The sequence below is a fragment of the Archangium sp. genome, assembly GCF_036277355.1.
In the GTDB taxonomy this organism is placed as follows: Bacteria; Myxococcota; Myxococcia; order Myxococcales; family Myxococcaceae; genus Archangium.
Map to the genome: position 1 here is coordinate 114,989 of NZ_DASUNC010000173.1, position 57,126 is coordinate 172,114.

Annotated in this window: 48 protein-coding genes and 2 pseudogenes (2 of these 50 only partly in view); 35 read left to right on the forward strand and 15 right to left on the reverse strand. The window is 69.1% G+C overall.

The genetic code is table 11. The features are described from left to right. Nucleotides 1-1,532, reverse strand: partial view of a hypothetical protein gene (locus tag VFZ09_RS43250; protein WP_329733673.1) — the start only. The gene continues 2,161 nt to the left of window position 1, outside the view; 1,532 of the gene's 3,693 nt are visible here — the first part of the coding sequence; the start codon lies at nt 1,530-1,532; its stop codon lies off the left edge, out of view. Between the two features lie 179 nt (nt 1,533-1,711). Here VFZ09_RS43250 and VFZ09_RS43255 point away from each other — a divergent pair, with 179 nt between their 5' ends. The 3 genes from VFZ09_RS43255 to VFZ09_RS43265 all read left to right on the forward strand — a co-directional run bounded on the left by VFZ09_RS43255 (nt 1,712) and on the right by VFZ09_RS43265 (nt 4,788). Beyond that, nucleotides 1,712-2,743, forward strand: a complete 1,032-nt coding sequence (locus VFZ09_RS43255) for an alpha/beta hydrolase (protein WP_329733674.1) — start codon at nt 1,712-1,714, stop codon at nt 2,741-2,743. Between the two features lie 63 nt (nt 2,744-2,806). Beyond that, a complete protein-coding gene (locus VFZ09_RS43260) occupies nt 2,807-4,171 on the forward strand; it encodes a hypothetical protein (protein WP_329733675.1) in 1,365 nt (454 codons plus the stop codon). A gap of 473 nt (nt 4,172-4,644) precedes the next feature. Continuing rightward, nucleotides 4,645-4,788 (forward strand): hypothetical protein, encoded by a 144-nt coding sequence (locus tag VFZ09_RS43265; protein WP_329733676.1) that lies wholly within the window; start codon nt 4,645-4,647, stop codon nt 4,786-4,788. Between the two features lie 68 nt (nt 4,789-4,856). Here VFZ09_RS43265 and VFZ09_RS43270 read toward each other — a convergent pair whose 3' ends face one another. Continuing rightward, nucleotides 4,857-5,486 carry a histidine phosphatase family protein gene (locus VFZ09_RS43270; RefSeq protein ID WP_329733677.1) on the reverse strand — a complete coding sequence of 210 codons (630 nt, stop codon included), beginning with the start codon at nt 5,484-5,486 and terminating at the stop codon, nt 4,857-4,859. A gap of 101 nt (nt 5,487-5,587) precedes the next feature. On the opposite strand from VFZ09_RS43270, the gene VFZ09_RS43275 reads away from it, so the two are divergent. From VFZ09_RS43275 to VFZ09_RS43295, 6 genes and pseudogenes are all read left to right on the forward strand, one after another. Beyond that, nucleotides 5,588-6,127, forward strand: a complete 540-nt coding sequence (locus VFZ09_RS43275) for a GNAT family N-acetyltransferase (RefSeq protein ID WP_329733678.1) — start codon at nt 5,588-5,590, stop codon at nt 6,125-6,127. A gap of 9 nt (nt 6,128-6,136) precedes the next feature. Beyond that, nucleotides 6,137-6,631 carry a PaaI family thioesterase gene (locus VFZ09_RS43280; protein WP_329733679.1) on the forward strand — a complete coding sequence of 165 codons (495 nt, stop codon included), beginning with the start codon at nt 6,137-6,139 and terminating at the stop codon, nt 6,629-6,631. Between the two features lie 123 nt (nt 6,632-6,754). Next, a pseudogene (locus VFZ09_RS51825) lies at nt 6,755-7,056 on the forward strand (hypothetical protein); the annotation flags it as partial. Continuing rightward, nucleotides 7,044-7,979, forward strand: coding sequence for a carbohydrate kinase family protein (locus tag VFZ09_RS43285; RefSeq protein WP_329733680.1), 936 nt, complete (start codon nt 7,044-7,046; stop codon nt 7,977-7,979). The pseudogene VFZ09_RS51825 and the gene VFZ09_RS43285, both read left to right, overlap by 13 nt. A gap of 8 nt (nt 7,980-7,987) precedes the next feature. Continuing rightward, nucleotides 7,988-8,650: a hypothetical protein gene (locus tag VFZ09_RS43290; RefSeq protein WP_329733681.1), complete on the forward strand. Its 663-nt coding sequence runs from the start codon at nt 7,988-7,990 to the stop codon at nt 8,648-8,650. Nucleotides 8,651-8,845: 195 nt separating this feature from the next. Next, a complete protein-coding gene (locus VFZ09_RS43295) occupies nt 8,846-9,937 on the forward strand; it encodes an ATP-dependent DNA ligase (protein ID WP_329733682.1) in 1,092 nt (363 codons plus the stop codon). Nucleotides 9,938-9,954: 17 nt separating this feature from the next. Here the strand turns inward: VFZ09_RS43295 and ligD are convergent, their stop codons facing one another. From ligD to VFZ09_RS43310, 3 genes are all read right to left on the reverse strand, one after another. Continuing rightward, the gene (gene ligD / locus VFZ09_RS43300) at nt 9,955-11,019 is read right to left on the reverse strand and encodes a non-homologous end-joining DNA ligase (RefSeq protein ID WP_329733683.1); all 1,065 of its coding nucleotides are present in this window, start codon (nt 11,017-11,019) and stop codon (nt 9,955-9,957) included. A gap of 205 nt (nt 11,020-11,224) precedes the next feature. Continuing rightward, nucleotides 11,225-13,018 carry a hypothetical protein gene (locus tag VFZ09_RS43305; protein ID WP_329733684.1) on the reverse strand — a complete coding sequence of 598 codons (1,794 nt, stop codon included), beginning with the start codon at nt 13,016-13,018 and terminating at the stop codon, nt 11,225-11,227. Next, complete coding sequence (locus VFZ09_RS43310; RefSeq protein WP_329733685.1) at nt 13,018-14,055, reverse strand: ferritin-like protein; 1,038 nt, start codon at nt 14,053-14,055, stop codon at nt 13,018-13,020. Before VFZ09_RS43310 ends, VFZ09_RS43305 begins: the two co-directional genes overlap by 1 nt. A gap of 69 nt (nt 14,056-14,124) precedes the next feature. Between VFZ09_RS43310 and VFZ09_RS43315 the strand changes: the two genes are divergently transcribed. Continuing rightward, nucleotides 14,125-15,138, forward strand: coding sequence for a hypothetical protein (locus VFZ09_RS43315; protein ID WP_329733686.1), 1,014 nt, complete (start codon nt 14,125-14,127; stop codon nt 15,136-15,138). A gap of 24 nt (nt 15,139-15,162) precedes the next feature. Here the strand turns inward: VFZ09_RS43315 and VFZ09_RS43320 are convergent, their stop codons facing one another. After that, entirely contained in the window at nt 15,163-15,321 is a 159-nt protein-coding gene (locus VFZ09_RS43320) for a hypothetical protein (protein WP_329733687.1), read from the reverse strand. 20 nt (nt 15,322-15,341) lie between these two features. On the opposite strand from VFZ09_RS43320, the pseudogene VFZ09_RS43325 reads away from it, so the two are divergent. Together VFZ09_RS43325 and VFZ09_RS43330 are read left to right on the forward strand one after the other, a co-directional pair. Then, nucleotides 15,342-15,446, forward strand: a pseudogene (locus VFZ09_RS43325) (hypothetical protein); the annotation flags it as partial. A gap of 559 nt (nt 15,447-16,005) precedes the next feature. Beyond that, nucleotides 16,006-16,143, forward strand: coding sequence for a hypothetical protein (locus VFZ09_RS43330; RefSeq protein ID WP_329733688.1), 138 nt, complete (start codon nt 16,006-16,008; stop codon nt 16,141-16,143). A 19-nt stretch (nt 16,144-16,162) separates the two neighbouring features. On the opposite strand, the gene VFZ09_RS43335 is transcribed toward VFZ09_RS43330, so the two are convergent. Further along, entirely contained in the window at nt 16,163-16,558 is a 396-nt protein-coding gene (locus VFZ09_RS43335) for a hypothetical protein (RefSeq protein ID WP_329733689.1), read from the reverse strand. Between the two features lie 218 nt (nt 16,559-16,776). Here VFZ09_RS43335 and VFZ09_RS43340 point away from each other — a divergent pair, with 218 nt between their 5' ends. Together VFZ09_RS43340 and VFZ09_RS43345 are read left to right on the forward strand one after the other, a co-directional pair. Then, a complete protein-coding gene (locus VFZ09_RS43340) occupies nt 16,777-20,826 on the forward strand; it encodes a glycoside hydrolase family 19 protein (protein ID WP_329733690.1) in 4,050 nt (1,349 codons plus the stop codon). An 8-nt stretch (nt 20,827-20,834) separates the two neighbouring features. Next, entirely contained in the window at nt 20,835-22,118 is a 1,284-nt protein-coding gene (locus tag VFZ09_RS43345; protein WP_329733691.1) for a sugar-binding protein, read from the forward strand. Between the two features lie 99 nt (nt 22,119-22,217). On the opposite strand, the gene amrS is transcribed toward VFZ09_RS43345, so the two are convergent. After that, nucleotides 22,218-23,291, reverse strand: a complete 1,074-nt coding sequence (gene amrS / locus VFZ09_RS43350) for an AmmeMemoRadiSam system radical SAM enzyme (RefSeq protein WP_329733692.1) — start codon at nt 23,289-23,291, stop codon at nt 22,218-22,220. Nucleotides 23,292-23,445: 154 nt separating this feature from the next. Further along, a complete protein-coding gene (locus VFZ09_RS43355) occupies nt 23,446-23,913 on the reverse strand; it encodes a ferritin-like domain-containing protein (protein WP_329733693.1) in 468 nt (155 codons plus the stop codon). Nucleotides 23,914-24,133: 220 nt separating this feature from the next. On the opposite strand from VFZ09_RS43355, the gene VFZ09_RS43360 reads away from it, so the two are divergent. Further along, nucleotides 24,134-24,877 (forward strand): hypothetical protein, encoded by a 744-nt coding sequence (locus tag VFZ09_RS43360; RefSeq protein WP_329733694.1) that lies wholly within the window; start codon nt 24,134-24,136, stop codon nt 24,875-24,877. Between the two features lie 50 nt (nt 24,878-24,927). Further along, a complete protein-coding gene (locus tag VFZ09_RS43365; protein ID WP_329733695.1) occupies nt 24,928-25,851 on the forward strand; it encodes a neuraminidase in 924 nt (307 codons plus the stop codon). 81 nt (nt 25,852-25,932) lie between these two features. On the opposite strand, the gene VFZ09_RS43370 is transcribed toward VFZ09_RS43365, so the two are convergent. Beyond that, nucleotides 25,933-26,619, reverse strand: a complete 687-nt coding sequence (locus tag VFZ09_RS43370; protein WP_329733696.1) for a suppressor of fused domain protein — start codon at nt 26,617-26,619, stop codon at nt 25,933-25,935. A 266-nt stretch (nt 26,620-26,885) separates the two neighbouring features. On the opposite strand from VFZ09_RS43370, the gene VFZ09_RS43375 reads away from it, so the two are divergent. Together VFZ09_RS43375 and VFZ09_RS43380 are read left to right on the forward strand one after the other, a co-directional pair. Next, nucleotides 26,886-27,869, forward strand: coding sequence for a hypothetical protein (locus VFZ09_RS43375; protein WP_329733697.1), 984 nt, complete (start codon nt 26,886-26,888; stop codon nt 27,867-27,869). Nucleotides 27,870-27,907: 38 nt separating this feature from the next. Then, on the forward strand, nt 27,908-28,444 hold the full coding sequence (locus VFZ09_RS43380; protein ID WP_329733698.1) for a hypothetical protein: 537 nt from the start codon (nt 27,908-27,910) through the stop codon (nt 28,442-28,444). 53 nt (nt 28,445-28,497) lie between these two features. Here VFZ09_RS43380 and VFZ09_RS43385 read toward each other — a convergent pair whose 3' ends face one another. Then, nucleotides 28,498-29,664, reverse strand: coding sequence for a GNAT family N-acetyltransferase (locus VFZ09_RS43385; RefSeq protein ID WP_329733699.1), 1,167 nt, complete (start codon nt 29,662-29,664; stop codon nt 28,498-28,500). A gap of 121 nt (nt 29,665-29,785) precedes the next feature. On the opposite strand from VFZ09_RS43385, the gene VFZ09_RS43390 reads away from it, so the two are divergent. Further along, nucleotides 29,786-35,197, forward strand: a complete 5,412-nt coding sequence (locus VFZ09_RS43390; protein ID WP_329733700.1) for a trifunctional serine/threonine-protein kinase/ATP-binding protein/sensor histidine kinase — start codon at nt 29,786-29,788, stop codon at nt 35,195-35,197. Nucleotides 35,198-35,386: 189 nt separating this feature from the next. After that, the gene (locus VFZ09_RS43395) at nt 35,387-36,652 is read left to right on the forward strand and encodes a M20/M25/M40 family metallo-hydrolase (protein WP_329733701.1); all 1,266 of its coding nucleotides are present in this window, start codon (nt 35,387-35,389) and stop codon (nt 36,650-36,652) included. A gap of 74 nt (nt 36,653-36,726) precedes the next feature. On the opposite strand, the gene VFZ09_RS43400 is transcribed toward VFZ09_RS43395, so the two are convergent. After that, the gene (locus VFZ09_RS43400; protein WP_329733702.1) at nt 36,727-37,098 is read right to left on the reverse strand and encodes a DUF3565 domain-containing protein; all 372 of its coding nucleotides are present in this window, start codon (nt 37,096-37,098) and stop codon (nt 36,727-36,729) included. Further along, nucleotides 37,095-37,565, reverse strand: a complete 471-nt coding sequence (locus VFZ09_RS43405) for a cytochrome c (RefSeq protein WP_329733703.1) — start codon at nt 37,563-37,565, stop codon at nt 37,095-37,097. The genes VFZ09_RS43400 and VFZ09_RS43405 overlap by 4 nt, the downstream gene beginning before the upstream one ends. Before the next feature lie 122 nt (nt 37,566-37,687). Between VFZ09_RS43405 and bioA the strand changes: the two genes are divergently transcribed. From bioA to VFZ09_RS43445, 8 genes are all read left to right on the forward strand, one after another. Then, nucleotides 37,688-39,025: an adenosylmethionine--8-amino-7-oxononanoate transaminase gene (gene bioA, locus VFZ09_RS43410; protein ID WP_329733704.1), complete on the forward strand. Its 1,338-nt coding sequence runs from the start codon at nt 37,688-37,690 to the stop codon at nt 39,023-39,025. 59 nt (nt 39,026-39,084) lie between these two features. Further along, complete coding sequence (locus tag VFZ09_RS43415) at nt 39,085-40,224, forward strand: NIF family HAD-type phosphatase (RefSeq protein WP_329733705.1); 1,140 nt, start codon at nt 39,085-39,087, stop codon at nt 40,222-40,224. Between the two features lie 78 nt (nt 40,225-40,302). After that, nucleotides 40,303-40,551 carry a GlsB/YeaQ/YmgE family stress response membrane protein gene (locus tag VFZ09_RS43420; protein WP_329733706.1) on the forward strand — a complete coding sequence of 83 codons (249 nt, stop codon included), beginning with the start codon at nt 40,303-40,305 and terminating at the stop codon, nt 40,549-40,551. 437 nt (nt 40,552-40,988) lie between these two features. Then, nucleotides 40,989-41,732 carry an alpha/beta hydrolase-fold protein gene (locus tag VFZ09_RS43425; protein ID WP_329733707.1) on the forward strand — a complete coding sequence of 248 codons (744 nt, stop codon included), beginning with the start codon at nt 40,989-40,991 and terminating at the stop codon, nt 41,730-41,732. Nucleotides 41,733-41,888: 156 nt separating this feature from the next. After that, nucleotides 41,889-43,190 carry an AAA family ATPase gene (locus VFZ09_RS43430; RefSeq protein ID WP_329733708.1) on the forward strand — a complete coding sequence of 434 codons (1,302 nt, stop codon included), beginning with the start codon at nt 41,889-41,891 and terminating at the stop codon, nt 43,188-43,190. An 8-nt stretch (nt 43,191-43,198) separates the two neighbouring features. After that, a complete protein-coding gene (locus VFZ09_RS43435; protein ID WP_329733709.1) occupies nt 43,199-44,008 on the forward strand; it encodes a hypothetical protein in 810 nt (269 codons plus the stop codon). Between the two features lie 46 nt (nt 44,009-44,054). Beyond that, nucleotides 44,055-44,804, forward strand: a complete 750-nt coding sequence (locus VFZ09_RS43440) for a DUF1338 domain-containing protein (protein WP_329733710.1) — start codon at nt 44,055-44,057, stop codon at nt 44,802-44,804. Between the two features lie 159 nt (nt 44,805-44,963). Continuing rightward, entirely contained in the window at nt 44,964-48,557 is a 3,594-nt protein-coding gene (locus VFZ09_RS43445) for a PAS domain S-box protein (protein WP_329733711.1), read from the forward strand. On the opposite strand, the gene VFZ09_RS43450 is transcribed toward VFZ09_RS43445, so the two are convergent. Continuing rightward, on the reverse strand, nt 48,520-49,104 hold the full coding sequence (locus tag VFZ09_RS43450; protein WP_329733712.1) for a GNAT family N-acetyltransferase: 585 nt from the start codon (nt 49,102-49,104) through the stop codon (nt 48,520-48,522). The genes VFZ09_RS43445 and VFZ09_RS43450 overlap by 38 nt on opposite strands. Before the next feature lie 110 nt (nt 49,105-49,214). Between VFZ09_RS43450 and VFZ09_RS43455 the strand changes: the two genes are divergently transcribed. The 6 genes from VFZ09_RS43455 (at nt 49,215) to VFZ09_RS43480 (ending at nt 53,084) form a co-directional block, all read left to right on the forward strand. After that, the gene (locus tag VFZ09_RS43455) at nt 49,215-49,682 is read left to right on the forward strand and encodes a macro domain-containing protein (RefSeq protein ID WP_329733713.1); all 468 of its coding nucleotides are present in this window, start codon (nt 49,215-49,217) and stop codon (nt 49,680-49,682) included. Between the two features lie 36 nt (nt 49,683-49,718). Further along, nucleotides 49,719-50,441, forward strand: coding sequence for a TIGR02269 family lipoprotein (locus VFZ09_RS43460; RefSeq protein WP_329733714.1), 723 nt, complete (start codon nt 49,719-49,721; stop codon nt 50,439-50,441). Between the two features lie 7 nt (nt 50,442-50,448). After that, nucleotides 50,449-51,192 (forward strand): double-CXXCG motif protein, encoded by a 744-nt coding sequence (locus VFZ09_RS43465; RefSeq protein ID WP_329733715.1) that lies wholly within the window; start codon nt 50,449-50,451, stop codon nt 51,190-51,192. A gap of 26 nt (nt 51,193-51,218) precedes the next feature. Beyond that, nucleotides 51,219-52,106: a 5'-3' exonuclease gene (locus tag VFZ09_RS43470; protein ID WP_329733716.1), complete on the forward strand. Its 888-nt coding sequence runs from the start codon at nt 51,219-51,221 to the stop codon at nt 52,104-52,106. Nucleotides 52,107-52,169: 63 nt separating this feature from the next. After that, nucleotides 52,170-52,628 carry a group II truncated hemoglobin gene (locus tag VFZ09_RS43475; protein ID WP_329733717.1) on the forward strand — a complete coding sequence of 153 codons (459 nt, stop codon included), beginning with the start codon at nt 52,170-52,172 and terminating at the stop codon, nt 52,626-52,628. Continuing rightward, entirely contained in the window at nt 52,629-53,084 is a 456-nt protein-coding gene (locus VFZ09_RS43480; protein WP_329733718.1) for a YaiI/YqxD family protein, read from the forward strand. Between the two features lie 9 nt (nt 53,085-53,093). Here VFZ09_RS43480 and VFZ09_RS43485 read toward each other — a convergent pair whose 3' ends face one another. Continuing rightward, a complete protein-coding gene (locus VFZ09_RS43485) occupies nt 53,094-54,191 on the reverse strand; it encodes a hypothetical protein (RefSeq protein ID WP_329733719.1) in 1,098 nt (365 codons plus the stop codon). Between the two features lie 340 nt (nt 54,192-54,531). Between VFZ09_RS43485 and VFZ09_RS43490 the strand changes: the two genes are divergently transcribed. Beyond that, a protein-coding gene (locus tag VFZ09_RS43490) for a hypothetical protein (protein ID WP_329733720.1) crosses the window boundary here: on the forward strand, nt 54,532-57,126 show its 5' portion. The gene runs 975 nt beyond the window's last position; only the first 2,595 of its 3,570 coding nucleotides appear in the window; the start codon lies at nt 54,532-54,534; its stop codon lies off the right edge, out of view.

The following is a 57,126-nucleotide window of genomic DNA, read 5'->3' on the forward strand; positions in this document are numbered from 1 at the left end:
ACGGGCAGGTCCGCTTTCAGTGCGAAGGGCGGCTCTCCCGTCAGGGGCGCATGGAGATGGAATCCCAGACGTTCAGCGGTCGCACGCAGCCCGGAGGCACGGACGTCCAATGCCTCCACCATGCCGGACAGGGCCGCATCCCCCGCGACCTGGATGGGCGAGGAGGGGTCTGGCCGCAGCTGGTGACCCTTCAGTTCGCCGGAGGCCTTCGGAACATGAAGCGGGGTGGACCCCCCGACCTCGAGTCCCTGGAGCGCGAAGGCGAGCCGAGCGTCCAGCCCCTTCTGGGAATCTGGGGTCGCCACGAGGGAGACGCGTCCACCGTCGAGTGTCACCTGGAGCCCGTCTCGAGCGAGCTGGAGCGCCGCGACGTCGCCCCCCAGCTCGAGTCTGCCCTGCGCCCCCAGCTGTGGCATGGCGCTGAGGGTGAGCTCCTGGGCATCCAGATGCACCTTGCCGCGCTCGAGGGCGAACGGACGCAGATCGGCGGGGACCTGTTGCAGCAGCCGTCCGAGATCGAGATCCGCCAGGGCTCGCGTCACGGTGGGTGGAACCTCCGCCGCATCCGGAAGCACCAGCTGTGCTTGCACTTCGGCGCTGTCGGTCAGCTGGGTGCGGTCCAGCTCGAGGGCGATGTGCCGCTTCTCGGCATCGAACTTCGCGGAGGCGGTGCCGTGCAGCAGTGCACGGACCGTGAAGCGAGGATCGAAGGTCTGCCGCGCGACATCGAGGTCCACCCGCGCACGAGCGGCTGATGCCCCCACTTCCGCCGAGAGGGTCAGTTCCAGTTGTGCCAGGGCCGATGGAATGGCGGAGCCTTCACGGCTCAACTCCAGGGGAAGCGGCTTGCCGGTCTGGCCTGTTGTCGCGAAGAGCTTCCATCCATCGTCCTGATGCTTCGCTTCGAGCTCGGCCGCGAGCCCACGCAAGGACCAGCGATCGATCACTTCTCCGTTCCGGACACGGACGTAGCTCAATGACACGCCCGAGACTTCGACCTTCCCGACGGGAGGCGCGGAGGCCAGGAGGGCCGCGGCCTGCTGAGAGGCTCCGAGTGGCGCTTCAACGGGCGGCGGCGTGGGGGATTCCGGCCCCGTCAGGCCCGTGAGGGACGTAGGCCCCGCATCGTCGGCCACCAGGACGAAGGCCACGTCCCGCACCGCCACCCGCTCGACCAGGACGGTCCCGCTGAGCAGCGAGCCGGGCGACCATTGCGCCTCCAGCGTGCCGGCGCGCAGCAGCTCGGGCGAGACGCCTTGGAACGGCGATGGGGTCCGCACCACCAGCCCTTCCAGCCGCAGACCCGAGAGCACGGCGACCCGGGCCGCTTGGTAGTCCAGCTGCAGGCCCGTGGCTGCTTCCACCCGGGAGACGATGCGCTGTTTCAACCAGGGGCGGTCGAGGTTGTGCAGAGCGGCCACCGCCGTGACCAGCACCAGCGCGAGCGTCGCGACGAGAACCAGGAGCACGCCTGCGATGATTCGAGCCAACCGCTGGCGAGGCCGTCCAGCTCCGGCTCCGGGGGATTCCATGATGTTCGGTGGGTCGCGAGCGGTCACCGGCGTCCTACCACGTGGCGAAATCGGGTTTCAATCGCCGGTACCCGGTTGGCTCGCCCGATGGTGGTGGGGACTTTGCTCCCTGCTGGTTCTCGGCCCTCTCGGGGCACACGCTCTTGGCTCCTGTACAATGGAGTCTGGGAGGAACACCCATGGAGCGAGCCCTCCGCGGAGCCGGGTTCACCGAGCGCACGTTCGACACCGGAGAGGTGAAGCTCAATTACGCAGAGGGCCCGGCCTCGGGTCCCCCGCTGCTGCTCATCCCCGGCCAGTCGATGCCCTGGCAGAGCTACCAGCGCGTGTTGCCGGAACTGTCCCGCCGCTTCCACGTCTTCGCCGTGGACGTGCGGGGCCATGGCCGTTCCGGCTGGACGCCGGGCCGGTACACCTTCCACAACATGGGCCGGGACTTCTCCGCGCTGCTGCGGGAGGTCATCCGTGCGCCCGCGATCGTCTCGGGCAACTCGTCCGGTGGCATCATCGCGGTGTGGCTCGCGGCGTACGCACCGGACCTGGTGCGCGGCATCATCCCCGAAGACCCTCCGCTCTTCAGCTGCGAGTGGCCACGCCTGCGCGATGACACGTGGGTCTACACGTTCTTCGAGGTCTGCGTGGAGACGCTCGCGCGCCCGGAAGGAAAGGACCTCGCGGGCTTCTTCTCGCGTCTGGAGATTCCCGTCCAGGGCGACGGCCGCCTCATGAAGTTCCCGAGGCCCCTGGCCGTGCTCGTGGGGGCGCTCATCCGCGGGTATCGCCTGCTGCGTCCCACGGGGCCGGTGGAGCTGCCCTTCCTGCCGCTGCAGGTCCGGCTCTTCGTGAAGGGGCTCTCGGAGTATGACCCGGAGTTCACCCGCGCCTTCCTGGATGGCAGCCCGGGCGAGGGCTTCAGCCACGAGGAGGCGCTGAAGCGGGTGAAGTGCCCCCTGCTGCTGCTCCAGGCCCACTCCTTCCGGCATCCCACGCTGGGGCTCGTCGGCGCCATGGACGACGCGGACGTGCGGCGCGTGCTCTCGCTCGTGCCCCATGCCGAGCACGTGCTGCTCTCCGCGGCCCACCAGATTCATGTGGATCAACCGAAGCGCTTCATCGCCGAGGTGGTCCGTTTCGCGAGGGACTCCTCCCATCCATTTCCGTCACATGAACTTGGCGGACCCGATGACGCTGAAATGACGGTGCTCCACTAGATACCCGTCCAGACCGGAATCCTGGTGATTCCGCGTGCGTCTGGGAAAACCATGTTCAATGCCATGAAGAAGCCGTCGTACCTGAAGGGTGTCGCGGTGCTGGGAGCGCTGTCGCTGGTCGCGGCGGGCTGTGGAGCGGAGGAGCCGGTGGCCGGCCAGGAGGCGCTGGCGGCGCAGGAGGGCGCGCTGGTGCCCGTGGGGACGGGAGGGCTGCCCACCCTGTCGCAGCTCCAGCCGCTCGCGCAGGACACCGCCCAGAGCGGCAAGGTTCTCCTCTCCAGCAACAACCCGGAGACCATCACCTCCTACGGCGTGCTGTTCAGCACCCAGTACACCCCGGGCATCAAGCGCGGTGACACGAGCAACTACCCGTACACCACGAACGCGCCGGCGGCGACGCTGGTGGGCAGCAAGACGCTGGACTCGACCTGCCCCGCGGGCGCGGTCAAGGACATCGGGGTGTACATCGCCCACATCATGGGCGGCGGCGTTGGCAGCGGCTACGTGAGCCTGGGGGTCACGCCGACGCAGAACACCGTCATCGAGGTGGTGGGAGACCTGGCCCTGGGCGCCTGGGTGACGAGGGATCCGAACTTCGTGTCCAACAAGGTGACCGAGGACTACTTCTTCAACCCCAACCTGTCGCGGCGCACCGTGTCGGTCACGGCCAACCAGTACAACCAGATCGACGTGGCGGGCGGCAGCGCCGGCTATATCGACGGCCGGCTCAACCTGCGCATCGCCACGGGCTACAGTGGCTGCTTCTACGTCCACACCCTCTCCCAGCCGACCGCGACGGCGAGCACGACGGTGCCGTCCACCTGGGCCAAGGGCAATGTGGCCTGGGAGGGCTGGTACAACGGGACGGGCTATGGCCGTGGCGCCGGCGTGTTCTCGGGTGACAAGGTCGCGGGCAGCCAGTCCTTCTCGCTGCCCGGGCCCGGCTACGTGCGCGGCTACGTGGTGGCCAGCGCGGCGCAGGCGTACGGCGCGAGCTTCTACTACGCCGACTCGGCGCCGGTGAACTTCGGCAACTACGGCAACTTCTACGACGAGTCCTTCACCGTGACGAACAGTGGCTCCACCTGCATGCGGGTGCGGGCCGAGTTCGTCAGCTACGCCGGGGTGGGCGCCACCCAGAAGCCCACCTACAGCGTGTACAACGCGATGAGCTCCGTGCCGAGCGTGTACTGGAACGGCCCGCTGCGCTTCGTGAACACCTCGGGCGTCTGGTCGCCGGTGGAGGACATCATCGTGTATGCCACCCAGAACACCACCACGCCGGACGCCATCGTGCAGACCATGCGGCACGGCATCGAGCTGCGGACGGTCGCGGCGGGCACGTCCACGACGTTCCGCTTCCAGCTCGGCGTGCCGGGCCTCATCTCCTCGCCGGGCTCGTTCGTCTTCACCAGCGAGGGCTGCTGAGCACCCCGCGGTCCACGAGGGACTCCGTGCTCGTTGCGCGGAGGCCCTCGACGTCCGCGCTCTCCAGGTCCCCATCGGGTCCGGCAAGAACCGATGGGGTTGAACGGGATGATTCCATGACGTTTCCTCGGGAGCTCCCGCACGACTGGGATGGGATTGGACCGATGAAAGAGTCAGGGCAGGGCGACCTTCAAGGGGGCGCAGTTGCCCGTGCCCCCTCATCCGTGCCTTTCACGGAACCTCCGCCCAGAGCGTCCTGGAGGGCAGCACGGATGGCACCCATTGGACGTTGTTGAAGACGCTCGGTCACACTGCCCATCCGGGACTGGTACGGCCTGAGCTGCTCCAGCCCGCCCTGCCTGAGCTTCCCCACGGACTCGAGCGCCCAGGCGGTGCACCAGGGCCTCACCTACGGCGTGAACCCGTATGACGGCGTGTGCGGCAACGTGCACTCCTGATCCCGCTACCTGAGCGTGTCCCGCTACCTGAGCGTGGCGCCGGACTGCGGCGGCGAGTTCCTGGTGTGGTGGTTCCAGAACATGCCGGGCTACGGCTCGGGCCAGACGTACGCGGATGGGCGGCCCATGCCGTCCCTGTGGCCTTGCTTCTTCTACTGACGGCCGCTTCGAAGGGCCCCTCCTCCGTGACGGACGGGGGAGGGGTTCGTGATGTCGAGTGCTTCAGCTCACGTGTCGTCGCGGCTGTCGTCCCTCAGGTGGTTCACGTCTCCCCAGGTCACCAGGCGGAAGGTGCCCGGGTGGTAGTCGAACTGGCTCCAGCTGGCGTTGAGCACGGAGAAGGCGCGCGGCGTGCCGTGTGGAATCCCCAGGCAGTGCCGGAACAGGCTGCTGAGGACGCCACCGTGGGTGACCACCACGACGCGCGCTCCCGCGTGGCGGGCTCCGAGCTCCTCCAGGCACTCGACCGCATGGCGGAGCCGCTGGGAGGCGCTCTCCCCCTTGGGCACGACGAAGTCCGGCCCGCCCGCCGCGTACTCCGCGAACATCTCGGGATGGCGTTGGCCCGCCTCGTCCCGCGTGAGTCCTTCCAGGATGCCCAGGCCCCGCTCGCGCAGGCGCGTGTCCTGGAGCACGGAATGGCCCGTGCGCGCGGCGATGCGGCGCGCCGTCTCCAGCGCCCGTCCCAGGTCACTGCTGTAGAGCGCCTGGAAGGACTCGGACGCGAGGCGCACGGCGAGTGCGTCCGCCTGGCGCAGGCCCTTCGCGCTCAGTGCACTGTCCAGGTGTCCCTGCAGCCGCCCCAGGGAGTTCCACTCCGTCTCACCGTGGCGGAGCAGGATGAATTCGGTCTTCATGGGGGACAGATTGTCCGAGTGCGGGCCCGCAGTGGAGGAAACGTTGGACCCGGTGCCCGCCGGGATGGCACGGTGCCGGGAACCGCACAGGAGGGGCGCCCGTGCCCACCATCGTCAGCCCCGACATCGACACCGAGCGCCTCACCATGCGCTGCTCGCGACTCGAGGACTTCGAGGATTCCCACGCGCTGTGGTCGGACCCCCAGGTCGTCCGGTACATCACCGGCAAGCCGTCCACCTCCGAGGAGACGTGGTTCCGCCTGTTGCGCAACGCGGGCCACTGGCAACTGCTGGGGTTCGGGTACTGGGTGGTGCGCGAGAAGAGCACGGGCCGGTTCGTCGGCGAGGTGGGCCTCGCGGACTTCCGGCGGGACATCACGCCCTCGCTCGGCGGAGCCAGGGAAGCGGGCTGGGTGCTGGCTCCGTGGGCGCAGGGAAAGGGGTTCGCCACGGAGGCCGTGCGCGCGGGGCTGCGGTGGGCGGAGGAACGGTTCGGTCCGGAGCGCGTGGTGTGCCTCATCGACCCGAGGAACGAGGCCTCGGTCAAGGTCGCGCACAGGTGCGGGTTCCGCGAGTTCGCACGCAGCACGTACAAGGGCGAGCCGAGCATGATGCTCGAGCGGCTCCCCGGGGACAGGTGAGTCACCACGATGGAAAACGCATCTTTGCAGGAGATCGCCGCGCCCGAGGGCATCTGCTACGGCTGTGGTTGCGTCAATCCGGACGGACTGCACATCCAGAGCTACTGGCACGATGACGGCATCCACGTCATCACCGAGCACCTGCCCGAGGGCAAGTACACGGGTTGGCCCCAGCTGGTGTATGGCGGGCTGATCGCCATGCTGGTGGACTGCCACTCGAACTGGACCGCGATGGCCTACCACTACCGCGCCGAGGGCCGCGCACCGGGCAGTCTGCCGCGCATCGAATGCGTCACCGGCAATCTCGGTGTGAAGTTCCTCAAGCCCACGCCCATGGGCGTGAAGCTGACCCTTCGTGCGCGTGTCGAGGGCGAGGTCGGCCGCAAGAGCCGGGTCCTCTGCGAGGTCTACGCTGGCGACGTGCTGACGGCGGTGGGTGATTCCATCTTCGTCCGTGTCGATACCTCTCAGCTGACGGCGGCGGCGCACGGCCGCCAGCCCTGAGTGCGGGCCTCCGCAGCCGAATCCGCCACGTGAGCAGGGGGGCCAACCTGCTCGAGGCGCACCAGACGGACCTCCAGCGCTTCGTCTCCGAGGACGAGCGCGGGCGCAACACATCGGCGACATCGTCAAGGTGCAGCCCTGCCTCCCGTGATGACGGACAAGCACAAGGTGCTGATGATCCTCGTCAATCTCATCAGCAACACCAGGTACGCCAGGCCCCGGAGCTGCTCACGCGCATCTGCCAGTACAGCTTCACCACCCGGAAGGAGGGGCACGGCTTCGGCCTGCACCGGCACCTCGCGCTCTCTGGCTCGTGGGGGGGGGGCGGCTGGCCACGGCGAGGGCCAGCCGCTATCCTGGGGACCGTGCCGCGCCGCACCGCGCCCGGCGTGGCTGCCTGGGGGTTGTCTCCATGTCTGCGCTGATCTGCGGCTCGCTGGCTTACGACACCATCATGGTGTTTCAGGACCAGTTCAAGAACCACATCCTGCCGGACAAGGTGCACATCCTGAGCGTGTCCTTCCTGGTCCCGCGGATGCGCCGCGAGTTCGGCGGCTGTGCCGGCAACATCGCCTACAACCTCAAGCTCATCGGCGGCGATCCGGTGCCGATGGCGACGGTGGGCCAGGACTTCGAGCCCTACCGCGCGCATTTCGAGAAGTGCGGCATCCGCCTGGATCAGGTCCGCGTCATCGAGGACATGTTCACGCCGCAGGCGTTCATCACCACGGACCTCGACAACAACCAGCTCACGGCCTTCCATCCGGGCGCGATGAGCCGCAGCCACGACAACCACGTGCGCGACGTGAAGGGCGTCACCTTCGGCATCGTCGCGCCGGACTGCTACGAGGGCATGCTGCAGAACGCCCGGGAGTTCCACGACTGCGGCATCCCCTTCATCTTCGATCCCGGCCAGATGATGCCGCTGTTCAACGGCGACGAGTTCCGCCACTTCATCGAGCTGGCCGACTACGTCGTCGTCAACGACTACGAGTCCAACCTGCTGCAGGAGCGCACCGGCTGGGACGAGGCGGCCATCGCCTCCAAGGTCCGTGCCTACATCATCACGCGGGGCCCGCGCGGCTCGCGGATCCTCACGCGGAGCGAATGCCACGAGATTCCACCGGCACGCGAACGCGAGGTGGTGGACCCGACCGGCTGCGGCGACGCCTACCGGGCCGGGCTCATCCTCGGACTGATGCGCGGCCTCGATCTGCCGACCTGCGGCCGCATGGCGTCGCTGATGGGCGCGCTCAAGGTCGAGCACCCCGGCACGCAGAACCAGAAGTTCACCTACGACGAATTCGCCGCGAAGTTCCGCGAGCAGTTCGGCTACGCACTCGACTGAGGTGTCCCATGACCCGCATCACCCTCGTCAACCAGGTCCCCGCGAGCTCCGCCGCGTCCGCCGAGTTCCGGCTGCTGCAAGGCGTCCAGCATCAACACATGGCCGTCCGTGTCGGAGTGCACGCTGGCGGAGAGGCGTCCATCCCCACCCAGGGCAGTGGCTACACCGCCGTCGCGGTGACGCAGATGGAGGACATGACGCTCACCTCCAACGAGGTCTCCTTCAGCGGCTCCTCCCAGGTGCTGGTGGCCCAGGTCGTCGCGGAGAACGGCTTCTACGACTTCCGGCTCGTCGCGTATCCGGGGACGCAGGTCTCGGCCATCGTGTGTGAGAACACCTGGCGCGCGCCGGTGCAGATGACCATCAAGCAGACGGGAACGCCCGTGGCGGTCGTCACCGTGGTGGATGAGCACAACCAGACCAGCGTCAGCACCGCGCAGCAGTGGCAGTGCTACGCCATCGTCAATGGCATCACCACGGCCACCGTCGAGTTCAAGGGCCCCAACGCCCGGGTGACGCTGACGTCCGACGGCGACGACAGCTACGCCCTGGCGGTGGAGAAGGTGGGGCCCCAGGGCACGAGCCTCGAGCCCCTGGCCAGCAAGCCCGCCGAGACGGAGACGGCGGCGCCCGCCGAGGCCCCGGTGCTGTCCGTCACCTCGGCGGCCTGAGCGCGACGCCCCCCCGAAAAGCCGTGCTGGGCGCTGCCCTCCTCGTCGTCCTGGGCGGCAGGCGGCGCCGGCTCCCGCTCCAGAGGCCGGAGCCCCTCCCGCCGGATGACCCGGCCGCTGAGCGAGCAGGCATCAGCGGCCGGGCCGCCCGTGCTCCGGGTTGATCACCGTCCTGGCCGGGCCCAGCTTCCCTTCATGAAACTGCCCGTCATGCCTCCGGTGTCACCCATGCTCGCGAAGCTGGAGCGGGAGCTCCCGGAGGAAGGCGAGGTGCTCTACGAGCCCAAATGGGACGGCTTCCGCGCCATCGTCTACCGCGACGGGGACGAGGTCATCCTCGGCAGCCGCAACGAGCGGCCGATGACGCGCTACTTCCCCGAGCTCGTCGAGTCGAGCCGCACGCATCTGCCGCGCCGCTGCGTCGTCGACGGTGAGATCGTCATCGTGGGCGAGGACGGCGGGCTCGACTTCGACGCGCTGTTGCAGCGCATCCACCCGGCGGCTTCCCGCATCCGGAAGCTCTCGGTGGAGACGCCCGCCTCGTTCGTGGCGTTCGACCTGCTCGCGCTCGACAAGCGGGACTTGCGGACGCTGCCCTTCCAGGAGCGCAGGACGTTGCTCCAGAAGGCGCTCGCGGGGGTCCGTGCGCCCATCCACCTCACGCCCGCCACGCGCAGCCGCGAGGTGGCCGAGGCCTGGTTCAGCCGCTTCGAGGGCGCCGGGCTCGATGGGGTCGTCGTCAAGCCGCTCGGCCTGCCGTACCTCGAGGGCAAGCGCGAGATGTACAAGGTGAAGCACGAGCGCACCGCGGACTGTGTCGTCGGTGGCTTTCGCTGGCACAAGGACGGGAAGGGGGTCGGCTCGTTGGTGCTCGGCCTCTACGATGAGCACGGCACGCTGCAGCACGCGGGCGTCGCCACGAGCTTCTCCGCGAAGCAGCGGGGGGAGCTCGCGAAGAAGCTCGAGCCGTACCGGAAGCGGGCGATGGAGACGCACCCCTGGCGCGAGTGGGCCGAGGTGGAGGACGCCGCGGTGCGGATGCCGGGGGCCCAGAGCCGCTGGAGCGGGCAGCGCGACCTGAGCTGGGAGCCCGTGCGCCCGGAGCTCGTCGTCGAGGTGGCGTATGACCACCTGCAGGGCATGCGCTTCCGCCACGCCACGCACTTCCGGAGGTGGCGCCCGGACCGGACGCCGCGCTCGTGCACCTACGCGCAACTGGAGCGCTCGGTGCCGGCCGAGCTCGCCGAGGTCTTCGCCTCCGAGTCCGAGGCCGCCCCGGCCCATTGAAGGCGCCGCTCCCGGCCTCAGCGGCTTCCGCCGCGGCGCGGCTGCCGCTTCGCACGGGCCGCGAGCGCCGGTTTCGCGCGCAGAGTGCCCTCTCGGGGCGGCGCCCGGAGCGGCTCGTCCTTCTGCTTCTCGAAGTGGGGAGGGAAGGGGGCCTCCCCGAGCCCCTCGGCCTTCTGCCGCTCGAAGAGCTCGAGAAGGCTGTCGAGCGCGAAGGGCCGCGCATCCATCTCTTCCCAGACGTCGCCGAGCTTCTTGTAGCGCCGGGGCACCGTGGCGAGCGTGAGCGCCTCGGGCTCCACGTCCGCGACCTCATCCCAGCGCAGCGGGCAGGACACGCGTGCCTCGGCGTTGGCCCGCACGGAATAGACAGACGCGATGGTCCTGTCCTTCGCATTCTGGTTGAAGTCCACGAACACCCGCCGGCCGCGCTCCTTCTTCCACCAGGCGCTCGTGGCCTTGCGCGGCATGCGCCGCTCCACCTCCCGCGCGAGCGCGAGCGCGGCGTGGCGGACCTGGGGGAAGTCCCAGCGCGGGGCGAGCCGGACATAGACGTGCATGCCCCGCGAGCCGGACGTCTTCGGGTAGCCGACGAGCCCGTACTCCTCGAGCACCTCGCGCACGCACAGGGCCACCTCGCGCACGGAGGAGAAGCGCACGCCCGGCTGCGGGTCGAGGTCGATGCGGAGCTCGTCCGGATGCGAGAGGTCGCTCCGGCGGACCGGATGCGGGTTGAAGTCCAGACAGCCGAGGTTCACCGCCCAGACGACGTGCGCCAGGTCCACCGGGCAGAGCTCGTCCGCGCGCCGGCCGCTGGGGAAGGTCACCTCGGTGGTCTGGAGCCACTCGGGCGCGCCGGCCGGAACCCGCTTCTGGAAGAAGAACGCGCCCTCGGCGCCGTCCGGGTAGCGCTTGAGGGCACACGGGCGCTCGCGCACGCCGCGAAGCAGGCCCTCACCGACGGCCAGGTAGTACTCGATGAGGTCGAGCTTCGTCTCGCCGCGCGCGGAGAAGAACACCTTGTCCGGCCGGCTGATGCGCACGGGATGGCCCGCGACCTCCAGGTGGGTGAACGCGTCGGACATGTCCACAAGGTAAGTCCAGACATGAGACGGGTGACCGGAGGGAGGAGGGGAGCGCCCGGCTGCTCGGTAGCCGGGCGAGTCCTGCCGATACCCATCTTCTTGGTGATTTCGCCAAAGAGCTTGGCGACTTTGCCAAGAATGCTGGTAACGAGGCCAACTCCGTTTCACCTATGGGAGGCTGGCTGCTCCGTGCCTCCGCGTCGCGCTAGCTCCGATGATTCCGGCTCAGCTTCGCGAAGTTGACCCCCTCCGGTGCCTTGGCGGTGTCTGGGGCCAGCGCGGCGGCGCGGCTCTGTTCCGGCACCTCGCCGAGGAAGTTGTAGAGCAGCGTGCGCGCACCGGCCGTGAGATCTCTCGTGACGGGCATGTAGCGGAAGTTCTCGAACGCCGAGGGGCTCGTCAGCTTGCGAATCAGTGAGCCGTACGCGCGGACCTGCTGCTCGCTCTCGAGATCGAGCCAGTTGTCCATGCACGGCGCCATCGCCTTCCAGTTCGAGAGCACGTGGCGATAGACGTTGTCCCACGTGGGCGGTAGCGCCGCGAGGGTGCTGTCGGCCGCGAGCACGCGCACGTACATATAGGTGTTGACGGGGGGATTGATACCGTCCGCCGGCAGCTGCGGGTTGGGCCCCGGAATCGCCACGTACGCGGTGATGCTGCCCTGAAGGCCGGGCACCGGGAAGCTCACCGTGCCGTCAGCCGCCGTCGTGAGCGCGAAGGACGTGAGGATCGTGCTTCCATCCGCGGACATGACGGCGATCGTGACGCTGATGCCCTCGCCGGCCGGCACGCCGCGATTGTAGACCTGGAACACCGCCATGCCGGTCTGCCCCTCGTCGAGGTAGAGGTTCTGCACGAGCGGCACCGCGCGCAGGTCGGTCTCCTCGAGCAGCACATTGCCTTGCGAGTCCCGCAGTTGCAGCGCGCCCTCCGTGGCGAGCTTCGCGCCATCCGCGGTGAGCGGAATCGTCACGATGCCCGACGTCGCGAGGTACGCCTGCTTGTCGTACTGCGGATAGGTGAGCGTGCCGAGCGTGACGGGGTTGCCGCTCGACGGAACCGCCACGACGTTCAGAGCGCCGAGGTCCTGCTTCTGCAGATCAGTACCGGTCTCGCTGATGCTGTTCGACAGATCGAGCGTGAGCGAGCTGCCGGTGACGCGCGCGTGCGCCGTGCTGACGGAGTTGTTGCCCGAGACGAGCAGCGTGCGGTCGCCCGGCTCGTTCGCCGGCTCGTTGCGGCGCCAGAGGCCAATCACCCCGACGACCCTGCTGCGCGCCGGATTCGGCTGGAATCCGCCGCCGTTCAAGTCCGCGATCAGCTGCTCCGGCGGCTTCAGGTTGTCCTGCGTGTAGCTCGGGTCATTGAAGTAGATCGTGCGATAGGTGTTCCACTGCACGGTCAGGCCCGCGACGTCGTCGGCTTTCAAGGCCTCCCGCAGCTTCTGGAGCACGTCCGAATTGAACGCATCGATCGTCAGCGTCTCCTTCGCGAAGGACGACTGCCAGACGACCGAGGCGACGCCAGCGCGGAACTTGTCCTTGCCGAGATAGCGGCTGAAGTTGATGTAGCGCGCGGAGAAGCGGCTGCTGCGCGGTGCGACGATGCGGCAGCCTCCCTCGATGCCGAAGCTGAGCGCATCGAAGAAGAGCTGCGACGTGAACGCGCCGTACGGCTCGAGATCCACGAGCATGCCGCGGAAGTTCGCGGGCGAGCCGACGAACGCATCGGTGTTCACGACGCCGCCGCCGAGGTCCGCGCCGCTGATCTCCGTGTTGTAGAAGTTCGAGCGGTGGGTGCCGTGCGGATTCCAGTTGATCTTCGGCGGCCGCACCGCGGCGATCGCCTCCTGGCGGAACGCCTTCACCCGCTCCGCGACCGTCGGGAAGATCGTCTCGCTGTCGAGCTCGTTGTAGAAGTCATCGTAGTTGTTGGTGACGATCGGATCCCAGTCGATCTCACCACTGAAGAGAATGCGCGGCGTTTCGAGGACGCTCATCAGTACGTTCCTCCAGAGGTCGGCGTGTACAGGAAGCTCGGGCCGGCGACGTACGCCGGGTCGGCGAGCGGAGTGGTGAGGGCGGCGTACGCGGCCATGCGCAGATCGAACATCGCGCGGACCGCGTTGCCGAGGCGGCCCTGCTCGCCGGTGACGGCGAGTTGCAGCTCGTCGACCATGCGCGAATACGCCTCGTTGCACGCGGCCTGCGCCGCCCGCGCGGCGGGCGGATCGTTCGAGAAGTCATGCGTGCCGGGATTCTCGATCGCCGGATAGACGGCGGACCAGTCGACACCGAGCGGCCTCGGGCCCCAGGTGTATCCCGGCGGCTCCGCCGACTTCGTCAGGACCTTGTCGTGGTAGACCTCGCCGAAGCGGTAGTAGTGCGCGAGCTCGTTCTGGAAATCGAGCGGGTCGTCCTTCGCTCCCTCTCCCTCGGAGACGATGTCCTGGATCGCGCGATGCGCGTCGTCATACGAGTTGATGGGGAAGAGCTGCCCGGAGAAGAACTGCGAGTCGTCGATCTGATTGCGGCCCGGTATCCATGACTCGGGCGGGAGTGTCGCGAGGAACGCGTCGAGCGCGTCGTAGAACTGACCGATCGTGACGGTCTGGGGCGCGGCTTGCGTGGCGCGGAGCATCAGCGTCTGGATGGGGAAGTCCGGCGGCGATTCCGGCTGCTCGATCTGCATCCCCTGCCACATCGCCTTCTGCGAGAAGGGGAGGAGGTTGATGATCAGCGGCTGCCCGCCGGGCGGGCCGATGTCGCCCGGCAGCGGTCCGGGATAGACCGGCGGGGTCAGCCTGGGCTGGCCGCCCAGCGCGTTCAGGATGTTGCACGCCAGGCACATGTGAACCATCTCCTGCATCAGGATCGACTTGATCCGTCCGAAGGCGGCGTCGTTCTCGCCCCGCCGGATCGAGAACATCGCGTAGAGATAGGGCGGCAGCGTCCCGAACTCGACGCCGATGGCCGTCTGCAACATCGACCAGGCATCTTCGACGGAAGCGATTGATTTCAATTGCAGGCGTATCATGCGGCTCAACCTAGACCGATCTCCCGCTATGATGGAACTCATTCCTTCCGGAAAGGGTGCCTCTCCCGAATGAGATCCAGCGCAACCTCCATCCTCCTGATCCTGCCCCTCGCCGCATGCAGCCATCACAAGGCGAACGTGAACGACGGCGCCGTGTACGAGACGTATGGCGTCCACAACAACCAGGATGACAGCCCGTGCGCGTCGCCCGATTGCCGCTACGTGCGCGGCCCGGGCGAGCCCGCGGATCCGATCTACCCGCCGTACTGGACCTCGAACTGGACGATGTACCGCGTCTTCCAGAACTACCAGACGCACCTGCCGCCGTACGACGGCCGCCCGCCCGCGCCGCTGCAGGAGGGCACCGACTACGAGGTGTCGTACGGGGCGACCTATTACGACTCGACGTGGCGCGGTCCCTCGGGCGATGGCGCGATGATGGAGCACTACGAGAAGCGCTGCCTGCCCATCTTCCCGATCGACAACCAGTTCACCTGCTCGTTCATCTCCCTCGGCAACGCGGCGTTCTTCGTGACGTACCCCGAGGACCGGCCCAAGGGGATGCCGCCGGTGTGTCTGTTCTCGAAGTGGAACCACCCGCCGCGCCGCGACTTCGTCAAGCATCTGCCGTACAGCCAGGGCGACAGCGCACAGCTTGGCACCGGCGGGCAGGGCTATTCGTTCTGGGTCTCCGCGGCCAACGGCCGTCCCATCCAGACCGGCGCCAGCCCCGATCGCACGCAGGACCCCGCCATCCTCTTCGGCTACGCGTTCGCGCCGGTGAACGGCGTGGTGCAGCCGCAGTCGTTCTACTTCTCCGGCTATCCGATGCCTCCGGCCAACGCACCCATCGTGAGCCAGAACTACACGAACTTCGCGCCCGTGCAGCCGGAGCCGGCGAAGACGTGGGCGCAGGTCAGCGGGCTCGACCCGGCCACCCTCCCGCTCTGCCAGCTCTTCGACCCGCCGAGCACGCCGGGCCCGCAGGCCGCCGAGGGCGCGCTCATGACGGCGCCGCCCAGGGAGGCGCCGGCCAAGGCGGCGCCGACGTGGGGGGATATCGGAAGGTGGCGGAAGCAGTGAGGGGGCGCAGCGGCCCCAGGGGCCTCAGCAGCCGTACTGGTTGAGGGAGACCCTGCCCTCCACCAGGTTGCCGTTGCCGTCGAAGACGTGGATGACGAAATCGGGGCTGACCCACAGGCCCGAGTTGGCCGGAGTGCCCCAGCCCGTGTTGTCCACGTCCTCCGTCCGGGAGCCGATGCGCACCTGCTGGCCGGAGCTACGCGGGGGCGCGGGTGGCCACCCTCAGTGCCGCGTCGGACCTCTATGGCACGGGCAGTCCCGAGGTCAGCGGCGTGGCCGCTGCCTGGTTCGCGGTGAGCGTGAACTGAGCCGCGCGCGCTGTCGCCGCTGAAGCTCGCGACACCCGCGCCCTGGGCGGATCAACGTCTGGCCAGGCAGCGTATGGGGAAACCACGATACGGACACTCGTCACCTTCGGCAGGTCCATTTCCTTCCACCTGGGGCTGACTGCCTCGCTTAACGTGGCCCGCGCAGTGCCCACCCAGGAGACACATCACAGTATGCGCAGCGCAATCATCGCAGGGTTGATTGCAGTGGGGATGCTGGCAGGTTGTGGAGGCTCCGCGACCGATAGAACCGGAGAGGTGCACATCGTGTGCGCCGACGGCACCGCGTGCACCGGTTCCGCCGACGAGTGTGTGACGAAGTGCGGCGGGTCCGATGGTACGAAGCACGCTCAAGACTTCAGCATGATTTGTTGCGACGGCAGCGAATGCTACACCCCCGGCGGTCCTTCCATCTGCATCGACTACTGCAACAAGTACGGCGACGGCAGCTGGTGCGGGTAACACCGCTCGTTCTGTCCATGCGGCGGCCCGCCCCAGGCTTTCGGGGCGGGCCGGATGGTCCGGCGGGGGAAGCTCGTCCATGGCCTCGCAGGGCCTGCCGGCGATGATGGGAGGAGGAGGCCGGGTGCCACTGCGGAACTGCTTCAAGAAGCCGACGAAGCTCTGCTCGCTCTTCCCCGAGAAGACTCGCAGCCCCTCGGCCATCTCTCCCTCGTAATTGGCGCCGCCCAGGAGGGTCAGGCCTTCTTGATGGCCCCCAGCAGCGCGATGCTGGGGAGCGAGGCGAAGGTGGCGGTGCAGCCCACGAGGGGGATGCGAAGCAGGGCGACGGTGGAGGCGAGCTCCTCGAGCCACTCGGCGATGTGCCGGCGCAGAGAGGTCTCCTCCAGGCTCGGGGGGAACTCGAGCGGCGCCGTCTTCAGCGCGCCGCATGCACCGAACACCAGGGGTGCGAACAGCCGCTCCCAGGTGGGCAGGGCTCTGCCACCGTTCGGCATGTAGCAGAGGTCCTCGTAGGCCATCTCCCCGAGGTGCTGGGCCAGGAGGATGTTGGAATAGAGGACCCGGACGGACAGCCAGGGCGAGCGAGGGGCGCCAGCAAGCGCACAAATCTCATTCGTGCCACCATCCACATGCGCCCAGGATTCACACAAACTGCGGGAGAGCCATGTCGCCGGGGCAAGCTCACTCGGCCCCTGCGGTCAAGGGCGCACTCGAAGCAACTGCAATGACGGAAAGCCGTTTCCCGGGATATGCTGACTGCCTACGACGGTTGAAGGGTCCTGGACCTCTTCACCCGCGTGGCAGGTACGCCGTCTCGAGTCGCCGAGAGTAAAGAGGGGGGACAGCCGTGGACGTGAACTTTCCTATTGAAGGAGTGGCGTCAGAGGACCCGCTCTTCAGTGGTAACGAGACGGGGCCTGATGGCTTCTTCCCAGTCGGTACCAACGGCTTCTGGCATGGAGGCGTGCACCTTCGCACCGACAAGCCACTCATCGCCATACGGGACGGCGTCCTCGTTGCCTACCGCATCAACAAGGATCCACTCGTGGCAGAGGTCGAAGAGGCCAAGATGGAGTACTCCAGCGGCTTCGTTCTCCTGCGCCACGAGGTGCAGACGCCACTGGGCCACAAGGCGACCTTCTACTCGCTGCTGATGCACGTACTTCCCTGGGCCGCCTATCGCAACAATCCGGCCCTGATTCCTCCGCGTTTTCTCGCCGAAAGACACCCGAAGAAGATCAAGACGGATCGAGACGGCCGTGGCGTCAACGTCCGGAGCGACGCATCGGCGGCGACCATCGTGGGTGTCATCCCTCGGGGCGCGCTGGTCGTTCCGGTTCCGGGGGCCGCACCGGCGGGACACTGGTCGACCACTCGGGAATACAGAGGCTTCGTGAAGGTGCGCTGGAACGGCCTCGAGGGCTGGGCGAAGATCGATCGGAGCAACTCGCGCGAAGAGCGGGCAACCACGCAATGGATTGCCACCGCGCTCATTCCGGTCTGGCGTGCCGACGACTCCAGCCAGAAGTTGGGAGACATCCCAGCCAATGCGATGTTTCAAGCCTCTCGGGAGAGCCCTTCTCATGCCTCGTGGAGCCGTCATGCCCGGAAGGATGCGCTCTTCAGGGTCGCCTACGGCTCCATCCAGGGCTACGCGGACCTGAAGGACTCGGCCCTGGCGGCGAACCTCCGGCTCACCGGGGGCGATGACGCGCCCGCGGACAGAGCGAAGTTGGGGCTCGCCGTCCGGGAGCGGGGGGACAATGATGCCCCCGTCCTCCGAATCCTCCCCAAGGGAGAGCTCGTCCGCTTCAAGGATCCGCTCGCCGTCAAGCGGCCCGACAGGAAGTTCTACGAGCTGGAGGCCGGCGGCTTCATCTTCGTGGACGACACGACGATGGAACTCGACTGGGCCATCATCGAGCCCGAGAAGTTCGACGATGTGGTGGTACCGGCGAGGCCTATCGAGATCGAGCGCGGCACTCCGCTCGGTTATGCCGGCACCTTCCTGCGTGAGTTCGAAGAAGCGCCCGCGCCTCCTGCTCCCTCGACGAGCAACCTCGTCCACTTCGAACTCTTCACCACGGATCCCGAGTTCGCAAAGAACCCCCACAACGAGCACTGGTTCGGAACGAAGTTCCGGCTCCCGCCCGGTACCGTCTTCAAGCTCCGCCAGGCCACCCCTGGCGCCCTGCCTCCCAAGGTTGTCGTGGACCTCCGAGTGAAGGACTCGCTGGAGTTGGTCCGGCAGAATCAGGGGTCGGGGCACGCCCAGTACTTCCGATATGAGGTCGTCGGGTGGAAACGCATCAGCGAACTCGGGGAGTACTTCGGTGAGGGCTACACCGTGCTCGACCCCGTCGATCCGCTTCTCGAGAGCCTCCCTTCCTGCTGGTGCAAGGAGCCAGAGGTGACGACCGTGCAGTCGCGAGCGAGTCGTGGCGATTACCTCGAACCCCTGGACACGAAAAAGGTCGATGAGACGTACAAGCACGTCCGCTACCAGAAGCTGGTGGGCACGAGGACCACGCCCGTGGACGGATGGGCACGAGAGCATGAGCTCGGCGACTTCTACGCGCAGGCGTACTGCCCGGCCGCCGCGGTACCTTCTGCGGTTTCTCGCAAACCCTCTGATTGGATTTCTCCCCCAGCCCCAACCGATGCCGTCGAGCTTTCCATCGGACGATGCGTCCGGCACGATGCCGAGCAGCAGGTACCCGAGGTCTTCCGCAAGGTCCGCCTGAACTCGGAGAGCGGGTGGACACCGAAGGCGTTGCTGGGAAGCCTCGATCCCCTGAAACACGTCTACAAGCCTGCCTCGCCCGTCCCCTTCCTTCCCGTCGTGCCCACCACGCGCGAGGAGATGCAAAGGGGCCGCACCGTGCCCGCCGGCTCGGAGCTTGAGGATGCTGGCGAGGAGACCACGTCGAATGAGACGTGGATTCAGGTGACCTTCCGCAATGCCTCCGCGGTGGAAGCCACGGCCTGGGCGCGCAAGGCCGAGTTGGGTCCGGTCCTGAGGAACCGCTTCGTGCTCACCCGCGCGCTCGAGAAGCTCGTGGCCCAGAGGCCGAACACGGACGCGGACACGGAGAAGGAGGGACTGCGCATCGATGCGGCGGTTGGGGCCGCGCTCGAGTACCTCGGTAATGCCAGCGTGGCGAAACGCGAGTACAAGAAGGTCCAGCGCCATGAGACTGACATCGTGGGTTGGAAGCGGTCCCGCGAGCTGCGGAAATACGTCAACCCCGCGCCCAGGCATTTCCGGCTCGCAGACGACCTGTCGAGCCTGCTCCGCGCGGAACCCCGACAGATAGAGCTCGCCGCGGCGGCAGGTGCCGAGGTGACCGTGCTCCAGGCGGCCACGATTGCCGGGACCCCGTACCTGCAGATCTCCCATCGAGGCAAGAGCGGCTGGTGGCCCCAGGCGGAGTTGGGCGAAGTGCGCGCTGGCAGGTGCACCCTTGCCTCGGACCGTCAATGGGTCCTTCAAGACAAACCCGCGGACCGCCCCGATGAGTTGAAGATCACCGCCAGGCGTGGTGACGCCGTGTTCGTCGAGAAGCAGGTTGGAGTCTTCGCGAAGATTCGTATCGTCGTCACCGAGGACTCGGAGCGCTGCCATGGTTGGTACGCAACCGCGGACTTCCGGGGTGGTTCACTCAACAAGACCCTGACGGAAGTGCTCACGGATGATCCCGACAGCGCTTTCACCGTCAACGCGGGCGTGAACACCGCCCCCATCGAGTTCGAGGCAACGACCGAGCCTCCGGTCCGCACCCAGAACGGAGAGGGTTGGCATGAGGTCGAGTACGGTCCCGGCAAGCGCGGCTGGATCAACCTCCACATCGATATTGCCGACCGAAGGTTCGTCTACTCGGGTGTCACAGCGACCTCCGCGTACGATTGGGAGGGCTGGCAGAAACTCCAGGAAGAGGGCGCCGAGGCCCACTTCAGCAACGACGGCCTGTGTGATGTGCCGACATTGATCAACCTCCTCGAGAAAGACGAGCGCGGAGCCGCGAGGGATGCAACGGCCAGGAGCGGCCTTCCGACACCACGGGCCATCCAGAAGGCGCTCACCGACGAGAAGGTCAAAGGAAAGCTTCGCAAGCTCATCTGCCAACACCCCAGCGAGTGGGACTCCGGGGGCGACTGGGAGCGGAAATTCAGCCGGTTGAAGGCAGGACCCTGGCATTTGGATGAGGCCAACTACCGGGCGACACTGGACTACATCAAGAAGCTCGAGTTCTGGAGTGCGGCCTTCGCGGGGGACCGAGCGGCGCCTGCTCCGGCCAGGGTGTGGCACTGGCATCCCATCAATGTGCTCGCCCAGTGGAAGCGGATGCGCGGGATCACCGCGGAGCAACTCAAACGGATCATCCCGAGGGCGAGGAATACCGATATCGCCAGGCACATCGGCTGGCTCAATGTGACGATGGAGCGCTACGAAATCAATACGCCCCTCCTCCAGGCGCATTTCCTGGCCCAGATCGGACACGAGAGCGGAGCCTTCTTCTATTCGGAGGAGGTGGCATCCGGCGAGAGATACGAGGCACGCTTCGATCTGGGCAATATCCGGCCCGAGGATGGGAAGAAGTTCAAGGGACGCGGGTTGATGCAATTGACGGGGCGATTCAACTACTCGAAATACGGCGCCTTCATAGGCGAGGATCTGACGGCGAACCCCTCGCGAGTGGCCACCGAGCCACGGCTCGTGTGCGACGTCGCGGGATGGTTCTGGCGCTACAATGACGTCAGGGATCTGAACACGGTCGCAACCAGCGCCGACGATGTTTGCGTCAAAAAGGTGACCCGCGTGGTCAATGGCGGCGAAAACGGTCTGAGCGAGCGGCAGGAACTGTTCCACAACGCCAAGCGTGTCCTGATGGACTGAGGCCGACCATGCGATGCGTGCTCAAACATCTGCTGCCGGCGCTCCTGGCCGGCTGGTCATCCACCGCGGCGCCAGGCGGCGGTGGATCGAATGCTACGCTCAAGGACGAGATCGTCGAATGTGTGGACCTCGGGGAGCGTGATCTCGATGGGGACGGGGTACAGGATCTCGCCTGCGTCACCCGCCGGGGTGACGAGGAGCCGCGGCGGGCCGTCGTGGTGCTCAGCAGTGCTCCGGCCGGCGCGCCTCCCGCCCTCGATGTTCCCATTCTCCATTGCTGTGGTGGGATGCTACCGATCCAGCTCGAGATGATGGTGGACGACCATCCTCCAGAGGCCTTCGAGGTCAGTGAGAGTGCCGGCAGCAATTCGATGTGGACCTACGCGTACCGCTTCGAGCGGGCAGGGTCTCGGTTCCGGCTGGCGAGTGAGAGCAAGAGCGTCCTCGACCGCAACACCGGCATGACCGCAAAGGTCCTCACGCGCTACGAGCGCGGTGTCGGTCGCTCGACGCGCACGGTCTCTCACGACGATGATTCAGAATCACGCTGGGCGGAGTTCCTCAATGTCTACGCGCTGCCCCGGAAGGGCGCGATCAAGCTCGACGGGAATGGGCGGGATGCGGCCTGGCAGCGGGCACCGCGGCTGCCCGTGGGGCGAGCAGACCACATCATCTTCGAGCGGAGCACTCTCGAGACGAACGAAGATCTCTCCTATTCCTTGCGTGCGCTGTGGGACGAAGGCTTCCTGTACCTGTTGATCGAACTCACCGATGACGTCGTCGTGCTCGCGGCTCCGGGGAAGAACGGTGTCCGCCATGACCATGTGGAGCTCTGGTTCGATCGCGCGGGCCCACCATGGGACGAGGCGTTCGCACCTCGGATGGAGCCCGAGCCGGCCAAGACCATTCAACTGGGTCTGGTGCCAATCCGCGGAACCCACAAGGTGCAGGTGCTGCGCTGGTTCCCCGATGAGGGCGACCTGCCGGAAGTGACGGCCGCCTACCGCAAGACCGCGACCGGTTACACGATCGAAGCCCGTTTTCCGCTCGACCTCATCGGCGCGTCGGCCAGCTACGCGGACGAGTTCTATGTGCGCGAGTTGCGCAAGGGACTCGTCAACCTGACGGTCGTCGCCTCGGATGCGGATGACCCGGCGGCACCCCGGCAGGAGTCGATGATTGCCACGTCGAGCCTCAAGCACCGCGGGGCGCCCTTCGAGATGGGGCTGCTCCATCTGATGAAGTCCACGACTCCAGACACGGTGGACGGCGGAAACACCGCCTCTCGTTGAGCCGGGTTCCCGCCTGGGCGCCCGCGCAAGCCGGAGCAGCGCCGGAGGAGGCAGGCACGCCTCTTGTGGCTTCGGCTCTGCTCTCACTGGAGGGAGGCGCTACATCACCGCGACGGGGCGCCGGCGACGGCCGAAGTCTCCTGGCTTCGCGTCGAAGTGGCCCGGAATCCCCGCTCCGCAGTCCGGGCACTTCCCCTCTTCCGTCAGCCGGTACGTGAGGATGTCGTGCCAGTCCCTCACGATGAGCTCCCCGCCGCAGTCCGGGCACAGCGTCGTCTCGCCCGCCGGGTCGTGCGTGTTCCCCGTGTACACGTACCGCAGCCCCGCCCTGCGGGCGATCTCCCTCGCCCGCCTCAACGTCTCCGGTGGCGTCTCCGGGATGTCCCGCAGCTTGTAGTCCGGGTGGAACGCCGTGAAGAACAACGGCACGTCCGGGCCCAGGTGCTTCAGCAGCCACTCGCTCATCGCCCCCACTTCCGCGTCCGAGTCGTTCTTTCCCGGAATCAGCAGCGTGGTGATCTCCAGCCATGTCTTCGTCTCGTGCCGCAGATACTCGAGCGTCTCCAGCACCGGCTTCAGGTGCGCCGCCGTGAGCTGGAAGTAGAAGTCCTCCGTGAAGGCCTTCAGGTCCACGTTCGCCGCGTCCATCTTCGCGTAGAACTCGCGGCGCGGCTCGGCATGCATGTACCCCGCCGTCACCGCCACCGTCTTGATGCCTCGCGCATGGCACGCGTCCGCCACGTCCATGGCGTACTCGGAGAAGATGACCGGATCGTTGTACGTGAAGGCCACGCTCCGGCAGCCGTACTGCTCCGCCGCCCGGGCAATCCCCTCGGGGCTCGCCTCGTCGGTGAGCCGGTCCATCTGCCGGGACTTGGAGATGTCCCAGTTCTGGCAGAAGCGGCACGCCAGGTTGCACCCCGCCGTCCCGAACGACAGCACGCTGCTGCCCGGGTGGAAGTGCGCCAGTGGCTTCTTCTCGATGGGGTCCACGCAGAACCCCGACGAGCGCCCATACGTCGTCAGCACCATCCGGTCGCCCGTGCGCTGACGCACGAAACACATGCCCCGCTGGCCCTCGTGCAGCTTGCAGTCGCGCGGGCACAGGTTGCACTGGATGCGCCCGTCCTCCAACGCATGCCACCAGCGCGCGGGATATTCGCTCTCTTGCATGTCTCCCTCCCCGTGGGGCGGGTCCTTCCCGCCCACCCACAGATGAGGAAACACGGGAGGGAGCATGCAGCCGTCCCGGCCACCGCCCCGGCTCCGGGGCCTGGTTGCCGGGCGGCCAGGTTTCCACCCTGGCCGCCCGGGTGCTCCGCCTGTCCTACGGCTGCACCGGCGCCTGCTCCCAGATGCGGTTGCGCAGCGCGCTCTCGATGAAGGCCAGGTGCCGCTGCTCGTCCGAGTAGTTGCGCTCGATGATGGCGCGCGTCTCGCCGCTCCACTCCATCTCCAGCGCCGCGCGGTACGTCCGGTTGGTCAGCAGCTCGTTGCCCCGCATCGCCTGGAGCGCCGCCTCGTTGCCCATCATCGACGTCACCGCCGTGAATCCCTTGAGGATGAACCCCTTGGCATCCGGCTTCGTCCTCGGCGTGCCGCCCAGCTGCGTCACCACCCTCGACAGGTCCTGGATGTGGCGCTCATGGTCCGCCTGGAACCCCCGCAGGCTCATGCGCAGCGACTCCACGTCGATGCGGTTGATCGCCGCCTCGTACGCCCCCACCGCGTCGTAGTCGAGCGCGATCAGGTCATTGAGCCGCTCGAGCATCTTGTTCAAGTCCATCGCCGCCATGCCGTCCTCCTCCTGTGAGACGCGGGAGCTCCCGCGCCGCGCAAAACTGGGGCGGCGGTGGGGGCGCCTCAAGCGGCCCTGGGGGACAATCCCCTACTTCCCGGACGCGCGGCCGCCCGGCGAGCGGGCAACCCTGGCCCTCCGTGATCCGGTGCGCACCCGGAGTATGAGTCGCACGCGGGTGGAAACTTCCGGACGGAACTCGCGATAATCCCAAATCATGAGGATTCAACGCCCGGGGAGCTCCCCCTCCCGGACCCAGGCCGCCCAGACGGAGCCCACGGTCGCGCAGAGGAACACCGTCCGCTCGCCCGCCACCGCCTCGTCCGCCGCCCCGGCGCGTTCCAGCGATGCCTTCGAGAGCACCACCCGCGCCACGGCCCGGGCGGTCACCCCCGGCCGCACCAACGCCGCCCGCAACCTGCCCGCCGAGATTCCCACCGGCACCCGGGACTACTACCGCAAGCGCTACGACGACTTCGTCCGCCGCAACCCCGGCATGAAGCCGCCCGACTACTACCTGGAGTACGGCCAGAAGTACTGCGACCGCTTCTCCAGCCTCGGGCCCAAGGACCTCACCCCCCAGGGGCTCGAGTGGCGCGACCGCTGCCTCAAGGCCCTCCAGGAGGCCATCGAGACCAGGCGCATGGAGGACCCCGTCGGCTTCGCCCAGCTCGAGCGCGACCCCGAGGCCTTCAAGAAGTTCGCCTACGACTCGCACCCCGACGCCTACGTGCAGTCCGGCCTCTACAACCTGCCCGCGCAGGATCTGCTGAAGATCGGCACCACGCCGGACCTCAAGGACCTGTTCACCCAGGACGGCGTCCGGCAGATCTTCGTCGCGCTGGGCAAGATGCGGCCCGGGGACGTGGTGGACGTGGCCAGGGAGTCCGCCAAGGAGGCGTGGAAGGACGTCAAGAGCACGTTCACCGACCTCATCAAGCTGCCCAAACTTCCCTGGTAACGCGAGGGCTGGCATCTTCGCGCCCGGATTCGAGCTGCCGAGGTTGACGCGTGCCGGAGAAAGACTGGGAGAGGCTGGGAGAGCTGTCCGAGGGACTGAAGGCCGGAGCGGTGGCCGCGAGCCGTGAGGGCTTCGGCCTCATCGGCGCCGTGGCGGAGCCGCCCGGTATCGGCCTGCTGGAGCGGATGAAGGCCCGCCGCGCCTCGATTCATCGCGCCGCCGCCGGGGCCGTGACGAAGGTCTGGGAGGGTCCCGGCTGGATTCAAGCCATGGACTGCCACGGGGCGCTGGCCGTCGCCATTGGCGGCTCGCTCAAGCCCTCGGGCTCGGGCTCGGACTACCACCTGCTGGTGTCCACGGACGGCGGCCAGCAGTGGCAGGGCCGCGGGCTGGTGGGCGCGCCGAGCCTCGGCCAGGTGCTGGCCATCAGCGAGCAGGAGATCTGGGTGCTGGGCGCCTTCTTCCTGGGGCGCACCACGGACGGCGGCGCCTCGTGGATGGAGCTGGAGCTCGAGGGCGAGCGCAACCCGCACACCGAGCGGCTGCGGCGTGTCGAGGGCGGCGTGGCGCTGCTGGGCCGGACGCTCTCCGTCAGCACGGACGGTGGCGCCACGTGGAGCCAGCTGAACGTGGGCGCGGCCCGCGTGGTGGACGTGGACGGGGCCTTCGTGGCCGCGGTGGTGGACGGACAGGCCCGCGTGGGCGAGCGCCAGGGCTCCGGGGTGCGTTGGCTGGAGCCGCTGCCCCAGGGCCGTGAGCCGCTGCGGCTCGTGGCCGCGGACGGCGTGCTGCGCCTGCTCACCCGCGGGGTGGACCCCTCGAAGGGCGCGGACCCGGCGCTCCACGTGAGCGAGGACGGGGGCCTCACGTGGGCGAGCTACTCGCTGCCGCTCGGGCCCCAGGTGGACATCGCCGGCCGCGAGTGGGGCGTTGGCGTGGACATCCGCGGTGGCGTCTACGGCCGCGTGGGGTGAGAGGGTCTCCGGACCGGGAGACCCTCCGTCCCGCCCCTCTCCCCGGAAGGAGAGGGGGCTGGAGGTGGGGATGCGTGGGGACTAGAGCGGCACCTGCTCCCGGGCCGGGTCGGTGATGTAGCCGGTGCCCGCGGCCACCAGCTTCGCCATCAGCCGGTCCATGCCGTTGGAGCGCGAGAAGGCCATCTCGTTCTTCGTCACGCCCACCAGGGTGAGCAGCTGCACCTTGCCCGACTCGAGCTGGAAGTGCGTGGGGCGCGAGGGGTCGATCACGAAGACGAAGCCGTTGAGCTGCGTCTCACCGCCCGTGAGCGTGCCCTCCACCGGGTAGCGGTGCCCCACCGCGAATGCCCGCATGCACACCAGGTTGTAGGCCATCATGTCCAGCAGCCGGAGCACCGGCCACTTCGCCTCCTCCGTCGTGTGGATGACCATCTCGTACCCGACACCGCTGGGGGAGTTGGGGTCGACTTCCTCTCCCGGGGCCAGCGTGATGGGGTTGGACAGGCCACTCGTCACGTACGTCCAGTAGGGGTACTCGGGACTCGGCGGCGCCACGCGCACGCCCATGCCTCCCCAGTTCGGGTCCAGCTCCTTCACCTCGGCCAGCTCGCTCTCGAGCCAGGCCTCCAACGCACCAGTCTGCTCCAGCGTGTAGACCTCTTCGCTGATGGTCCCGAAGAGCTTCGGGTACTCCACCTCGTCACGATCCGCCCAGCAGTCCTCATACCACTGGCAGAAGGCCTCATCCGTCTCAGGCGCTTTCATAGCCAGGGGACTCTAACGGGTTGTTCCCTCGCGATTCACTTTTCCTGCACGTGGAATGTCCGCTCCCTGGGTGGGCAACCTCCTTCCCACTCCATGGCGCACCGCTTCCCAACCCCGGGCAGGCAGGCAGGCACCCCTGTTGCACGCTGTACCCATGAGGCGACCGTTGGTGGACGAAGTGGGCACCGGGGCGCCCGGTATGGGTCGTGAAGGGGAACGGAGGGACGAGCAGCCAGGGCGCTCGGGTCCACACCTGGAGGAGCGACATGCAGAGGGGATGGAAGGCCGCGGCCATGGCCGTGGTGCTGGCGGGGGCGGGGGCGGCGAGTGCTCACGAGTTCACCTGTGACAAGCGCGTCCAGGTGAAGGGAGAGGGGCAGGGCACCCCGGGCGAGGCCCCCCGGGTGACGAAGTTTCCGGCCACGCTGCGCTTCCACTACAAGCTGAGGAACGTCCACCCCACGGGGGAGTCGGTGGCGGACCTCGTGGAGGACCCGCTGCTGGCGCGCTACGGCTTCGGCACGCCGTTCCCCACGCCGATGGGGGTGGGGGTGGGGGAGTCGCGCGACGCCACCTTCGAGCTGAAGCTGGACACGCCCGAGGCCTGCCAGGCGCTGGCGGCCAGTGACGGGCGGGTGGATGACAGCTTCGACAGCGCGCTCCGGGTGAAGTGGGCCCTGGGCGAGACGCAGTGCGCCGCGCGCGTCACCTGCTGCGAGCCCTTCGTGGACTGCGAGCTGACGTGTCCGCCGGACGACCCCGGCTGCGTGGAGACGCCGAGCCCGGTGGCGCCGGGGCCCTCGCGCAACGCGGGCTTCTTCAAGGTGCACGAGCAGGCGCTGCAGCAGTGTCTCGCGGGGGGCGGCCTGGAGCTGGGCGTGGCGCGGGTGGAGTCGCTGGAGCAGGCGCTGGGCCTGCTGTGGGCGAGCCCCGGCCTGGACCGCCATGGCGGGGTGCGCACCGAGACGGACGCCCTGCGCTTCGAGCTGGCGCGCGAGGCGCTGGTGGCCACCTGCAACGAGCGGCTCTTCGGGGCCAGTGAGAAGCGGGGCCGGGCGCTGGACGCGGCGCTGCGCACCCTGGGGGGCACCTCGGGGGAGACGGGGCTGGAGCGGCTGGTGCGGGAGCTGGGCCGCCACAATGACGCGGGGCTCGGCAAGCCGCTGCCCGGGGGCTTCGACGCGGGGCGGGCCACGCCGGCTCACGCGGCCCGTATCGCCGTGGATCCGCTGGAGCCGGGCCGCCGGTAGGCCCCTGCCTTCACACACCTTCCAGGAGAACATTCACCATGAAGAAGCTCATGCTGTCGGTGGTGGGCGCGGTGGCGCTCGGGCTCGGGGGCTGCGGTGGCGCGTCCCGGACGGAGACGACGGGCCCGGGCCCGGACTTTCCCGCGGACGCGCAGGGCCAGCGCTTCGAGCTGCGCCTCAAGGGGGTGAACAATCCGGGGTATGACTCGGCGCTGGTGCAGGTGCGCCGCATCTCCGTCACCACGGTGGAGGGGGAAGCGCTGCCGGTGCGCCTCAAGTCCCGCTTCCCGATGGAGCTCACGCACCCGGAGCAGGCGCACCTGGTGGGCCTCTTCCTCGTGCCCGAGGGCGTGGAGCGGGTGAAGGTGGAGGTGACGTTCGACGACTTCGGTGGTTACGAGGCGTCGTCGGAGGGCGGAGTCATCGACACGCGGGTGGCGCCGCTGCGCTTCGAGGCGCCGCTGGCGTACCTGTCCGAGCACGGCCGCGCGGTGGTGCACCTGGATTTGAAGCAGTCGCTCCAGACGCAGGGGGAGGCCAAGCTGCTGCTGCCGAGCCTGGACGTGCGTTACTGAGCACCATTCCCTCTCTCCGCACCATCCCCTCTCCCCTCGGGAGAGGGGAAATATCAACCCGTCATGGGCCAGGGCTTGAGACCGGCGAGCTGCTCGGCCTGCTCGACGGCGGGCTTCAGGTGCGCGTGCTCGCGCCGCAGGAAGTCGCGCACCGCCCTGTCCAGTGTCTCGTCGAAGAGCAGGTGCGCGCTGTGCACCGCCGTGGGCTCGAAGCCCCTCGCAATCTTGTGCTCTCCACCCGCCCCGGGCTCGAACACCTTGCGCCCCGCCTGGATGCACTCGTCCACCGAGTGGTACAGGCACACGTGGAAGTGCAGGAACGGGTGCTCCTCGTGGCACCCCCAGTACCGCCCATACAGCCGCTCGGCCGTGACGAGGTTGAACGCCCCGGCGATCACCTTCCCCTGGTGCTCGGCCTGCACCAGCTCCACCATCTCCGGCAGCGAGCGGAAGGCGCGTACGAAGAAGTCCTCGTTGAGCTGCACCTGGCCCCACGGCCCCCGGCTCTCGCACGTGGCCTCGTAGAAGCCATAGGCGCGCCGGGCGTGCTCGAGCCCCAGCTCCTGGCCTCGCACCGTGCGGATGAGGATGCCCTGGTTGGCCGCGGCCCCGCGCTCGCGCTTGAGCTGCGAGCGGCGCTTGGAGTCGAACCGCGCCAGGTAGTCGTCGTAGCTGCGGTAGCCCGGGTTCTTCCAGTGGAATTGCAGGGTAATCCGCCGCGCCAGCCCCTGCTCCTCGAGCAGCTCCGCCTCGTCCTCACGGGGGTAGAGGAAATGCACGGAGGAGCAGCCTCCCTCGCGAGCGCTCTCGATGGCGGCCTGGATGAGCGCGAGCCGCAGTGGGCCCACCTCCTCCCCGGCGGCGATGAGGAAGCGCGGGCTGGTGGCCGGCGAGAGCGGGGCGCCGACGACGAGCTTGGGGTAGTACTCGATGCCGAGCCGCTCGGCGGCGCCGGCCCAGGAGAAGTCGTAGATGTACTCGCCCATGCTGTGGTGCTTGCGGTAGGCGGGCGAGGCGGCGACCAGCCGTTTCCCTCGCCAGAGCGTCAGGTGCTGGGGCTCCCAGCCCGTCTCCAGCCGGGCGCTGCCACTCTCCTCCATGGCGGACAGCCACGCATGGCGGATGAACGGAGGCGCATCGGGCCCGGCGAGAGCGTCCCAGGCGGCGGCGGGGACATCGGTGATGGACTCGAGGATTCGGAGGCGGAGGTCGGCGGCCACGAGGACTCCTTCTAACGCGGGCACGGCGCGCTCGCCGCGCAACCTTACCTGAAGGGCAGGGTAGCGGACGGAGTGTGGAATCGGATGGCCGCAACCTGGGGAATCAATGGACAATTCGTCCATGAAGCAGTCCTCCGATGGCGCGGCACCCCCGGCTCTCGTCCCCTCCATTCCCGGCTACCAGGTGGGCGCGCTGCTCCACGCGAGCGCGAGGTCCCTGCTCTACCGGGCACGCCGTCTGCGAGACGAGGCCCCCGTCATCCTCAAGCTGCTGCGCGCCGAGCGGCCCTCGTTCTCCGAGCTGCTCCAGTTCCGCAACCAGTACACCATCACGCGCGGTCTCCAGCTCCGGGGCGTCGTCTCGCCCCTGGCGCTCGAGCGCTGCCACAACGGCTTCGCCATCATCATGGCGGATGCGGGGTACGTCTCGCTGGAGGACTACCGGGAGACCCATCCGCTCACCGTGCGGCAGGTGCTGGAGATCGGCATCTCCCTGGCCGAGACGCTCGAGGGGCTCTACCAGCACCGCGTCATCCACAAGGACCTCAAGCCGCACAACATCCTCATCCACCCCGAGACGCGCGATGTCCAGCTGACGGACTTCAGCATCGCCTCGCGGCTGCCCCGGGAGTCCCAGACGCTCGAGAGCCCGGAGCTCATCGAGGGGACGCCGGCCTATATGTCTCCCGAGCAGACCGGGCGGATGAACCGGGGCATCGACTACCGCACCGACTTCTACTCGCTCGGCGTGACGCTCTACGAGCTGCTCACCGGCCAGCTTCCCTTCCAGGCCACCCACCCGCTGGAGCTCGCCCACTGCCACCTGGCGCGTCCCCCGCTGCCGCCGCGCGAGCTCAACCCCGCCATCCCGGAGATGCTCGAGCGCATCGTGCTCAAGCTCATGGCCAAGGCGGCCGAGGAGCGCTACGCGAGCGCCTACGGGCTCCGGCATGATCTGCGCACCTGCCTCGACGCCCTGCGCGAGCACGGGAGCGTCCCGGCCTTCGAGCTGGCGCGGCGCGACGTCTCCGACCGGTTCCTCCTCCCGGAGAAGCTCTACGGCCGGCGCGAGGAGGTGCGCACGCTGCTCCAGGCGTTCGACCGGGTGTGCCAGGGGCACATGGAGTTGCTGCTGGTGGCGGGTGCCTCGGGCATCGGCAAGACGGCGGTGGTACACGAGCTCCACAAGCCCGTCGTCCGCTCCCGGGGCTTCTTCGTCTTGGGCAAGTTCGACCAGCTCGGGCGGAGCATTCCGTACTCGGCCCTGGTGCAGGCGCTCTCCAGCCTGGCGCGGCAGCTCCAGTCGGAGAGCGGCGAGCGGCTCGAGGCGTGGAAGCAGCGGCTGCTGGAGGCCCTGGACGGAGAGGGGCGGGTGATGGTGGACGTGCTGCCGGAGCTGGAGTGCATCCTCGGCCCGCAGGCCGAGGTGGAGGAGCTGGCGCCCGCCGCCGCGCAGCAGCGCTTCCACCGGCTCTTCCTGCGGCTCGTCCGCGTGTTCGCGACGGAGGAGCACCCGCTCGTGGTGTTCCTCGATGACCTGCAGTGGGCGGACCCGGCCTCGCTGAAGATGTTGCACCTGCTGGCCACCGAGCCAGGCTCCGCGCGGCTGCTGGTGATTGGCGCCTACCGGGACAACGAGGTGACGGCGGCCCACCCCCTCCAGCGCACGTTGGAGGAGATCCTCCAGGCGGGCGTGCCGGTGCACCCGATGATGCTGGCGCCGCTGACGGAGGGGGCGGTGAACGAGCTGGTGGCGGAGACGCTCTCGTGCTCGCTGGAGCGGGCCCGGCCCCTGACGGAGCTCCTCTACCAGAAGACCCTGGGCAACCCCTTCTTCACCGCCCAGTACCTCAAGCTCCTCTTCCAGCAGGGCCTGGTGAGCTACGACGCCACGGCGCACATGTGGCAGTGCGACCTCGCCCAGGTGCGCGCGCTGTCCGTGTCCGCGGACGTGGTGGAGTTGCTCGCCGGGCAGCTCCAGCTCCTGCCGGAGGAGACGCGCGAGGTGCTCGAGCTCGCCGCGTGCATCGGCAGCCGCTTCGACCTGGCGACGCTCTCCCGGGTGCATGGGCAGTCCGAGCCGGAGACGGCCGTGGCGCTGTGGCACGCGCTGCTGGAGGGCTTCATCCTCCCCACGTCGGAGGTCTACAAGTTCTACCAGGAGCCCCTGGGCCTGGAGCAGGCGGGCGTGGAGCCCCGCTCGGCGCGCTACCGCTTCCTGCACGATCGGGTGCAGCAGGCGGCGTACTCGCTCATCCCGGAGGCGGAGCGGCGGCGGACCCACCTGGAGATCGGCCGGCGCCTGCTCGAGACGGCCTCCGCGCAGGAGCGGGAGGAGCAGCTCTTCGACATCGTCAACCACCTCAACCTCGCCCGGACGCTCCTGGTGGAGGGGACGGAGCGCCGCGAGCTCGCGGGGCTGAACCTGCGGGCCGGCAGGCGGGCCCTGGCGTCCACCGCGTATGACGTGGCCCGGGAGTACCTGGAGGCGGGCCTGTCGCTCCTGGCGCCGGAGAGCTGGCGGACGGACTACGCGCTGACGCTCGCCCTTCACGAGGAGGCGGCGAGCGCGGCGTGGCTCAGCAAGCGCTTCTCCCGTCAGGACGAGCTGGTGGACGCCGTGCTGTCCCACGCGCAATCGGTGCTGGACCGCGTACGCGTGTACGAAATCCGCATCCAGACGGCGGTGGCCCAGGAGCGGCTCGCCTACGCGCTCGAGAGCGGGCTGCACGTGCTGAAGCAGCTGGGGGTGGAGTTCCCGGCGGCGCCCCGGTCCGAGGACGTTCAGCGGGCGCTCGAGGAGGTCCGTGCCGCGGTGGGGGAGGGCCCGCCGGAGCGCTTCCTCTCCCTGCCCCAGATGACGGATGCCGGATTGCTCGCGGCGGTGCGGCTCATGACCCTGCTGGCGCCCCCCGCGTACCAGACGAGGCCCGAGCTGTTGCCGCTGCTCGTCTTCCGCACGGTGGTGCTGACCATGCGCCATGGCGTCGCGCCCATCGCGGCCTCCACCTTCGCGATGTTCGGGCTCATCCTCTGCGGGGTGTTCGACGAGCTCGACGCGGGCTACCAGGCCGGCCAGCTGGCGCTGAAAATCCTGGAGCGCTTCGACGCCCGGGAGCCCCGCGCGAAGACGCTCTACGTGGTCAACGCGATGACGATCCCCTGGAAGCGCCACGTGCGGGAGACGCTGAAGCCCCTGCTGGACGCGCACGCCAGCGGGCTGGAGACGGGGGACCTCGAGTTCATGGGGTGGGCGGCGGACTTCTACTGCCACCACTCGTTCCTGCTGGGGCGGCCGCTCGGCCCCCTCACCGGGGAGATGGACGAGTACCGCGAGGTCCTCGTGCACCACCACCGCGCCGTGACGCTCCGGCAGTACGCGGTGTACCAGCAGGCGGCGTTGAACCTCTCGGGCGAGGGGGAGACGCCCTGGCACCTGGTGGGGCGCGCGTGGAACGAGGACGAGCTGCTCCCGCGCTACCTGGCGGACGGCGACGGCACGGCCACCTGCATCGCGTACGTGAACAAGCTGATGCTGGCCTACCTCTTCGGGCGGTACCGGCTGGCGGTGGAGAGCGCCGACGCGGCCGAGCCCTTCCTGCCGGCGGTGGCGGCCCAGCTCCTCGTTCCGCGCTACTTCTTCTTCGACTCCCTGGCGCGGCTCGCCCTGCTGCCCGAGCTGGACGAGGCGGCGCGGAGCCCGGCGCTGGAGCGGGTCGCCGCCAACCAGCGGCGCATGGAGCGCTGGGCCCGCTCGGCGCCCATGAACTTCCTCCACCCGTACCACCTGGTGGAGGCCGAGCGCTGCCGGGTGCGCGGCGCCCGCGCCGAGGCCCTGGAGCACTACGACCGGGCCATCGCGCTCGCCCGGGAGCACGACCAACCCAACGACGAGGCGCTCGCCCACGAGCTGGCCGCCCGGTTCTTCCTCGAGTGGGGCCTGGGGCACCGCGCGAGGCCGCACCTGCACGATGCGTATGAAGCCTGCTCGCGCTGGGGAGCGCACGCCCTGCTGCGCCACCTCACCGCCCGCTACGCCGAGCAGGGCCTGCCCGCCCATCCCCCCGGGAGCCACGAGCCGCACGCCTCGGGTGAGACACGGACCGATCTGGCCCTGTTGGATCTCCAGAGCGTCCTGGCGGCCTCGCGGGTGTTCTTCTCGGAGATGAACCTGGACCGGCTCCTGGAGCGCGTGGTGGTCATCCTCTGCGAGAACGCCGGGGCCCAGCGCTGCGTGCTCCTCCGGGAGGAGCGGCAGCACCTCTCCATGGTGATGGAGCACACCGCCCTCACGAAGGAGACCCACCGCTACGCATCGGGCACGCCCGCGGGCGCCGACCACGTACCGGCCTCGCTCGTGCGCCTCTCCATCCGGGCGCAGCAGCCCATGCTGGTGCAGGACCTGTCGCGCGACGACTTCCTGCGCGACGACCCCTACGTCCACCGCCAGTCGCCCCGCTCCGCCCTGTCGATGCCCCTCTTCCACCAGGGCCGGCTGCTGCTCGTCGTCTACCTGGAGAACAACCTGGCCCCGGGCGTCTTCACCTCCCGGCACCTGCAGATCCTCACGCTGCTGGCCTCGCAGCTCGCGCTCTCGCTGGAGAACGCGGCGCTCTACGGCAGCCTGGAGCAGCGCGTCCGCGAGCGCACGAGCGAGCTGGAGTCGGCCCACAAGCAGCTCGTGGACATGGCCCACCGCGCGGGCATGGCGGAGATCGCCAGCGGGGTGCTGCACAACATCGGCAACGCGCTCAACTCGCTGGTGGTGACCACCGAGAGCCTCACCCACGACGTGGCCCACCTGCCCGTGGACCAGTTGAAGAAGAGCGCCCGGTTGTTGCTGGAGCGCGAGCAACGCTCCGCCACGCCCGAGCCGGACCCCCGGGTGCGGCTGCTCCCCGAGTACCTCGACAAGCTGGGGGACCGGTTGCGGCGGGACGGGGACCTCATGCTCGAGGACCTGCGGTCCATGAAGGCCAACCTCGAGCAGATTGGAGCGACCATCCACGTGCAGCAGGCGTACGCCCATGGCCCGCGGCTCGTGGAGCCGGTGGACGTGCCGGCGCTCATCGAGGACGCGCTCCGCATGCAGCAGTCCTCGCTCACCCGGCACCAGGTGCGTGTCGAGCGGGACCTGGCGCGGCTGCCCGTCGTCTCGCTCGAGCGGCACAAGGCGCTGCACATCCTGGTCAACCTCATCAGCAACGCGAAGCAGGCGCTGCAGGACGTGGGGCGGGAGGACAAGTGCCTGCGCATCGAGGCGCGCCCCTGTGCGCCGGGGCGCTTCCAACTGGTGGTGCGCGACAACGGCGTGGGAATCGCCGCGGAGGACCTGCAGCGCGTCTTCCAGTTCGGCTTCACCACGCGCCCGGGGAGCCTGGGCTACGGGCTGCACTGGGCCGCCAACACCGCCCGGGAGATGGGGGGCGCCCTGGTCGCCGCCAGCGAGGGGCCCGGGCGGGGCTCGAGCTTCACCCTGGAGCTGCCGGTGGCCGGCCCCTCCTCGGTCGCGCAGCTCCGCGAGACCGCCTGAGCCTCTCCGGACGGGGTGCTCACGGGGGCGCTGGAATCGTTCAAAATCCTACATCGTGGGTTTTTTCGCGAGATGTAGGGATTGGACCCAGCCCCCTGATGAATGGATAAGCCGGGCTTCCCGGGAGCCGGGAGAGAACCGTCCCGCGGAAACCATTCAGACGAAGCACCCCTTGCCGAGGAGCAACACATGAGGACGACGAAGTTCGGTGCGGTTGCCTTGATGTTGGTGTGTGCCACGCCCGCGTTCGCGGAGGCCCCCGCGAAGGAGAAGGAGGTGTGGATCTCCATTGGTACGGACGCGCTGGAGTCGGCGCGGACGTCGTTCAAGGGGCAGGAGCCGGAGTTCGGAGCGGTGGCGCGCGAGAAGGACGGGGTGGCGGTGCTGCGCGTGCGCGAGTCGCAGCTGGAGAAGCTGTCCAAGGTGATGCACGACAAGCTCAACCGGTGCGCGGGCTTCATCACCCATGACACCGAGGAGCAGGCGCTGGCGGCGGTGGAGCAGGGCCTCGCGGCGCAGTCCGTGGCGGCGCTGATCAGCTACACCATCGACAACGGCACGGCGGTCAACTCGCTGATGTCGGCGGTGGCGGAGAGCAACATCCGCAGCACCATCACCTCGCTGTCGACGAACTGGACGACGCGCCGCTACAACCTGCAGTCGGGCATCGACGCGGCCACGTGGCTCAAGAGCCGGTGGACGACGCTGGCCAGCGGGCGCTCGGACATCACGGTGGCCAACTTCGTGCACCCGACCACCACCTCGCCGCAGCCCTCCGTCATCCTCACCATCCAGGGCACCTCGCTGCCGAGCGAGGTGGTGGTGCTCGGCGCGCACCTGGACTCCATCAACGGCAGCGGCTCGTCCTATGCGGCGCCGGGCGCGGACGATGACGCCTCGGGCGTGGCCGCGCTCACCGAGGTCATCCGCGTGGCCGTGGCCAAGGGCTACCGGCCGGCGCGCACGGTGAAGTTCATGGCCTACGCCGCCGAGGAGATCGGCCTGCGGGGCTCGGGGGCGATCGCCTCCAACTACAAGAGCACCGGTGTCAACGTGGTGGGCGTGCTGCAGCTGGACATGATCAACTACCGGGGCTCCAGCTACGACATCGTCATGGTGTCCGATTACACCAACGCCTCGCAGAACACCTTCATCCGCAACCTCATCACCAGGTACCTGCCGGGCGTGACCGCGACGAGCACCACGTGCGGCTACGGCTGCTCGGACCACGCCTCCTGGTACAACCAGGGCTACCCGGCCTCCATCCCCTTCGAGGCGCTCATGGGCCAGGACAACCCGTACATCCACACCACGAGCGACACGCTCGCGCAGACGGCCGGCACGGCGACCAACTCGGTGAAGTTCACCAAGCTCGCCGCCGCCTACATGGCCGAGCTGGCCAAGGGCACCACGTCCATCGCCCTGCAGGCCGAGGACGCCGAGGCCAGCCGGTAGTTCCGGTGAAGCCGTGGTGAACACCACCCCGGTGCCGTGGCCTCGCGAGGAGCCGCGGCCCGGGGTGTGCCGTTTCAGCCCTTCTTGGGCTCCGGGCCGAGCGCGCGCTGGATGACGGGCGTGAGGTCCGCCGCGCGCATCGCATCCAGCGCCAGATCCCATCGGCCCTCGGCGCACAGGCCGCTCAGGCCGCCTTCCTCGTAGGCCTCCCGGGCCGCCAACATCAGGGCTTCACGCACGGCCTGGGCCACCGCGTGGGCGGCCTCGTCGCAGCGCTTGCACTCGAGCTCGATGCCCAGACGGCTGCGCCGGCCCTCTTCCGTGAGGATCCACGGGCGTTCCATCCACGGTGGGTCATGGCGCATGTGCTGCCGGTGGCCACACGCCAGGTCGGCGACCTGGTGGTTCTCCTCATCGAGGTGGAAGCCGGTGATGGGCTGCTTCATGGGGGGTTGCCGGCCTTGATCCACTGGGCGAGCACGAGCGCCTCGGCCGTGGAGATGCGGCCGGTGAAGCTGGGCATCAGCGTTCCGGGCTTGACCTTCTGGGGGTCGAGGATCCACATGGCGACCACTTCCGGCGCCTTGTCGCGCGACCTGGCGAGGACGGCGGAGTAGGCCCGGCCCGGTCCATGGCAGGCCGTGCAGCCGAGGGAGGAGAAGAGCTGCTCCGGGGACCGCGCGTCGGCGGCGGGCGGCTCGCTGCCCTCCTGCTGCTGGGCCGTGGGCGTGGGGGCCTGCGGCGAGGGAGAGGCCGGAGCGGGGGAGTCCTTGAAGACGGTGGCCGCGCCAGGGCTCGAGGGGGGCTTCTCCTGCCGCTCGGAGCAGGCGGAGAGGGCGAGGAGGGCCATCGACAGGGACGCGGTGCGCGCCAGCGGGCCGGAGGTGTGCTTGCGGTTCGAGGTCGTTCCCATGAGGGCCTCTCTACCGTCCCATGACCGGGAGCGCCATGGCCGGGTGGGTCCTGGCTCGCCGAAGCTCCTGTCTCCGGACAGTGCGTGATAGGGAGGGCCGCGCATCGGGAGGAGCAACCAGCATGGAGCGCGCGGACATCGTCGCGTTGGACAAGCGGTACGTGTGGCACCCCTACACCGCGATGGACGAGTACATCGCGAGCACGGACCCGTTGGTGGTGGTGCGCGCCGAGGGCCCGTACCTCCATGACGCGGACGGCACACGTTACCTGGACGCCAACGGCTCGTGGTGGGTGTCCACGCTGGGCCACCGGCACCCGAGGCTGGTGCGCGCGCTCACCGAGCAGGCCGGCACCTTCCCGCACACCTCGCTCGCGGGCGTGACGCACGAGCCCGCGGCACGGCTGGCACAGGAACTGGTCGCGCTGGCGCCGGGGGCCGGACGCACGGACCTGCCGGCCGGGGAGCGGCTCTCGCGCGTCTTCTACTCGGACAACGGGAGCACGGCGGTGGAGGTGGCCATCAAGATGGCGGCGCAGCACTGGGCGCAGAACGGCCGGCCCCGGCGCACGCGCTTCATCACGCTCTCGGGCGCCTTCCACGGCGAGACGATGGGCTCGACGAGCGTGGGCGGGGTGCAGCTGTTCCGCGACATCTTCGGGCCGCTGCTCTTCGACGTGGTGCACGTGCCGTCCCCCGCGGAGCCCGAGGGCTGGGAACGCGCCTTCGCCCGGGTGGAGGCCACGCTGCGCGAGCACCCGGACGAGATCGCCGCCGTCATCCTTGAGCCCGTCATTCAAGGCGCGGCGGGCATGCAGGTGTACGCGCCCGAGTTCCTCCGGGCGGTGCGCGAGGCCACGCGGGCGGTGGACACCTTCCTCATCGCCGACGAGGTCTTCACCGGCCTGGGGCGCACGGGGGCGCGCTTCGCGTGCGACCTGGCGGGCGTGGTGCCGGACCTGCTGTGCATGGCGAAGGCGCTGTCCGGAGGGCTGATGCCCTTCGCGGCGACGCTGGCCACCGAGCGGGTATTCGCGGGCTTCGGCGGAGGGCGCGAGCGGGCGCTGTATTACGGGCACTCGTACTGCGGCAACCCGCTGGGCGCGGCGGTGGCGCGCGAGGTGCTCGCGGTGTACCGGGACGAGGACGTGCTGGGGCAGGTGACGCGCAAGGCGCCGAAGGTGAAGGCCGCCTTCGAGCGGATGGCGGCGACGATTCCCGGGGTGACGCAGCCGAGGGCCATCGGCATGGTGGGGGCGGTGGACATCGGCGGGGGCGGCTACCTGGCGCGGGGAGGCTGGCGCGTGTACGAGGCCGCCCGGCGCCGCGGGCTGTACCTGCGCCCCCTGGGAGACACGGTGTACGTGGCCCCCGCGCTCAACATCCCGGACGCCGCCCTGGACGAGCTGCTCGCCGGGGTGGAGGCCAGCCTCCGCGAGGTGGCGGCCGGCCGGGCCTGAACCCTTCCCAACTGGTCCGATGGTCGGACCCGTCGGAGACCTTCGACTCCGGAGACCCCATGTCCCGTTTCGCGCTGTTCCTGCTGCTCACCACGCCGTTCCTCGGTTGCGCGGCGGGCTCTTCCGTCCAGCGGACCGAGGCTCCGCCCACCGCCACCGCCACCGCCACGTCCACGACGGGCCTCTCCTCGGGCGCCGAGCTCGATGCGCTCACCATCCCGGCGCTGCCCGACTGGGTGGACAAGTACGCCGGCCCGAACGAGGAGGAGCGCCGCTTCTTCAACATCAGCCGTCTGATGGAGCGCTTCCAACTCGCCCGGGTGCAGGCCGTCGAGCTGCAGAACCACTACCGCGACCTCATCCGCTCCCAGCCCGCCCCCGCGCCCGTGGACGCCTTCAACACCGCCCTCGAGCGCGTCCGCCGCGGTGAGCTCGAGAGCCGCCTCCAGCCCGAGGCGCTCGCCAAGGCCCGCTTCATCGTCGTCTTCGACCTCGATGAGACGCTCCTCAGCCAGTACTACCCGGCCCAGGTGGGCGAGGCCTGTCATGATCTCGCGGTCCCGAAGAAGGACGGCGTCCGCTACGTGAAGCTCGTCCCCGGCTGGCAGCAGGCCTTCGAGCGCATCCAGGCGCTCGGCGGAGCCATCGTCCTCTTCTCCGCCAACGTGGACGCGCCCACCCTCGAGCTCCTCGCGAACTGGAAGCTCGGGGGCGTCCCGCTCACCGAGCACCCCGCCATCGCCGGCATCCTCACCAACAGCTACCTCGTCCTGCAGGAGAAGTCCGAGGGCGTGAGCGATCCGAAGAAGGGCAACCCCGTGCGCGAGCCGTCCAAGGACCTTCGCGTCTTCGACGAGTCGCTGCGCCGGGTCATCATCGTGGACGACAACCCGACGCGCCTCTTCCAGATGCGCAACGCCCGCGTCTTCAAGAAGTTCGAGGCCGAGTCCTTCTGCACCACCAGCGACCCGGCGCTGCGCCGCGCCTTCGAGCAGGCCCTGCCCACCGTCGTCCAGGAGCTCGAGGACTCGGTCCGGGACATGGACGCGCGGGGCGTTCCGTTCGCCGAGGCCTATCTGCCCTACACGTCGCTCGGACAGGTCACCGTGCGGTTCCTCGTGGACAGCGGCGGCTTCGATCGGGCGCGGGCCATCGAGTACGTCCGCCGCCATCCCCAGGTGGTGGACCCCCGTTACTGAGCGTCCGTTGCAATGGAGTTCGCCCCGGGGCGTACTTCATGCAGACTGGGGTCTCATTCCAGAGCAAACGAGGACAGCATGTTCGGTCTGTTTTTGTTGATCATCATGGGTCTGGTGGCGGGGCTGATCGCCCGCGCCGTCATGCCCGGCCGCCAGCCGATGGGCTTCATCGCGACCACCCTGCTGGGCATCGCCGGCTCGTTCATGGGCGGCTTCCTTGGCTCCATCGTCTCGGGGCACAGCTGGCGCCTGATGCAGCCCAGCGGTTTCATCGGCTCCATCATCGGCGCCATCGTGCTGCTGTGGTTGGGGCGGAAGCTGGGCTGAGAAAGAGGTAGGCACACAACCCGCCATGGTGTAGGCTAATGAGGCCAGCCTAGAGCCATGAGCGGAAGTGATGAGTGACCGGATGCGGCACTCATGACGTCGCGCGCCAGGGACTGGCGTTCTGACTCATTTTTCCTGTAAGTGCGCCCGTGACAGCCCGCCCGCGGGGGAACCCCTCCAAGGCACGCCGCGGGAAGCGAGGCTGCGAACGACTGCGCGCGTCCTCGGAGTGCGGAACCCCTCCAAGGTCAAACCCCGAGGACGCGCGCAGCCAGCAGTTTCCCACCTGTGCGGTCAGATGCAAGCGCGAGGTGATGGAAACGCAACCCTTGGACGCCAGTTCGCGCGCAGTGCGTCCCGTCTCCTCTGGCGGAGGGGTACCGTCGAGGCTTTCCCAAGACCCGAGACAGGACCTGTGCGGGTATGCGAGGAGGCTCATGGGTACGGTGACGATGGTGCTGGTGGCGTGGTTGCTGACGGGGACACCCGAGGCGGGTGGGGCTGCCACTGCAGCCGGGTCTTCCGGCACGTTCGTGGCGAAGACGCTCACCGTGCGAGGAGAGACGTACGTGTACTCGGTGTACCTGCCACCGGGTTACCGCAGTGGGCCGAAGTGGCCGGTGATTCTGGCGCTGCACGGAGCGGGCTCGCGGGGGACGGATGGGCAGCTGCCGAGGACGCAGAGCCTGGCGGAGGCGGCGCGGGTGCACCCGGAGCGCTACCCGGCCGTGCTGGTGCTGCCGCAGTGTCCGCCCGACAAGGACTGGAGTGGGGACGTGGCGGACTTCGCGCTCGAGGCGCTGGAGCGCTCCATCCAGGAGTACGGGGGAGACCGCACGCGGGTGTACCTGGCGGGCCAGTCGATGGGAGCGCGGGGCGTGGTGCAACTGGCCGGGCGCTACCCGGAGCGTTTCGCGGCGGTGGTGGCCGTGGCCGGGCGCTACCCGGATCGCGAGATGGTGGGCAAGCTCAAGGGGCTGCCCCTGTGGATGTGGCACGGAGACGCGGACGCGGTGGTGCCCGCCTCCGAGAGCCGCTCCCTCGTGGAGCAGCTGAAGGCCTCGGGCAACGACTCGGTGCGCTACACCGAGCTGTCCGGCCTGGGCCACGACATCTTCGACACCGTGTACATGGACGAGGCCGTGAGCACCTGGCTGCTCAAGCAGAAGCGCGGGAAGTAGGACGCGCACGCGGGGGGGGGGGATGGGGTGGGAACGGCAGCGGCGAGTGCTGGTGTCTCGTCCCACCTCTCCACTAGGTAAAATGCGTTGTGCGACCACCGTTGAGTCGGAGTCGTTGGCCCGGCACGCGGATACGGTTACGGTGGTACCCGAGCCATGTACCTGACGCGATTCCGCATCGAGAACATCCGCGCCATCCAGAAACTGGACTGGCAGATCCCTCTGCAGCGAGCTCCGGGCTGGCACGTCATTCTAGGTGACAACGGTTCCGGAAAGTCCTCGGTGTTGCGCTCTATCGCCCTGGCTTTGGTGGGACCTGATGATGTCGATGCGCTCCGTCAGGATTGGGGGCGTTGGCCCAGGGAGCGCAAGTCACCGGGGGTAATTGATCTAACGCTGATTCCAGACTCGAAGCTCGACAAATTCGAAGGTAGGGTTTCCGAAAAGCATGCACATAAGTTGAAGATCACTCTTGCTCTGACCTCGGCTTTTAGCGGCCGGATTCGGCCTATGCCATTGATTTTTGACGGGCCAGAGTACAGGATTGACCCAAGTAAGCACGTCTGGAGCGGTAGGTCGGGCTGGTTCTGTGCCTCGTACGGCCCATTCCGGCGTTTTACCGGCGGCGATGAAGATTACGAAAAGCTATTTCTGGCCAACCCGCAGCTTGCTAGGCACATCTCTGTTTTCGATGAGAGCGTGGCGCTTACGGAGGGCCTCCGGTGGTTGCAGCAATTACGATTCAAGAGGCTAGAAAAAGACCCTGAAGGGGCGTTGCTCAAACCGTTGGTGAAATTCATCAACCAGCCGGGTTTTCTGCCGCATCGCGCACGTTTGTTTAAGATCTCCTCTCGAGAAGTAATCTTCTTGGATGGAAACGATTATCCCGTTCCGGTGCAAGACCTGAGCGATGGCTATCGCTCCATCCTGAGTATGACCTTCGAACTCATCCGCCAACTCGCTGCCACTTACGGGCCGAAACACGTCTTCCATCCGAAGGACCCCACGAAGGTGAACGTGCCGGGCGTGGTGCTCATCGATGAGGTGGATGCGCACCTGCACCCGACGTGGCAGCGGAAGGTGGGGCTCTGGTTCCGCGAGCACTTCCCGAAGATGCAGTTCATCGTCACGACCCACAGCCCCCTGGTGTGTCAGGCTGCGGAGGTGGGCTCGGTGTGGCGGCTCCCTAGACCCGGAACGGATGAGGATGCCCGGCAGGTGACCGGCGTGGAGCTTGAGCGGCTCATCTTCGGCAACGTGCTCGATGCCTACGGCACGGGACTGTTCGGAGAGGACGTCGCGCGCTCGGAACAATCCAAGCAACGGCTTCAGCGGCTGGCGAAGCTGAATCTGAAGGAAATGCGCCAGGGACTGAGCGCTGCCGAGCGCCGGGAGCAGACTGCGCTCCGTGCGAGTCTTCCGACTGCGTCCATGGCGGTCCATGATTCGGACCAGTGAGGCCCGGCGTGCTTCGGCTGCCCGACATCGCGCTGTCCGCCACCGCGCTGCACCAACTCGAACGGTGGCAGGCCGAGGTGGATGCGCATTCGAATCATGCCACCCGGGTTGATGCCGCGAGACGTGCTTTCGAGCAGCACAACACCGCGAGGAACAGGACCTTCGCCGAAGTGCGGCGAACGCTGGCGGAGATGTGCTCGGGAGAGCAGCGGTGTGGGTACTGTGAGGACTCGGTTGCGGACGAGATCGACCACATCTGGCCCAAGCACCTCTACCCGGAGCAGGTGTTCGCCTGGCGCAACTATCTCTATGCCTGCGGCCGCTGTAACGGGCCCAAGAGCGAACGGTTCGCTGTATTCCCTCCCCGGGCGCGCAAGCCGGTGGAGGTCAGCAGACCCCGAGGGGCTCCCCCCAGACCGCCGTTGAAGGGCTTCCCGGCACTCATCGATCCTCGCTCGGAAGATCCGATGGCGTTTCTGGTGCTCGAACTCCGGGACACCTTCTACTTCGAGCCGAGCGCGAAGCGGGGCACGCGGAACTACGAACGGGCGGATTACACGCTGCGCATCCTGCAACTCAACAAGCGCGAATACCTCCGCAAAGCGCGTGAGACCGCCTTTGTTGGCTACCAGGACATGCTGACACGATACGTCTCTCTGCGAGAGCGGAGAGCCCCCACGGCCCAGCTCGAGCTGCGTAGGAAGGCCGTCCAGAGAGCACCGCACCGGACGGTGTGGAAGGAGATGCAGAGGCAACACCGGGAGCTTCCCGTGCTGCGGCTCCTCTTCCGCAAGGCACCCGAGGCGCTTCACTGGTAGCGCCACGCCTGTGCAGGCTCCCGCCTTCCGGCTATGACTGGGCGCCATGAGCTCTGACGCCACCCGACTCCTGGACCTGCTGTGGGAGCGCTACGCCGCGGAGGTGCCCTACGCGCGCACCTTCGCCCAACTCTCCGGCGGCGGCTTCCGCAATGACCACATCGCGCTGCGCTCCCTCGCCCGGCCCGGCGGGGGCATCGCCCTCTTCTCCCGCGTCTTCGAGCGCTTCGGCTGGAAGCCCGCCGGCGAGTACTCCTTCCCCGATACCCACCTCTCCGCCATCTACATGTCCCATCCGGAGGGGCTCCCCCGCGTCTTCATCTCCGAGCTCCTCGCCGACCGGCTCTCTCCCGAGGCCCAGCGGCTCCTCGCCGCGCTCCCGGTGGATCCTCCCGCCCCCGACTCCATCGAGGCGCTCGCCGGCTGGTTCTCCGCTCCGCCCCCGCCCGATGAGTCCGCGCTCCTCACCCTGGAGAAGGAGTCCCAGTACGGCGCGTGGCTGCTCGCCTTCGGCCGCAAGGTGAACCACTTCACCGGCTCCGTGGATGACGTGGAGGTGTGGCAGCGCCGCATGCGCGAGGCCGGCGTCCCCATGAAGGCCGACATCGAGGGCGCGCCCGGCACCGCCCTGCGCCAGACGGCCACCAGCGCCGCCCCCGTCTCCATCCGGCTCGCCGACGGGCGCACGCGCACCTGGCCCTATGCCTACTTCGAGATCGCCCAGCGCTCGCAGGGCTTCGATGGCTTCCTCGGCCCCCAGGCCCGCGCCCTCTTCGACATGACGAAGCGCTCCTAGAACTTCTCCGCCGCGGGGCGCAGGTCCCTCCATCCCCAGGCCTTCCGTTCCGCCTCGCCAGACAGTGGCCGTCCGGCCGGGCCCTTCTTGCATTCCGGGCAGACGTGAGCAGATCCACACCCTTGAGCCCCGTGCGGGTTCGAAAGGAGGCCGCTCCGTTTGTCCTCCACCATCCACAGCGCTCCTGGTGAGCCGGAGGACCCGAGGGACGAGCCCCGCAGGGAGGAGGCGCCCTGGACGCGCAGTGCACTCGCCCTGCGGCTGTTGGAGCAGGCGGAGGTCTGTGCGCTCGCGGGCCTGGATGTGAAGGGCCGCATCAGCCTCTGGACCCCCGGGGCGGAGCGGCTCACCGGGCATGCGAAGGCAGACCTCCTCGGAGAGCCGTTCTCCGTGCTCTCCCTGCCCGAGGAGCGGGAGCGCGTGGCGAGGGTCCTGCGCCAGGCCGGGCAGGAGGGACGGGGGGAGCTCGAGGGCTGGCTCGTGCGGCGCGACGGCTCCCGCTTCCGGGCCTCGCAGGTGCTCACCGCGCTGCATGACGCGGATGGGACGCTGGCCGGGTTCGCCTGTGCGCTCGGCCCCGCCGAGCCGCGGCGCGAGCTGGAGCTGCTGCGCCACCTGGGCGAGCTCATCCTCTCCTCCGTGGACGAGGGCGTGTACGGCCTGGACACCGAGGGCCGCACCACCTTCGTCAACCCGGCCGCGGCGCGCATGTTGGGGTGGACGCCGGAAGAGCTCATCGGCAAGCCCCAGCATCCGCTCATGCACGCCAGGCGCCCGGACGGCACGCCCCTGCCCGAGTCCGAGTGCCGCACCTACGCCGCCTTCCGGGAGGGCCGGACGTTCCACGTGACGGACGAGGTGTTCTGGCGGCGCGATGGCACCAGCTTCCCGGTGGAGTACCGCAGCAGCCCCGTCCGCGATGGCGAGCGCATCATCGGGGCGGTCATCACCTTCACGGACATCACCGAGCGGCTGCGCGCCCGCGAGCGCGAGCGGGAGCTGCTGCGCGAGCAGACGGCGCGCATCCAGGCGGAGGCGGTGGAGCGGCGCGTGCACGGCATGCTGGAGAGCATCTCCGATGCCTTCGTCGCCCTGGACCGGGCCTGGCGCTACTCCTACGTCAACCGCCGCGCCGAGGAGCTGTCCCACCGCTCGCGCGAGCAGATGCTCGGGAGGACTCCCCAGGAGGTGTTCCCGTTCTTCAGCGGCTCGCGCTCCGAGCAGGGCTTCCGCCAGGCCTTCACCGAGCAACGGGCCGTCCACTTCGAGGAGCACGACCCTCCGCGCGACACCTGGGTGGAGATGCACGTCTACCCCTCCGAGGAGGGGCTCGCCGTCTACTTCCGCGACATCACCGACCGCAAGCGCACCGAGGCGCGGCTGCGGCTCTTCGAGTCCATCGTGGTGAACGCCTACGACGGCGTGGTCATCCTGGAGCCCGAGCTGGAGGAGGGGCGGCGCACCCGGCGCATCCTCTACGCCAACGATGCCTTCTGCCGGATGACGGGCTACAGCCGGGAGGAGCTGCTCGAGTCGGAGTCCCTGCTCCTGGTGGGGCCGGAGACGGACCGGGGGGCCATCGAGCGCATGCGCGCGGCCCTCAGCCGCATGGAGCCCTTCCGCGAGGAGCTGCTCCTCTACCGCCAGGATGGCTCCACCCTCTGGACGGAGAGCACCCTGGTGCCCGTGAGCGACCAGGAAGGCGTGCTGAGTCACTGGGTGGCGGTGACGCGCGAGGTGTCGGAGCGCAAGCAGGCGGAGCGCACGGCCCTGCGGCTCGCCCGCGAGGAGGCGGCCCGCACCGAGGCCGAGGCGGCCCACGCGCGCATCGAGGCCATCCTGGAGAGCATCACCGACGCCTTCTTCGCCCTGGACCGGGAGCGGCGCTTCATCTTCGTCAACCGCCGCGCGGCCGAGGTGATGCAACGCCCGCGGGCGCAGCTGCTGGGCCAGCTCCTGGACGAGATGCTGCCGGAGGACGCGCGGGACGGGCTCGCCCGGGGCGTGCGCCAGGTGCTGGAGGGACGGGGCGCCTCGGAGTGCGAGATGTACTTCACCTCGCTCGGGGCGTGGTTCGAGTGCCACGTCAGCCCCTCGGGCGAGGGCGTCTCCGTGTACCTGCGCGAGGTGACGGCCCGCAAGCGCGCGGAGGAGGCGCGCCGCAGGCTCAGCTCCATCATCGAGGCCACGCCGGACTTCGTGGGCAGCACGGATCCCCAGGGCCGGGGCCTCTACCTCAACCGCGCGGGCCGGCGCATGGTGGGACTGGCGGAGGAGCAGGAGGCCCATGCCTGGAGCCTCGCCTCGGCCCACCCGGCCCCGGCCGCGCGGCGCCTGCTGGCCGAGAGCGTGCCCACCGCGCTGCGCGAGGGCGTGTGGATGGGGGAGACGGTGATGCGCTCGCCGGACGGACGGGAGTTTCCCGTGTCCCAGGTGCTGCTCGCCCACTTCGAGGGGGATGGGAAGCTGGAGATGTTCTCCACCATCATCCGCGACATCTCGGACCGGAAGCATGCCGAGGAGTCCCAGCAGTTCCTCTCCGAGAGCAGCCGGGTGCTGGTGGCCGCGTTGGAGTACGAGGCCACGCTGCGCAGCCTCGCCCGGCTGGTGGTGCCGCGCCTGGCCGACTACTGCGTGGTGTGCATCCGGGAGGACGGCGAGGTGCACCGCCTGGCCGTCGCCCACCGGGAGCCCAGCCGGGAGCCGCTGCTGCTCGCGCTCGGGCGCATGCGCTCCGGGAACCAGGCGCTGGTGGGCATGCAGAGCGTGTTGCGCACCGGCGAGCCGGAGCTCGTCCCCGAGGTGACGGACGCCTGGCTGCGCGCCTCCGCCGAGGACGAGGAGCACTTCACCACGCACCGGACCCTGGCGCCGCGCTCGCTGATGATCGTCCCGCTGGTGGCGCGCGGACGGACGCTGGGCGCCATCACCTTCGCCTCCACCGCGGAGTCGGGCCGGCGCTATGGCCCGGCGGACCTCTCGCTCGCCGAGGGCCTGGCCTCCCGCGCCGCCCTCACCCTGGACAACGCCCGGCTCTACAAGGACTCGCAACTGGCCACGCACGCGCGCGACGAGGTGCTCGCCGTCGTCTCGCACGACCTGCGCAATCCCCTCAACGTCATCTCCCTGGGGGCGACGTACCTGCTCAAGCACCTGCCCCAGGGCGAGCAGGGGACGTCGTGGCGCAAGCAGGCGGAGCTCATGCGGCGCTCGGCGGACCAGGCCGTCCACCTCATCCAGGACTTGCTGGAGGTGGCGAAGATCGAATCCGGGCGGCTGACGGTGGAGCGCCAGCCCCAGGACGTGGGCCCGTTGGTGGAGGACGCCATCGAGCTGCACCGGCCGCTGGCGGAGGCGAAGCGGTTGCGGCTGGAGCGGGAGCTGGAGGCGGAGCTGCCGGGGGTGCTGGCGGACCGGGGCCGGGTGCTGCAGGTGTTCTCCAACCTCATCGGCAATGCGTTGCGCTACACGCCCGAGGACGGACGCATCTGCGTGCGGGCCCGGCACGAGGGCCGGTTCGTGCGCTTCTTCGTGAGCGACACCGGCAAGGGGATTGCCCCGGAGCACCTGCCGCACCTCTTCGAGCGCTACTGGCAGCCGAAGGGGACGCGGGAGGGGGCGGGGCTGGGGTTGACCATCGCCAAGGGCATCGTCGAGGCCCACGGCGGCTACATCCTGGTGGAGAGCGAGCCGGGGAGGGGCAGCACCTTCTCCTTCACCTTGCCGGTGGACGAGGCGCCAGCAGCGCGGTGAGGACGTGGTCGCGCCAGCGGCCGTCGATGAGGACGAGCTCGCGCGCGAGGCCCTCGACGGAGAAGCCCACGCGGCGCAGCACGGCGGCGCTGCGGTGGTTGTCCGGGAGGTGGTTGGCGTGGATGCGGTGCAGGCCCATGATGCCGAAGGCGTAGTCGCACACGGCGTGCACGGCCTCGCTCATGAGCCCCTGGCCCTGGGTACGGTGGTCGAGCCCGAAGCCCATCTCACAGGACTGGAGGGGCCCGCGGCGGATGTCGGTGAGGGACACGCTGCCGAGTACGGGAGCGGAGGAGAGCGGGAGCTCGCGCGACAGCATGAAGAGCCGCAGGGCGAGACCGCGGCGCCAGTCCTCGGCGTCCTGGGCCAGGCGCGAGCGCCACCAGGTGACGGTGAAGAAGTTGTCGGGGCGCGCGGGGGAGACGGGGCCGAGGTGGCCGCGGTTGGCCTCGTGGTAGGCGAGCACCCGCGCGGCCCCATCCGGCGGGAGCAGGGCCAGGTGGAGACGCTCGGTGGTGAGGAGGACGGGGGGGGTGTCCGAGGGCATGAGGGGCGGAGGGGAGGGTAGCGCGTCCGGGGGCTCGCGCGGGCGCCGTGAAGGGGAGGCTCGACAGGGGCGGGCCGCTCACGTTGACTGGTGGAGGGTGGAGCCGCCATATGACGCCACGCATCGTCGAGGGAGACCTGCTGGAGCAGCGGGTCGATGCCATCGTGAACGCCTGGAACCGGAACATCATCCCGTGGTGGCTGCTGCTGCCGCAGGGGGTGTCGGGGGCCATCAAGAAGCGGGGAGGGCTGGAGCCGTTCCGCGAGCTGGCCCGGGTGGGGCCGATGCCGCTCGGCACGGCGGTGGTCACCTCGGCGGGCCGGCTGCCCCACCGGGGCATCATCCACGTGGCGGGCATCAACATGCTCTGGCGCTCGTCGGAGCGGGCGATTCGGGACTCGGTGACGAACGCGCTCGCCCGGGCGCGGGAGCACGGCTTCGGCTCGGTGGCGTTTCCGATCATCGGCGCCGGCAGCGGCGGCTTCGATGAGGACCGGGCTCTTGGAGTGATGCGTTCCACGCTGGAGGCACGTGACGTGGAGGTTGACGTCACCGTGGTCCGCTACCGGCGGCGCTGAGGCGGCTGGGGTGGAGCACTTTCGCGGGGAGAGCACATGATGCGCCGGTGGGTGTTGTTGCTCGGGGTGTTGCTGGCCGGATGCGCGGCCTCGGGCCCGTCCTCGCGAGGTGAGGAGGCGCTGGAGGAGGCGGACACGTGCCTCGCGCTCCTGTGCGACGAGGAGGTGTGTGGCTTCTTCCGCTGCGAGGACGTGGCGGTGGATGGGGTGGCCTCGAGTGGAGGTCCGGAGGCGGAGGAGGGGGCGGAGCCCGGGCGCGTGGTGCTGGCTCGTACCGGGAGCACGACGGTGGGCATCAACCTGCCCTCACCCGTCACGCCCATGCGCTACCGGGGCTGGCCGCTGAGGTACCCGGGGGAGCGAGAGCCCGTCTTCGTCATCCCCTGGAAGAACCACCCCCTGCGCAACCTGCTGCCGAGCCAGAAGCAGCTCATCGCGGAGGCCAACGAGAGGTTCAACCGGCCGCACGAGAAGCACCACATCTTCCCTCAGGAGTTCAAGGCGTGGTTCAAGGAGAAGGGCATCGACATCCATCAATGGACGATGCTCATCGAGAAGGATTTGCACGCGCGCATCCACCGGGGCCCGAGTGGAGGCCCATGGAATGCCGCATGGCGGCAGTTCAAGATGATGAATAATAAGGCCACGCAGGAGGAAATCTGGAAGTACGCCTGGGAGTTGTGCGTGCGCTTCGGCCTCTATGCACCCCTCCGGCCGTACTACGGTTCGGTTCCACTGCCGCCCCCCATCGGCTACTGAGGCGAGGATGCGATTCTACCGAGTGGAGGCTCCAGAGAGATTTCGTTGCTCCGAGCCCTCGGACCCCAAGGATTGGCCTTACACAGGCGAGTACACTGCGTCGCGTAAGTGGGGATTGCCTGGCGTCCACTGCCCCGCATGCGGAGCCATCTGGAGTGCGGGTTTTGCCTATCCGTGCGTGGACCTGTCAGGGGTGCCAGAGGCCAGGAAGCTCGAAGAACCCTATTTGGAGGAGGACTTCGAGGAGTTCGAACGACTGCGTGAGCTGGTGCGGCCCCTGATTCCGGCTGGCGGACTGCTGAGTCCTGGTTCGAAGTTCGGTCCGCTCGTCGGCTCGGCCAGAGGCACCTTCGCGCAACTCTTCATGATTCTCGACGACCTGCTCATCCGCCGTGAGGCGTTGGGGCAGCTGCGCGCCGAAGGTATCCAAGGGCTCGAGGACTGCCGCACGCAGCTGCGCTTCCGGCAACGTCAGGCGCCGGAGCTGCTGGAGCTTCAAATCGAGGCCCACGGTCTGTTGCACCGGGACTGCATTCCACAGGGAAAAGCCGTTCCGTGTAGGAAGTGTGGCCGGTATGGTTTCAGCCTCCCGAACAAGCCCCTTCTAGACCGCGCCTCCCTGCCCAAGCATCTGGACTTGTTCCGGCTGGCCAACTTCACCACCGTCATCGTGGCCAGCGAGCGCCTCGTGGAGGCCATCCACCGCCTCGGCTTCGAGGAGGTGTCCATCCGCGAGCTGCCCCTGCGCTGAGGCGGGGATTGAGGTAGACAGCCCCCATGCGTCTGCACCTCGTCGACGGTACCTATGAGCTCTACCGTGCCCACTTCTCGCCTCGCCCCGGAGCCACCGCTCCCGATGGCCGCGATGTGAAGGCCACCGTGGGGCTCGTCTCCTCGATGCTCGCGTTGCTGCACGACGCCAGCGAGTCCGTGACGCACGTGGCCCTGGCCTTCGACAACCCCATCCGCTCGTTCCGCAACGCGCTCTTCGCCGGCTACAAGTCCGACGACGGCGTTCCCCCCGAGCTCCATGCCCAGTTCGACCTCGCCGAGGAGGCCATGCGCGCCCTCGGGCTCACCGTCTGGTCCATGAAGGACTTCGAGGCGGATGATGCGCTCGCCACCGCCTCCGCGCGCTGGGCCGGACAGGTGGAGCAGGTGCGCCTGCTCACCCCCGACAAGGACCTCGGCCAGTGCGTGCGCGGCCAGAAGGTGGTCCAGGTGGACCGCAAGCAGCAGAAGGAATTGGACGAGGATGCGGTGCGGGCGAAGCTCGGCGTCGCCCCGGCGAGTGTGCCGGACCTGCTGGCGCTCGTGGGCGATGACGCCGATGGCATCCCCGGCCTGCCCGGCTTCGGAGAGAAGGGTGCGTCCGCTCTCCTCAACGCCTACGGCCACCTGGAGGCCATTCCCGCCGACGCGAGCGCCTGGTCCGTGCGCCCCCGCGGCGCGGACAAGCTCGCCGCCACCTTGCGCGAGCACCGCGAGGACGCGCTGCTGTACCGCAAGCTCGCCACCCTGGTGACGGATGCGCCCATCTCCAAGTCCCTCGAGGACCTCGCCTGGGCCGGCGTCCCCCGGGCGCGCTTCCTCTCCCTGTGCGACTCCCTCGGGCTCACCACGTTGAAGAGCCGCCCCAAGCGCTGGGCCGCCGATGCGGGGTGAGGCGCCTCGGGGGTTGCATGCCGCCCAGAAATGGCGCACATGGGCTCGGGGTTGAATACCGCCATGTCCACCGAGCTCAAGCCCATCGGGCTGAACATTCCTGGCAACGACGACAACTGGGTCCCCTCCATGGAGGACATGCCCTTCCACCGTCTGGGGGGCGAGGCCGGGGTGCAGGCCCTGGCCGAGGCCTTCTACGACGCCATGGATGCGAACGAGCCGGCGCTCGCCCGCCTGCACGAGCTGGATGAGCACGGCAAGGTGTCGCGCGGCATGCGCGAGCGCTTCGGCCTCTTCCTCATCGGCTGGCTGGGCGGGCCCCAGCACTACATGGAGAAGCACGGCCACCCGCGTCTGCGCATGCGCCACGGCCATGTCCCCGTGGACATCGCCCAGCGCGACGCCTGGCTGCGCTGCATGCAGCGCGCGATGGATGCCCGCGGCGTGAAGGGCAACGTGCGCCGCTTCCTCGACAACCGCTTCGCCGAAGTGGCCGACTTCCTGCGCAACACCGAGGGCTGAGTGAAGATCTGGGTCGACGCCGACGCGTGTCCGGGGCCGGTACGGGACATCCTCCTGCGCGCCTCGCAGCGCCTGCATGTCCCCACCGTCTTCGTGGCCAACAAGCGCCTCACCCTGCCTCGCTCGGAGCTCGTCTCCTCCGTGCAGGTGGGCGCGGGGCTCGACGTGGCGGATGGCTACATCGCCTCCTCCTCCGAGGCCGGAGACCTCGCCGTCACCCAGGACATTCCCCTCGCCGCGCTGCTCGTCCCCAAGGGCGTGGTGGTGATGGATCCCCGGGGCGAGCTCTTCAGCGAGGAGAACATCTCCGAGCGCCTCTCCGTGCGGAACTTCATGCAGGAGCTGCGCGACAGCGGCGTGATGACCGGCGGCCCGAGCGGCTTCTCCGCCCAGGACCGCCAGCAGTTCGCCGCCACGTTGGACCGGGAGCTCACCCGGCTGCTCAAGGCCCGGTAGCCGCGCCCGCTAGAAGCGCATCATCAGGCCCGGGCCCGCCGTGAGCGACTCGTTGCGCCGGCCCGTGCGCATCAGCACCGGCACCGGGACGGCCCGGAAGGTCTCGGAGGACTGGCTCCGCAGCCCCGGCGACGTGGGGGGATAGGGCGTCGGCTCCTCGGCGGTGACCAGCGCCGTGATGACGAAGGTGGCCGCGATGCCGCCGATGGCCGACAGCGGAACGGCCGGGCCATCCGCGAGCGCCGTGCCCGCCAGCAACAGCACCGCGCCCACGCCCATCGGCAGCACCGTGAGCTTGAAGACGCGCGACGCCGACAGCTCGAAGGGCACCGCCAGCAGGCCACCCACGCCCATGCCGAGCAGCGGCGCCACCAGCGTCGGCGCGAGGTTCGGGTCCTGGTCCCCCGGCTCCGAGAGCAGCACCGTGGACTGCACCAGCCCCGTGAGCACGAAGGCGTAGAGGGCGCTCATCCCCACGAGCGACGCATCGCCCTCGCTCACGTCACCGGGCAGCGACGTGGCCGCCAGCACGCCGATGATGCCGGCCTGCGTGGTGAGCAGCGTCGCGACGGCGCGGTCCCGCCCGCTGAGCCCCTGCTCGGTGCCGTAGCCGAAGCCGGCGAGGAAGCCCAGCGCGGCGCCTCCCGCGGCGAGCAGCGACTCGTTGCGCTCCACCGGGACGTAGTACTGGTACACGGCCGCGGCGGTGCCCAGCACCAGGCCTCCAATCACCGTGCCCACGTAGGCCCCGTTCTCCGACTCGAAGGTGTTGCCGAGGATGCCGCCCGTCACCGCGCCGCCGAGCAGCTCGGTGAAGACGAGCAGCAGGCCGCCGGAGCCGGAGGAGAAGCGGCTGTAGCGCTGCGCGCGCTCGGAGGCGGTCTCCGAGGGGCCCTGGGCCTCGGGCGGAGGCGGAGGGGGCGGCGGTGCCGGCTGCACCGCGGGCGGCGGAGGCGGAGGGGGCTGCGTGGCGGGCTGGGCGGCGGCCGGAGGCGGCGTCGCGGGCGAGGCCGGTTGGGTGGTGGTCGTGGTCGTGGTGGACTGCGCCCGCGCGACGCCATTCGCGGTCAGCAGGCCAAGACACATCAGGGATACGACGAGCCGCATACACAGGTCTCCTGGACTTGACGTGGAGGGAAAGATGGGTCGCGCGGCCCCGGGGTGCATCGTTCAATCCCTGGCGCTGTCTCGTCCCGTGGGGCGGTGCGGTGTCGGGTGTCATGCACCCGGAGCCCGGGTCTGTTGGCCGCGGGGGTTTCCAAAGGGGGAGGGCCGGCAGGGGTCCTTGAGGGCAGGCACGCCTCGGACGCGGGGCACTTGTGCCACAATGCCCGCACTCCGCGCCGTCTCCGGTCCCTCTCACCGGCTCCTCTTCATGACGACTTCCTTCCGTGCCCCGTCCTTCCCTCGGAGCCCGGTCTCCCCGGGACTGCTTCTCGCGAGCGCCGTGCTCCTGTGGCTCGGCGGCGTGGCGGGCTGTGCCCGGAGCGAGGCTCCACCGCCTCCCCTCGAGGCGAAGGTGGAGGGCCACTGGCTGCAACCGCTCGCCCACGGCAGCCAGCTGGTGCCGTGCGGGCATGGCCACCACGCCTGGGTCTGGTCGCCGAACCGGGCCGGGTTCTGGCTGGTGGACGCGGAGGGCCACCAGTCCGCCATCGAGGGCTTCGAGGACAAGGACTTCTGGGTCGTGAATGTGATGCCCACGGCCAACCCGGAGCGGGCGTGGGTCGTCGTGCAGGTGGCCTCGGCTTACAAGTCGAGCACCGTGCTCCTGCTGGTGGACCACCAGCGGCGCCTCGCGGTGCCCGAGGTGTCCGTGCCGGACATGTCGCTCGTGCCGTCCGAGGAACGCGAGCGGCTCTGGGTGGTCTCCAATTTCAATCTGCAGCAGATGCAGGTCGTCGATGACGCGGGCGAGGTGACGCAGGTGCGCCTCGGCAGCCCGGTGCCGGGATGGATCACCTCGCGCAAGGTGCTGCCCGTGGCCGAGGGCCGCCAGGGCTGGCTGGTGCTGGACCAGAGCCTGCTGCACGTGGACCCGCGCGCGGGCGCCCAATCCCTCTCGCGGCCCCTGCCCGTGCAGAACGTGTGGACCCTGCTCCCCACCCGGCAGCCCCAGCGCGCCTGGGTGCTCGCGGAGCTGCCCGGCAGGAGTGGAGCCCAGTTCCTCCTCGTCAGCCGGGAGGGCGTGAAGACCACCGCGACGCCCCTGCTCGGCGACGTCCGGCGGCTCTTCGCCCACCACGACGCCAACTTCGTCTGGGCGTTGCTGTCCCCGGGCCCCGGTGCCGGGCCGAGCCCGGCTTCCGAGTTGAAGCTCGTGGGGCTCGATGGGAAGACGGTGGGCTCCGGCGTGACGTTGGAGGGAATGCCCGACGTGGAGCGCTCGCCGGAGGGGCACCTCTGGGTGGTGGACGAGCGCCGCGTCTACCTCCTGGGGGAGGGCGGAGGCGAGGTGGCGCGCAGCGCGGACGCGGAGGGGCTGGGCCGGGCCGAACTCTACCCCGTGTCGGCGGAGCGCGCCTGGGTGGTGACGGAGGACGGGGGGATCCGCCTGCTGTCGGTGAAGGGACGGACCCTCACCTCGGGAGACCAGTCGGTGACGGGCCTCCACGAGCCCCGCTTGATGGCGTTGGACACGCATGGTGGGTGGGCGCTGTCGGATGGGGGCACGCGGCTGCACCGGCTCACGCTCGGGCCGGGCGGGCTGCAGGCCACGCAGGTGCTCGAGGGCGCGGGGCTGAACGACGTGTTCCCGATCCGGGGCACCGGCCGCGCGTGGGTGACGGGCATCCCGAGGGGTTTGCTGTACGGACCGGCCTCGGAGGTGGGGCGTGTGCGGGTGGGCTTCGCGGGCGGGGCCTGGCTCGAGCGCGACGCGAAGGGCGAGGTGCGGGTGGAGGGCCGGCTGGATGCGGGCGCGCCGCTGGAGTCGCTGGAGCTCGACTGGCCCGGGCTCGCGCAGGCGGCGGGAGCGGGGCGCACGCTGCGGCTCGAGCTGCGCGCGGAGGACGGCAAGGGCGCGCTGGTGGGGCAGGGCGTGCGGCGGCTCGCGGAGCCGTCCGGTGTGCTCTTCCAGTGGACGGAGCCGCCGGGGAGCGCGGAGCAGCTCTACCGCGCCGTGGTGGCGCACGAGGTGGAGAATGGCACCCGGCTCACCGCCACCTTCGAGCACGTGCCCTTCGGCATGCCGCTGTTCGACCGCGTCTGGGTGCGCACCGCGCTGGCGTGCCTCGCGGTGACGTTGCTGTTGTTGCTGCCCATGTTGCTGCTGCGTCCCTCGGCGGTGAGCCGTCAGTGGCTGCCGCTCGCCGGCTATGTCGTCACCGGGGTGGGGGCGGGCGGTGGCGAGCTGCTGGGGCTGCTGGACGGGCTGCGCATCCACCTGCCCACGGTGCTCGCCGTGGCGTGCGCCGAGCTGGTGCTGTGCGCGGGCCTGGGGCTGCTGTCTCCGGCCGTGTTCCGCCGGCTCGTCTTCACGCACCCGTTCTCCTGGGCCGCCGCGCCGCTGCTGCGCTCGCCCTCCTTCCGGCGCCGCTTCTTCGCCACGCACGTGCGGCAGGTCCGCCGCCGGGTGGACGTGGCCTCCGCCCAGGCCAATGGCGAGGTCTTCGTGGAGCTCTCCTCGCACGTCACCGAGTACGCCGGCCCCGGAGTCGCGCCCTCGTCCTCGGAGCGCACGGCCGAGGAGCTGTGCGGGCTGCTCACGCGCGGGCGCGCGCACCTGCTCATCCAGTGCGCGGGAGGCCGGGGCAAGAGCGCGCTGCTGCGGCGGGTGGTGCGGCTGTCGCTGGAGCACTTCGAGAAGCAGCCGTCCTCGCCGCTGCCGGTGTTCATCGACCCGGCGGCGGAGGACCTGGAGACGGCCGCGAAGGAGGCGCTGCAGGACCTGGGGCTGCCGGAGGCACTGCGGGACGTGCTGCTGGAGTCGGGGGACTTCTTCCTGGTGCTGGACGGCCTCACCGAGTCGAAGCTGGAGCCGGAGGCGCTGCGCCGCTACCTGGAGCGGGAGATGGGGCTGCACGCGCCGGTGCTGCTGTCG

Bases quoted from the DNA above. Each gene is read 5' to 3' on its own strand.
- VFZ09_RS43255 (WP_329733674.1), top strand. From the start codon at position 1,712: ATGGAGCGAGCCCTCCGCGGAGCCGGGTTCACCGAGCGCACGTTCGAC.
- VFZ09_RS43260 (WP_329733675.1), top strand. From the start codon at position 2,807: ATGAAGAAGCCGTCGTACCTGAAGGGTGTCGCGGTGCTGGGAGCGCTG.
- VFZ09_RS43270 (WP_329733677.1), bottom strand. From the start codon at position 5,486: ATGAAGACCGAATTCATCCTGCTCCGCCACGGTGAGACGGAGTGGAAC.
- VFZ09_RS43280 (WP_329733679.1), top strand. From the start codon at position 6,137: ATGGAAAACGCATCTTTGCAGGAGATCGCCGCGCCCGAGGGCATCTGC.
- VFZ09_RS43285 (WP_329733680.1), top strand. From the start codon at position 7,044: ATGTCTGCGCTGATCTGCGGCTCGCTGGCTTACGACACCATCATGGTG.
- VFZ09_RS43290 (WP_329733681.1), top strand. From the start codon at position 7,988: ATGACCCGCATCACCCTCGTCAACCAGGTCCCCGCGAGCTCCGCCGCG.
- VFZ09_RS43295 (WP_329733682.1), top strand. From the start codon at position 8,846: ATGAAACTGCCCGTCATGCCTCCGGTGTCACCCATGCTCGCGAAGCTG.
- ligD (WP_329733683.1), bottom strand. From the start codon at position 11,019: ATGTCCGACGCGTTCACCCACCTGGAGGTCGCGGGCCATCCCGTGCGC.
- VFZ09_RS43305 (WP_329733684.1), bottom strand. From the start codon at position 13,018: ATGAGCGTCCTCGAAACGCCGCGCATTCTCTTCAGTGGTGAGATCGAC.
- VFZ09_RS43310 (WP_329733685.1), bottom strand. From the start codon at position 14,055: ATGATACGCCTGCAATTGAAATCAATCGCTTCCGTCGAAGATGCCTGG.
- VFZ09_RS43315 (WP_329733686.1), top strand. From the start codon at position 14,125: ATGAGATCCAGCGCAACCTCCATCCTCCTGATCCTGCCCCTCGCCGCA.
- VFZ09_RS43330 (WP_329733688.1), top strand. From the start codon at position 16,006: ATGGCCTCGCAGGGCCTGCCGGCGATGATGGGAGGAGGAGGCCGGGTG.
- VFZ09_RS43345 (WP_329733691.1), top strand. From the start codon at position 20,835: ATGCGATGCGTGCTCAAACATCTGCTGCCGGCGCTCCTGGCCGGCTGG.
- amrS (WP_329733692.1), bottom strand. From the start codon at position 23,291: ATGCAAGAGAGCGAATATCCCGCGCGCTGGTGGCATGCGTTGGAGGAC.
- VFZ09_RS43355 (WP_329733693.1), bottom strand. From the start codon at position 23,913: ATGGCGGCGATGGACTTGAACAAGATGCTCGAGCGGCTCAATGACCTG.
- VFZ09_RS43360 (WP_329733694.1), top strand. From the start codon at position 24,134: ATGAGGATTCAACGCCCGGGGAGCTCCCCCTCCCGGACCCAGGCCGCC.
- VFZ09_RS43370 (WP_329733696.1), bottom strand. From the start codon at position 26,619: ATGAAAGCGCCTGAGACGGATGAGGCCTTCTGCCAGTGGTATGAGGAC.
- VFZ09_RS43375 (WP_329733697.1), top strand. From the start codon at position 26,886: ATGCAGAGGGGATGGAAGGCCGCGGCCATGGCCGTGGTGCTGGCGGGG.
- VFZ09_RS43380 (WP_329733698.1), top strand. From the start codon at position 27,908: ATGAAGAAGCTCATGCTGTCGGTGGTGGGCGCGGTGGCGCTCGGGCTC.
- VFZ09_RS43390 (WP_329733700.1), top strand. From the start codon at position 29,786: ATGAAGCAGTCCTCCGATGGCGCGGCACCCCCGGCTCTCGTCCCCTCC.
- VFZ09_RS43395 (WP_329733701.1), top strand. From the start codon at position 35,387: ATGAGGACGACGAAGTTCGGTGCGGTTGCCTTGATGTTGGTGTGTGCC.
- VFZ09_RS43400 (WP_329733702.1), bottom strand. From the start codon at position 37,098: ATGAAGCAGCCCATCACCGGCTTCCACCTCGATGAGGAGAACCACCAG.
- VFZ09_RS43405 (WP_329733703.1), bottom strand. From the start codon at position 37,565: ATGGGAACGACCTCGAACCGCAAGCACACCTCCGGCCCGCTGGCGCGC.
- bioA (WP_329733704.1), top strand. From the start codon at position 37,688: ATGGAGCGCGCGGACATCGTCGCGTTGGACAAGCGGTACGTGTGGCAC.
- VFZ09_RS43415 (WP_329733705.1), top strand. From the start codon at position 39,085: ATGTCCCGTTTCGCGCTGTTCCTGCTGCTCACCACGCCGTTCCTCGGT.
- VFZ09_RS43420 (WP_329733706.1), top strand. From the start codon at position 40,303: ATGTTCGGTCTGTTTTTGTTGATCATCATGGGTCTGGTGGCGGGGCTG.
- VFZ09_RS43425 (WP_329733707.1), top strand. From the start codon at position 40,989: ATGGGTACGGTGACGATGGTGCTGGTGGCGTGGTTGCTGACGGGGACA.
- VFZ09_RS43430 (WP_329733708.1), top strand. From the start codon at position 41,889: ATGTACCTGACGCGATTCCGCATCGAGAACATCCGCGCCATCCAGAAA.
- VFZ09_RS43440 (WP_329733710.1), top strand. From the start codon at position 44,055: ATGAGCTCTGACGCCACCCGACTCCTGGACCTGCTGTGGGAGCGCTAC.
- VFZ09_RS43450 (WP_329733712.1), bottom strand. From the start codon at position 49,104: ATGCCCTCGGACACCCCCCCCGTCCTCCTCACCACCGAGCGTCTCCAC.
- VFZ09_RS43455 (WP_329733713.1), top strand. From the start codon at position 49,215: ATGACGCCACGCATCGTCGAGGGAGACCTGCTGGAGCAGCGGGTCGAT.
- VFZ09_RS43460 (WP_329733714.1), top strand. From the start codon at position 49,719: ATGATGCGCCGGTGGGTGTTGTTGCTCGGGGTGTTGCTGGCCGGATGC.
- VFZ09_RS43465 (WP_329733715.1), top strand. From the start codon at position 50,449: ATGCGATTCTACCGAGTGGAGGCTCCAGAGAGATTTCGTTGCTCCGAG.
- VFZ09_RS43470 (WP_329733716.1), top strand. From the start codon at position 51,219: ATGCGTCTGCACCTCGTCGACGGTACCTATGAGCTCTACCGTGCCCAC.
- VFZ09_RS43475 (WP_329733717.1), top strand. From the start codon at position 52,170: ATGTCCACCGAGCTCAAGCCCATCGGGCTGAACATTCCTGGCAACGAC.
- VFZ09_RS43485 (WP_329733719.1), bottom strand. From the start codon at position 54,191: ATGCGGCTCGTCGTATCCCTGATGTGTCTTGGCCTGCTGACCGCGAAT.